38 protein-coding genes and 4 CRISPR repeat arrays (2 of these 42 cut by a window edge) are annotated in these 57671 nt (G+C 47.3%); of the genes, 3 read left to right on the top strand and 35 right to left on the bottom strand.

Going from position 1 to position 57671, the window contains the following annotated elements; all coding sequences use genetic code 11:
- From MHB49_RS06300 to MHB49_RS06220, 17 genes are all read right to left on the bottom strand, one after another.
- Positions 1–825, bottom strand: the 5' portion of a protein-coding gene (locus MHB49_RS06300; RefSeq protein WP_405157056.1) for a glycoside hydrolase family 32 protein. It extends 678 nt beyond the left edge of the window; 825 of the gene's 1503 nt are visible here — the first part of the coding sequence; the start codon lies at positions 823–825; its stop codon lies off the left edge, out of view.
- Between the two features lie 105 nt (positions 826–930).
- Positions 931–2541: an ABC transporter substrate-binding protein gene (locus tag MHB49_RS06295; protein WP_405155475.1), complete on the bottom strand. Its 1611-nt coding sequence runs from the start codon at positions 2539–2541 to the stop codon at positions 931–933.
- Between the two features lie 125 nt (positions 2542–2666).
- The gene (locus MHB49_RS06290) at positions 2667–3563 is read right to left on the bottom strand and encodes a carbohydrate ABC transporter permease (RefSeq protein WP_247901038.1); all 897 of its coding nucleotides are present in this window, start codon (positions 3561–3563) and stop codon (positions 2667–2669) included.
- A gap of 12 nt (positions 3564–3575) precedes the next feature.
- Positions 3576–4532 (bottom strand): sugar ABC transporter permease, encoded by a 957-nt coding sequence (locus MHB49_RS06285; protein WP_192264214.1) that lies wholly within the window; start codon positions 4530–4532, stop codon positions 3576–3578.
- A gap of 197 nt (positions 4533–4729) precedes the next feature.
- Positions 4730–5698, bottom strand: coding sequence for a LacI family DNA-binding transcriptional regulator (locus MHB49_RS06280; RefSeq protein ID WP_405155474.1), 969 nt, complete (start codon positions 5696–5698; stop codon positions 4730–4732).
- Positions 5699–6100: 402 nt separating this feature from the next.
- Entirely contained in the window at positions 6101–6745 is a 645-nt protein-coding gene (locus MHB49_RS06275) for a Vat family streptogramin A O-acetyltransferase (RefSeq protein ID WP_405155473.1), read from the bottom strand.
- 107 nt (positions 6746–6852) lie between these two features.
- Positions 6853–8835: a CotH kinase family protein gene (locus tag MHB49_RS06270; protein ID WP_405155472.1), complete on the bottom strand. Its 1983-nt coding sequence runs from the start codon at positions 8833–8835 to the stop codon at positions 6853–6855.
- Positions 8836–8970: 135 nt separating this feature from the next.
- Positions 8971–13302, bottom strand: coding sequence for an alpha/beta hydrolase fold domain-containing protein (locus MHB49_RS06265; RefSeq protein WP_405155471.1), 4332 nt, complete (start codon positions 13300–13302; stop codon positions 8971–8973).
- 154 nt (positions 13303–13456) lie between these two features.
- Entirely contained in the window at positions 13457–15007 is a 1551-nt protein-coding gene (locus tag MHB49_RS06260) for an extracellular solute-binding protein (protein WP_405155470.1), read from the bottom strand.
- Between the two features lie 141 nt (positions 15008–15148).
- Positions 15149–17518 (bottom strand): DUF4962 domain-containing protein, encoded by a 2370-nt coding sequence (locus MHB49_RS06255; protein WP_405155469.1) that lies wholly within the window; start codon positions 17516–17518, stop codon positions 15149–15151.
- A gap of 34 nt (positions 17519–17552) precedes the next feature.
- Positions 17553–18320, bottom strand: a complete 768-nt coding sequence (locus MHB49_RS06250) for an SDR family NAD(P)-dependent oxidoreductase (protein ID WP_405155468.1) — start codon at positions 18318–18320, stop codon at positions 17553–17555.
- Positions 18321–18349: 29 nt separating this feature from the next.
- Positions 18350–20188: a sensor histidine kinase gene (locus tag MHB49_RS06245; protein ID WP_405155467.1), complete on the bottom strand. Its 1839-nt coding sequence runs from the start codon at positions 20186–20188 to the stop codon at positions 18350–18352.
- Positions 20185–21222, bottom strand: coding sequence for a response regulator (locus tag MHB49_RS06240; protein ID WP_405155466.1), 1038 nt, complete (start codon positions 21220–21222; stop codon positions 20185–20187). The genes MHB49_RS06245 and MHB49_RS06240 overlap by 4 nt, the downstream gene beginning before the upstream one ends.
- A 41-nt stretch (positions 21223–21263) precedes the next feature.
- Complete coding sequence (locus MHB49_RS06235) at positions 21264–22142, bottom strand: carbohydrate ABC transporter permease (protein WP_247901027.1); 879 nt, start codon at positions 22140–22142, stop codon at positions 21264–21266.
- A gap of 12 nt (positions 22143–22154) precedes the next feature.
- A complete protein-coding gene (locus MHB49_RS06230) occupies positions 22155–23072 on the bottom strand; it encodes a sugar ABC transporter permease (protein WP_079350016.1) in 918 nt (305 codons plus the stop codon).
- A gap of 56 nt (positions 23073–23128) precedes the next feature.
- Complete coding sequence (locus MHB49_RS06225) at positions 23129–23338, bottom strand: tautomerase family protein (protein ID WP_024628846.1); 210 nt, start codon at positions 23336–23338, stop codon at positions 23129–23131.
- A 236-nt stretch (positions 23339–23574) separates the two neighbouring features.
- Positions 23575–30525, bottom strand: coding sequence for an S-layer homology domain-containing protein (locus MHB49_RS06220; protein ID WP_405155465.1), 6951 nt, complete (start codon positions 30523–30525; stop codon positions 23575–23577).
- Between the two features lie 401 nt (positions 30526–30926).
- On the opposite strand from MHB49_RS06220, the gene MHB49_RS06215 reads away from it, so the two are divergent.
- Entirely contained in the window at positions 30927–31505 is a 579-nt protein-coding gene (locus MHB49_RS06215; protein ID WP_405155464.1) for a TetR/AcrR family transcriptional regulator, read from the top strand.
- Between the two features lie 80 nt (positions 31506–31585).
- Positions 31586–33772: a YhgE/Pip family protein gene (locus MHB49_RS06210; RefSeq protein WP_405157055.1), complete on the top strand. Its 2187-nt coding sequence runs from the start codon at positions 31586–31588 to the stop codon at positions 33770–33772.
- Between the two features lie 126 nt (positions 33773–33898).
- Here the strand turns inward: MHB49_RS06210 and MHB49_RS06205 are convergent, their stop codons facing one another.
- The 10 genes from MHB49_RS06205 to MHB49_RS06160 all read right to left on the bottom strand — a co-directional run bounded on the left by MHB49_RS06205 (position 33899) and on the right by MHB49_RS06160 (position 46577).
- Positions 33899–34237 carry a DUF4190 domain-containing protein gene (locus tag MHB49_RS06205; protein ID WP_405155463.1) on the bottom strand — a complete coding sequence of 113 codons (339 nt, stop codon included), beginning with the start codon at positions 34235–34237 and terminating at the stop codon, positions 33899–33901.
- A 237-nt stretch (positions 34238–34474) separates the two neighbouring features.
- Positions 34475–35993: direct repeats of the CRISPR family, unit length 33 nt; unit sequence ATTTCAATCCACGCACTCCATACAGAGTGCGAC.
- Between the two features lie 194 nt (positions 35994–36187).
- A complete protein-coding gene (cas2, locus tag MHB49_RS06200) occupies positions 36188–36478 on the bottom strand; it encodes a CRISPR-associated endonuclease Cas2 (RefSeq protein WP_405155462.1) in 291 nt (96 codons plus the stop codon).
- A gap of 9 nt (positions 36479–36487) precedes the next feature.
- Positions 36488–37519 (bottom strand): type I-C CRISPR-associated endonuclease Cas1c, encoded by a 1032-nt coding sequence (cas1c, locus tag MHB49_RS06195; RefSeq protein WP_405155461.1) that lies wholly within the window; start codon positions 37517–37519, stop codon positions 36488–36490.
- Entirely contained in the window at positions 37516–38175 is a 660-nt protein-coding gene (gene cas4 / locus MHB49_RS06190; RefSeq protein WP_405155460.1) for a CRISPR-associated protein Cas4, read from the bottom strand. The genes cas1c and cas4 overlap by 4 nt, the downstream gene beginning before the upstream one ends.
- Positions 38162–39037 carry a type I-C CRISPR-associated protein Cas7/Csd2 gene (gene cas7c / locus MHB49_RS06185; RefSeq protein ID WP_405155459.1) on the bottom strand — a complete coding sequence of 292 codons (876 nt, stop codon included), beginning with the start codon at positions 39035–39037 and terminating at the stop codon, positions 38162–38164. Before cas7c ends, cas4 begins: the two co-directional genes overlap by 14 nt.
- Positions 39038–41053 (bottom strand): type I-C CRISPR-associated protein Cas8c/Csd1, encoded by a 2016-nt coding sequence (cas8c, locus tag MHB49_RS06180; RefSeq protein WP_405155458.1) that lies wholly within the window; start codon positions 41051–41053, stop codon positions 39038–39040.
- A complete protein-coding gene (cas5c, locus tag MHB49_RS06175) occupies positions 41050–41772 on the bottom strand; it encodes a type I-C CRISPR-associated protein Cas5c (RefSeq protein ID WP_405155457.1) in 723 nt (240 codons plus the stop codon). The genes cas8c and cas5c overlap by 4 nt, the downstream gene beginning before the upstream one ends.
- Positions 41773–41867: 95 nt before the next feature.
- Positions 41868–42071 (bottom strand): hypothetical protein, encoded by a 204-nt coding sequence (locus MHB49_RS06170; RefSeq protein WP_405155456.1) that lies wholly within the window; start codon positions 42069–42071, stop codon positions 41868–41870.
- A 255-nt stretch (positions 42072–42326) separates the two neighbouring features.
- Complete coding sequence (gene cas3 / locus MHB49_RS06165; protein WP_405155455.1) at positions 42327–44768, bottom strand: CRISPR-associated helicase Cas3'; 2442 nt, start codon at positions 44766–44768, stop codon at positions 42327–42329.
- Positions 44769–45120: 352 nt separating this feature from the next.
- A CRISPR array of direct repeats spans positions 45121–45885; the repeat unit is 32 nt; unit sequence ATTTCAATCCACGCACTCATATAGAGTGCGAC.
- Between the two features lie 344 nt (positions 45886–46229).
- Positions 46230–46577, bottom strand: a complete 348-nt coding sequence (locus MHB49_RS06160) for a hypothetical protein (RefSeq protein WP_405155454.1) — start codon at positions 46575–46577, stop codon at positions 46230–46232.
- Positions 46578–46947: 370 nt separating this feature from the next.
- On the opposite strand from MHB49_RS06160, the gene MHB49_RS06155 reads away from it, so the two are divergent.
- Positions 46948–47157, top strand: a complete 210-nt coding sequence (locus tag MHB49_RS06155; protein ID WP_091036871.1) for a helix-turn-helix transcriptional regulator — start codon at positions 46948–46950, stop codon at positions 47155–47157.
- A 644-nt stretch (positions 47158–47801) separates the two neighbouring features.
- Positions 47802–48644: direct repeats of the CRISPR family, unit length 33 nt; unit sequence ATTTCAATCCACGCACTCCATACAGAGTGCGAC.
- Between the two features lie 324 nt (positions 48645–48968).
- On the opposite strand, the gene cas6 is transcribed toward MHB49_RS06155, so the two are convergent.
- The 8 genes from cas6 to MHB49_RS06115 all read right to left on the bottom strand — a co-directional run.
- Positions 48969–49850: a CRISPR system precrRNA processing endoribonuclease RAMP protein Cas6 gene (gene cas6, locus MHB49_RS06150; RefSeq protein WP_405155453.1), complete on the bottom strand. Its 882-nt coding sequence runs from the start codon at positions 49848–49850 to the stop codon at positions 48969–48971.
- Positions 49851–49958: 108 nt separating this feature from the next.
- A CRISPR array of direct repeats spans positions 49959–50873; the repeat unit is 33 nt; unit sequence ATTTCAATCCACGCACTCCATACGGAGTGCGAC.
- A gap of 193 nt (positions 50874–51066) precedes the next feature.
- A complete protein-coding gene (cmr6, locus tag MHB49_RS06145) occupies positions 51067–52212 on the bottom strand; it encodes a type III-B CRISPR module RAMP protein Cmr6 (RefSeq protein WP_405155452.1) in 1146 nt (381 codons plus the stop codon).
- On the bottom strand, positions 52209–52658 hold the full coding sequence (gene cmr5 / locus MHB49_RS06140) for a type III-B CRISPR module-associated protein Cmr5 (RefSeq protein ID WP_405155451.1): 450 nt from the start codon (positions 52656–52658) through the stop codon (positions 52209–52211). Before cmr5 ends, cmr6 begins: the two co-directional genes overlap by 4 nt.
- A 1-nt stretch (position 52659) precedes the next feature.
- Positions 52660–53640 carry a type III-B CRISPR module RAMP protein Cmr4 gene (gene cmr4, locus MHB49_RS06135; protein ID WP_405155450.1) on the bottom strand — a complete coding sequence of 327 codons (981 nt, stop codon included), beginning with the start codon at positions 53638–53640 and terminating at the stop codon, positions 52660–52662.
- A gap of 39 nt (positions 53641–53679) precedes the next feature.
- Complete coding sequence (locus tag MHB49_RS06130; RefSeq protein ID WP_405155449.1) at positions 53680–54840, bottom strand: type III-B CRISPR module-associated Cmr3 family protein; 1161 nt, start codon at positions 54838–54840, stop codon at positions 53680–53682.
- Positions 54812–56494 carry a type III-B CRISPR-associated protein Cas10/Cmr2 gene (gene cas10 / locus MHB49_RS06125; protein WP_405155448.1) on the bottom strand — a complete coding sequence of 561 codons (1683 nt, stop codon included), beginning with the start codon at positions 56492–56494 and terminating at the stop codon, positions 54812–54814. The genes MHB49_RS06130 and cas10 overlap by 29 nt, the downstream gene beginning before the upstream one ends.
- Positions 56481–57443, bottom strand: a complete 963-nt coding sequence (cmr1, locus tag MHB49_RS06120; RefSeq protein ID WP_405155447.1) for a type III-B CRISPR module RAMP protein Cmr1 — start codon at positions 57441–57443, stop codon at positions 56481–56483. Before cmr1 ends, cas10 begins: the two co-directional genes overlap by 14 nt.
- A gap of 31 nt (positions 57444–57474) precedes the next feature.
- Positions 57475–57671, bottom strand: partial view of a DUF6602 domain-containing protein gene (locus MHB49_RS06115; protein ID WP_405155446.1) — the final stretch only. Its footprint extends 784 nt past the window's final position; 197 of the gene's 981 nt are visible here — the last part of the coding sequence; its start codon lies off the right edge, out of view; its stop codon occupies positions 57475–57477.

Below are 57671 nucleotides of genomic sequence, written 5' to 3'. Positions count from 1 at the left end.
TTCATGCATATCCGACCAGGTGACCCCTGCATAGTTGTCCCGACCGTGATCCAACCACATGATATGATCAGCCGAATTGTCGTTGATGAATGTATTTCCGTCGAACTCTCCGATAAAATATTGCGTGCGTGATCCTTCCGGAAAGGCAGGGTTATCCCCAATGCTAATGATAAGTACCCATTTGGAATGTCCACTGTCATCGATTGGCAATTCAAAGAGATCCGGGCATTCCCAAACGCCGTCATGCGAGCCTTCCTCTTGCCCGAATTCCCCTGTTAATGTCCATTCACGCAAATTTTCCGACCCATAAAACCGAGCATGATCTCCCGCTACAATGGTCATAACCCACCGCTCACTTTGTGCATGCCAGAACACTTTTGGGTCCCGGAAGTCTACCAGATCAATTTCGGTAAGAACCGGATTCCCCTCATATTTATGCCAGGTTCTGCCTTTATCGCTGCTGTAAGCCAAGCTTTGCCGCTGGCGCGGCTGCCCGGTCTTTGGACAAGTATCCGCATGGGTAAAGATCGCAATCAATCCATGAGAGCCCGCGAACAGTCCGCTGCTGTTATTAAAGTCAACCACACAGCAACCAGAAAAAATGGCTCCATGCTCGTCAGGGAACAGAGCGATAGGTTCATGCTGCCAATGAATCAGATCATGGCTTACGGCATGGCCCCAGTGCATCGGCCCCCATTTATTACTATAGGGATGATGTTGATAAAACAGATGATATTCTCCCTCATAATAGACTAATCCGTTCGGATCGTTCATCCAATGGGATGGAGGCGAAAAATGATATCCCGGTCTATATCTCTCATCCATAAGCTGTTTATTTGACTCCATTATCTTATTAATTTCCTCAGTCTTTGGCATAGATTGAAGAGCCCCTTCCCGTCTTGTTAATTCCATGATCATCGATTTGATTAATTATTTGTTTAAACTTGCGTTATAACGATCCAGCCCCTTTTGATAGATCTCCATCAATTCGTTCAATCCCATCTTATCCAGGTTCTTCACATAGCTGTCCCACTGCTCATCCACGCCGCCATCAACAATGAATTTTCCTCGCTGGGTATTTACATATTTAATCAATTCGGGCTCGATTCGATTGATTTTGTCCAGCTCCTCCGGCTCAAAGAAGATACTCGGGTAGTTTTCCTCTTCCATATAGGGATCGTAATATTTCTCCAAGTCTTTAACGCGCTGTTGGGCTCTAGGCTCCAGATCAACTACTTTTCCCAAATCTTCGATGGTAATGACGCCAGGGCCGCCTGCGCCTGGAGCCACTTTTTGACGGAATTCGCCCGCGGAAGTGCCCTCAGGAATAGGCAGGTTCACCAATTTCCCATTTTCGTCCTTCTTAAATACGACATCCAGCGGACCCCAGTGGATTTGAGCAGCCATGTACGGTTCATACTGCTGGTCGATCCAACGCATTGTGATTTCCGGATTCTGGTTCTCTTTAGTAATCACGAAAGCACCGCGTCCTGGGCCGCCACCGTTGCCCCGACCGATCGATTGATTCCCGTCCGGTCCTTTGAGCGGGGACAGCAAAGCATAATCTTCGCTTCGCTCCGTTCCGACCACCTCATCGACTTCCCACCAGATATAGGAGCCGAGCGTTTCGACTGTTGTTTTCCCTTTGGCCAGATACTGAGCAGCGTCCTGGGTGAACGATTCAGGATCAATCAAGCCCTGCTTATACCATTTTTCATTAAAATATTTCAACGCTTCCTTATATTCAGGCTGCGTAGCAGTAAAGATCACTTTTCCGTCGCGGACAACCCGATGTTCCATGTTATCCGGAAGTCCGAATGCTCCGAATATCCCAGCAATGTCCATACACCACTGCATATGCATAAAGCTCAGCGGAATTTCGTCAGCCTTGCCGTTACCGTTTGGATCCTGTGTTTTAAAGGCCACTAATGCTTCCGTATATTCATCCAGTGTCTGCGGCATTTTCAGCCCCAGCTTGTCGAGCCATTTTTTATTGATAACGTGAAAGAAGGGGTTTGTTCCAAGATTGTTCTCTTCCCAAGAAGGCAGTCCGTAAATATGCCCATCCGGTGCCGTGATCGAGGATCTGATGTCAGGCCTGCGTTCTAAAAGCGCTTTCAAGTTAGGCGCATATTGATCGATTAAATTCTCCAGCGGAAGGATCGTTCCGTCTGTGCCGTAATTAACCAGCTCGTAATCCGAGAATCCGGCACCATAAAAAGCGTCAGGCAAATCTCCGCTGGCCAGCAACAAATTTTTCTTCTCGGTAAAGTCGGTATCCGGAATGTTCTCCCACTCGATCTTAACGTTGGTTTGCTCTTCCAGCTTCTTGAAAATTTCCATTTGAGAATACTCCGGTGCCAAAGCAGCTTTCGGGGATACCATCTTTAACGATACCGGTTCATTCACAATCGGAAGACCCGTTTTGTTAAAACTCGCAGCGGAATTTTCCGCCTGATTCTTGGAGTCTCCTGAACATCCACTCAGCGCAAAAGCACCAGCCATCATAAGAATTCCCGCTCTTTTGAATACAGATTTCATCGTGCATAACCTCCCTCAAGATCATTCCACAAGTTGAATATCTTACCTTGTCTTACTCTATAGTGGTCTGGATGCAGATATATCGATTCTGCTGCACATCCCCCCTTTCAAGTACCATGACAACATCATCCCTTGATCGAGCCGATCATTACGCCTTTGACAAAGTACTTTTGCAGGAAAGGATACAAAATAAGCAGCGGCAGACTGGATACCATGATGACTCCATATTTAATCAGTTCCGTTACGCGCATCTTCGCTGCGTAGGATTCGACATCCACCATCATGCCGGAGTTTACTTGGTTCTGGACGAGAATATTGCGAAGCACCAGTTGAAGCGGATATTTGCTTTCGTCGTTCAAATAGATCAAAGCGTCAAAGAAACCATTCCAGAAGCCGACGACGTGATACAGCACCATGACAGCTAAAATGGACTTGGATAAAGGCAAAACAATACTCCAGAAAAATCTGGTGTTGGAACAACCGTCGATCGACGCTGCTTCCCTCATTTCATCCGGGATGGAGGACTGAAAGAAGGTCCTTACGATAATGACGTTCATTATGCCACCGGCACCCGGGATTACAAGCGCCCAGATCGTATTCAGCATGTGAAGATCCTTGATTAACAAATACGTCGGAATCAACCCGCCGCTAAAAAACATGGTGATCAGTAAAAACCACATGATGACCGACCTTCCAACCAGATCCTTCCGTGCTAACGGATAAGCTGCAAATACGGTAACCGCTACTCCGATCAAGGTTCCTACGCCAGCGTATAATATGGAGTTCGCATACCCGATCCATATGGAGGAGTCATTGAATATTCGTGCATAGCCGTCGAGCGTGAATCCCTTTGGTAATAACCATACTTCCCCTGAATAAATTAGATTGGGATCACTGAATGAAGCAATCAGCACAAAATACAGCGGAAATAATACAAGCAGCATAACGACGGTCAAGAAGAAATAGTTGATAGCGTCAAACCATGCGTCTCCTCTGCTTTTTCTCTTCAAAAATTGGTTCAAAGTCAATCCCCCCTACCACAAACTGGTTTCGGTTAATTTTTTGGCAATTCGGTTAACGGTGACAATCAGGATGATATTGATGACGGAGTTAAACAGTCCGACCGCTGTAGAAAAGCTGTACTGCGCCTTCTGAATCCCCAATTCATATACATAGGTCGGAATAATATTGGAGGTGGCATAATTCAGGTCACTTTGCATTAGAAATGCTTTCTCGAACCCGATGCTCATGACGTTCCCGAGTGCGAGAATGAGCAGGATGACAATTGTCGGCAAGATGGACGGAATGTCCACATACCATACACGCTTCCATTTGCTTGCTCCATCCATAATCGCGGCTTCATGCAATTCGGGATTAACCCCGGCAAGCGCAGCCAGGTAAATAATGGTGGCGAAACCGGTCTCTTGCCATACCCCTGACAAAATGTACAAAGGACGAAACCAGCCTTCGTCAGCCATGAATAGAATCGGTTCTCCACCGAACCAGGAAATGATGAGGTTCACGATCCCGCTGTTTGGCGATAAAAAAACATGGAGCATACCAACGAGTACAACGGTAGAAATAAAGTGTGGCGCATAAATGACGGTCTGGATAAATTTTTTGTATCCCTTGCCCAGCATCTGATTCAGCATGATCGCGATAATAATAGGAGCCGGGAAGCTGAACACAAGCGATAGAAAACTGAGTGTTAGCGTATTTTTCATGATCGTCCAGAAGTTATAGGAATTGAAAAAATCAATAAAATGCCGGAACCCCACCCATTCGCTGCCCCAAATGCCCTGGCTTGGTGAAAAATCCTTAAATGCAATTTGTACTCCGTACATCGGGTAGTACTTGAACAGGAGGTAAACCAGAATGATCGGCAGCAGGAACAGGTACAGTTCATAGTTGCGTTTAATTCGACTCCAAGTTTTGCGATTTTCTTTGATCAGGGTCTGTTCTCCTCCGGAATCTCGTGAAATCACCGTCATACTCCCTTTCATCGTAAAATTACTATTTGTTATTGAAACGTTTCCAATTTATATGAAGCGCTTCCACATTAATTGAAACGTTTCCAATTCAGCATGAGAAAAACGTCACCCGGCTAATCCACCCGGTGAAGCGGCCGTGGCTGCTGATGTTTTTCTAAACTAATTAAAGGGGTACAGCTTTTTGTTCTCAGGAACGATCAAGTCGTTTCACCTTGTCTAAATATGACTGGAAGACGATAAACTTCCCGGTCCAATGTTTCCCCATCGATCTTTTGGTAGAGCAGCCTGATCGTCGTACGTGCCATCTCCTCTACAGGTTGTCTGATCGTTGACAATATTGGATGGAAATAAGGATGATCCTGAATGCCATCATATCCGATGACCTTTACATCCTCCGGAACGTTAATGCCCTGCCTGCCGGCTCTTTCTATATATTTGGCGGCGAACATATCCGTAATGGCAAAAATACCATCCACATCCCCATGCTCTTTTAGAAACTCATCATAATAGGCATCATCGTCCAAAACCGGGTCTGGCTTCTCGTATACAACGTAGTCAACCCCCATGGTTCTGGCTTCCTGAATGAAACCTTCTCTCCGATTCATGGTTTCACTGAAAACAGAAGTGACACTCCCCATAAAAGCCGGTTTTTTGGCTCCTGCTTTGACAAGTTCCCTTAACGCCAGACGCCCTCCTTCATAATTGTCCGACGTAACACATGTGATTTTCTTGTTGAAGTGCCTGTCGATACTGACAATCGGAATGTCATTGCTGACGTAATTTTCGATATCGTTGTACGTAATGCCGACAATACCCGCCACTTTGTTTTGCTGGAGCATATCAAGATAATATAATTCCTTTTCAGGTTTGCCACCGCTATTGCACAGCATGAGCTTGAAACCTTCCCGATCCAGCTCATCTTCAATGTAATAAGCCAGTTCGGAAAAAAAAGGATGCCAGATACTCGGGAGCAGCAGGGCTACCATCTTGGACTTCCGCATTTTGAAATTTCGGGCAATCTCATTAGGGATATAATTCAACTCTTGTATGGCCTTCTCGACTTTTCTGCGTGTTGCGGGTTTAACGGCGCCCGAATTGTTAATAACACGGGACACGGTTCCTACAGCTACACCAGCTAAGCTGGCTACATCTTTAATACTTGACATCTAACCCCCCCGCCTATCTCTCTGATGGAATTCATAATAACACCTAATTGGAAACGTTTCAATATTTTTTCGAAAACATTAACTCAACAATTTTATACCTTACACACTTTCGCACCCAAGCTTCTAGAAAGGCGTTTACAGGTACCATCACTCGGCCACTTTGCTCTAGCGGGTCCTGATCCGGGAACGTAATTGTTTTGCCATCCAGGGTTACGTTAATCGTTTTGTCTGTCGTTCCTGTTCCGTTTGACCTCTTCCATCCTGGGGCTTGGCGTGGGTATGCAAGGTTTCATGAATTATGATGGTGATGATGAGCATATGGACTTCAAAATAAATAAGCTGGCTCCGTCAGGAACCAGCCATTGCTTCGTTTTTTTGCAAATCAATTCACGTACGCCGTCTCTACTTGTTCTTCAGCAGCTCACGCAATGTCTGCGCATCGTATGTAGAGACCAGTCGTTCCAAATGAGTGTCCAGCCACGCCTCATTCTGATCCCACCATTTCAGTTCCAGCAGTAAAGCAATGATATCGTCATCAAAGCGCTTTTTGATTGGCTTCGCCGGATTGCCACCCACAATACTGTAAGGCTCGATGTCCCTGGTGACTGTCGCATTGGAAGCAACGATGGCACCGTCTCCAATGGTGACACCCGGCATAATGGTTACATTTTGCCCAATCCAGACGTCATTGCCCAATACAGTATCTCCCTTAAAAGGCAGCTGATCCAGTGTAGGGGTTACTCTCTCCCAACCACCACCAAAAATATTAAAAGGATAGGTCGTCATGCCCTCCATCCGATGATTGGCACCATTCATAATGAATGTCACGCCTTCGGCAATTGCACAAAACTTGCCGATCACCAGACGATCACCCAGGAAATCATAATGATGCTGAATGCGGTCATAAAATTGCTCGGGGGGATTACTGTTGTCGCTATAATACGTATAGTCACCGATGTCCACATTGGGGCGCGGCGGCAAATTCTGAATGTAACAAACGGTGCGAATGTTCTCGTTGGGGAAAAGTTTTGTTTTATCGGGAGCCATATGTGTTCCCTCCTTTTCCCTTATTGTACCAGAAAGGGATTCGATCTGATCATCGAATCCCTTTTCTCGTTCTCCATAGAACAACGTTACTCTACCGGAGAAATTGCTTATTTGGATGTAAGTGTGACTTGGGCAGCCGTTTGATCCCAATCCACGGTCAGTCCCAGTCCTTCAGAGATGAAACGTACTGGCACAAGTGTACGACTGTTTTTGATAATGGCTGGTGCATCAATTTCGAGCATTTCACCATTCACCGTTGCCGTGCTGCTTCCAATCTGGAGCACAAGCGTCTGGTCATTCAGAACGACGGTTACGGTTTTCGCTGTTTTGTCCCACGTTACTTCTGCACCCATAGCTTCAAGGATGGCGTTCACCGGTACCATCACTCGTCCGTTTTGCTGCAATGGGTCTTGATCCGGGAACGTGACTGATTTGCCATCCAGGGTTACAGTGATCACTTTGTCTGTTGTTTCTGTTCCGTTATCCGTGCCTGTATTTTCTGAGGTCTCAGGCAACGGCGTTACTTCACGCCCCAGCTGTTCTTGCAGATTGGCAAGTCGGTTCAGTGCAAACGTGGTCAGCGATCCCGCTGCCATGGAGCCCATACCTCCGCCAAAGTTACCGCCAGGACGTGTCTGGGTATTGCCTGTGCTGTCTGTTGTTCCTGTTCCCGTCGTGCCATCCGGCAGTGTCGTGCCATCGGGAGGTGTCATGCCTTCAAAACCTTCTGGCGGTGTCATGCCTTCGAAGCCTTCTGGCGGTGTCATGCCCTCGAAGCCTTCTGGCGGTGTACCACCCATGCCACCCATACCGCCTGCTGCATCAGCGTTGGCAGAATATGCGATATTGGATTCAAACTGCTCTGTAGTGTAGAACTTCGTTGGATCTGCTTCTACATATGGACGAAGGATGTCAGCCAGATCTGTGATGCGGTCCTGGATGCCTTCCAGATAGTCCGTTAACTCATTGACGTAGCTCAAGTATTTTTCCTTATACTCAGGCACGGCCAGCAGGTTGTTGATCATCGGTACATTTTCCATGCTAATGCCCAGTACTGGCTCGTCCACAGATACGTTTGTTGCGTTGGTGTTAGTCGTGGTTGATCCAGTTGTTGTTGTACCACGTCCGCCTCCACCGGAGTATCCATTAAAGGACATGTTAAAGTCCCAAGGTACAACCGTGAACTTGCCATCAGCATCGCCGTAAAGCATGTAGTTATGCCCTTTGTCGCCGCTATAGCTGTCATAGTTACCAAAGACCATGTTGCCCGCGATATATTTCAGCGCCGAATCCACGTCCAGCACGCTCTCAATATCGCCTTTTTCGCCTTCAGGCATATCATTCAGCGTTTTAATGAAGTTTTTGAGGTTGGTTTTGTCCTTATCCGTACCCAAGTCCTTCGTGATCGTACTGTAGTCGCTGCCTTCTGAATATTGCAGGTAACTCTTCTCGTCTGTATCGTAGAGGACGCCGTCCTCATAATCTTCACCATAGTTGCGCTCCAGGTAGCTGTCATCCACCGCTTCAACGCCGGTATAGAAACCAACCAGTTCACCGTTAACGTACAGATTGACGTAATTCGTCATCGGTGCATCCATGCCAATGCTGCGCAGTGCTTCATAGTGAAGAACTTCACGCATGTATGATGGATCAGCGTAGTTGTTGTTCAGGACCATTTTGTCCAAGCCGAGCAAGGTTTGTGTTTTATCGTATTTATCAAACTTCAGTCTGAAGCTGTAACGATCCGAATCTTCATTAGAGGCAACGGCTTTCAAAGTCAGATTACCTTTGGTGGAGAAACCTACGTTATCCAGCTTGTTGCCATCCACTTCCACACTTACCTTCTTATAATCCTTATCCAGCGGGCTTTCGAGCATGCTCTTCCAGTCTGCATCATCAATCGTAACATTCACATCAATAACGTTGTCCGTCTGGAACAACGATTCATAGGCTTGCGTGACACCTGTGCTGGTACTTGTATCCTCTGCAGCGAACGCTGCGTTCGAGCTTCCTATTAAAGCAAAAGAAGATGTTGTTACCATCGTCACGGACAAGGCCGTTACTGCAACTTTACGTAGTAAACTATTCAAATGATGAATCCTCCTTCTTGGTTTCTGTTAAGCAGCTTAGGCTTATAAAACCATGGTAGAGGACAAACCTTTAATGAATCTTAAATCAATGATTCATAACAAAAAGTAGCCCATCAGGCTACTTTTTGTGATCCTTTATAGCTCGGTAACGGTAACACCTGCTGCTTTGTAATAGTCCTCATTCACATTGTTTAGAATGTTGGCCTTCAGCAGAATGTCGACTCCGGCAAAGAGTCCAATTCCATTTGTGTTACCTTCAATTCGGTTATTTTCAATCAACACATTCTCGGGGTTCCCTTCACCGATGTTGCCGGCTCCGGCATCACCTTTGTCGCGCTCAAGCCGAACGCCCCAGTAACCGCTGGAGGTATTGTTAAGGATCACATTGCCGCGTATTACTGTGCCCGGTCCGTTTAGTACTTTAATTCCTGCCGCATCGGCAATCGTGGTTGTATTCTCGATGAAATTATCCTCGATTAAAGTATCCGGGGTGCCCATGGTTACCGAGATGCCGATCTGGCTGTTCGTGATCGTATTGTCATGAATGTAGTTTCCTTTGCCCGACTTGCTGTGGTTGCTGGGTGCTGAACCCCCTGTATTGCCAAGTCCAATCCCTGCGCCTGTCAGCACATCCGTAATCACATTGCCGGAGATTTCATTCAAATACTCCAGTTCACCATGAAGATCAATAGCATCCAGCTTCGTTCCGTTAAAAGTATTGCCACGCAGCACGTTATTATGGGCCACAAACTGGATCAACGCTCCATGTCTGAGATAAGGCCCCTCAAACGTGCTATCTTCCACCACATTCCATATCGTATCATTGTCAAAGCCGAGCCGATCAGTCTTGGCCGTTCCCTGAATGGAAATGCCGTAGCCCGAACCTCCAGGGCCCAGATCTGTTGCATTGCGGAATGTTGCATGCTTCACAACAACATCTCGGCTGTGTTCGATGCGGATAGCCATGCGTTTGAATTTCTCCACAATCACGCCATCGATCGTAATGTCATACGATGGAGCCTCACCATAGTTGGCAATATGGATCATGCTATCGGGCCCTCCTGCGGAGGGATTGTTGGATTTGTGATCCGTCGTGTAACTGCCGGACCAGGATGAAGTTATGGTCATGTTGGATACGAGAATGCTATGCTGAGCCGATGCTTTCAGGACGGCGCTGCCCGTCACCTGATCAAGCGATGTCTTGAGCACGGTTCCTTCACTGCTCTCTCCTCTCAGGTTCACCCCGGATTTGAGCATCAGGTTGGTGGTTCCATCCGGCCCGGACAACAAATTGTACACTCCATTAGGCAAAAACACCTCATCACCAACGCTGGCCTCATCAATGGCAGCCTGTATTGCTGGTCGGTCATCAATCGTATTATCAGCCAGATCTGCTCCATAATCCCGTACATCAATCGTACGTCCAGTTACTGCATGTGGAGAATGGACAGCATGTGGTGTACCATCTGTCTCCGTTAGACCAGGAGCGATAAAGGGCACCGTCCCCTCCGGCGGTTGGGGCTCAATGTATGGAATCAGTGCAACAGGGGTCCCTTCCCCGGCAAAAGGGGCATACAGATGCACATCGGTCAGGCTCGTATAAATACTTGAATCCGAATTCCCATGCCCGGTGATCCGTACATAACGTGCAGAAGTGTCCGGGATATCAAATGCCTGCATTTCTGTTGTATCCCCACTGCTTTCTCCGCCATATACCTGGGTCCAATGATCTCCATCAACAGACGTTTCTATCTCAAAGAAGGTCTTCCTGACATCCCCTTTGTAAAAACCAATACCAACATAGCCGACTTGCTGCGCCTGCCCCAGATCAAACATGATCCACTGCCCCTCTCCGGCAACAGACCAGCGTGTATAGCTGTTATTGTCGATGGTATTGGTCGCCAGGTTGCCATCGCTACCGCTTGCCGAGACGGAAACAACCGGCAGGGATGATATCGGAACGGCAAGCGTGGTCATATCGGTTGATAGAGCACTGCTGACGTTGCCGGCCTCGTCAATCGCCCTCACTTGATACGTGTACGATGTTCCAGCTGTAAGTCCGCTGTCACGAAATGACTGTTTACCTTGTTCAGCCAGCAAAGCTCCATCCCGATATATCCGATAGGCAAATACAGCTGTATCATCGCTGGCTGCAGGCCATCTTAGTTCCGCAAAATCCGTCCCCCAGTTACGAATTTCAAGCTCGGCTCCCTGCTCCCATTCTGGCGCACGTGTGTCGGTTCCATCTTCGATTAAAGCAATGACCGATAACTGTGGACGCGGATTGCTCGTTCCATTGGCTTCCTTGGTATATACGTTCACGGAAACGCCTGTTGATCCGGCGTCCCCAAGCAGAAATGCCACCTTTCCCGCCTCTGAACGACTCTTCACATAATCGGTCACATCGACTTCGTAAACTGCTGGGCTTCCATTACGATCTGCCGTGACCTGGAATTTGCCAACGAGCGAAGCTTCGCTGAGACTTTGAATCGGAGCATTCGACCAGGTTAACGATGATTCGTTCCAGTCTGTTTCATTCAAACCGTAAAGAGACAACTCTGTATCGATATTCGACGTGCCTTTTTTGGCAGCAATCCGCAGCCGATACCGATCTCCTTCAGACTCATTTCCGGTCATATCGAATTTAAAATACACATATTTCTTGGTGGATGAAGTGGAAGAGATGCTGAGTAATCCGGTGCTGGAGCCTGTAGCCTGATTGAAATTCAGATCAGGCTTCCCGCTGTCAATCGCTGCATCGTCGCTCGGCAGCTTGCTGGCGATGACCTTCTCAATCAACTGTTTTTCTTCTTCCTCCTCTTCATCTCCAGGCGAAGTGTCTTCGGGATTGTTTTTGAAAATAATTGGCTCCGTAACAATCCGGTTCTTCACATGTTCATCAAGGAAGGCCCATGCCTCCGCATTGGCAACCTCGGATGCCGTTCCTGTAAACCCATGGCCCTGACCCGGTACGATCTTCAGATCCACAATCGGAACACCCGCGGATTGAAGCTGTCCCGCGAAAGTAACACTGTCGGCATAGGGAATGGTGGCATCAGCATCGCCGTGCCGGATCCAGAACGGTGGATCATCCGGTGAAGCATACGTGCCCGGCATGGCAAGTCTGGCCTGCTCCGGAACATCGAACGCACGATGCCCACCAAGCAGAGCCGTGACCGAGCTATAGTTATTGGCAAATGTCGTCGTAAAATCGGCAGGTCCGTACCAGTCGGCGACCGCCTGCACTTTGTCGGAATACTCAGGCCATCCGCCTGAACCTTCAAGATCAGGTATATCTACCGTCGCACCTGTATCGAGCACTACGGTGTCACCAGCGACCATGTCCCCTGTTGTGCCGAGCAATGCAGCCAGATGGCCGCCCGCAGATGATCCCCAGACGCCGATCCGACTCGGGTCCAGATTGTACTCAGCTGCATGGGCCCGCAAATATCGGATAGCAAGCTTCACATCCTGAATCTGGGCAGGGAAAGGCGCCTCAGGTGTTAGCCGGTAGTCCAGAGATACACCGATGTAACCACGTTTGAGTACATAATTGCATATGGAGTTTAATGCTTGCTTCCGGTCCCCGTGATTCCATCCACCTCCATGAATATAGACCATAACCGGCATCGGTTCAGGTGCCGCTGTCTCAGGGACAGCAATGGATGAATAGATTGCCCGCCCACCAGCCGTGCCAATCTCCACATCCTCGTATAAAATCACTCCTTGTGGTGGCGTAAATTCAGTATTCTCCTCTCCAGGCGGAACTGGGGATGGGGCAGGCGTTATTCCGGGAATAGCCTGACCGTAAATGGCAACATTGTCGATATACATGTTGGCCTGCATGGCATCTCCTGTCCGAAAACGAATTTTCACCGTGCTGTTATTGTTCGCTTCCGAACCCAGCGTCCAGCTTTTTAGCGTATTACCTTCCTTGTTCTTCACGTCTGGAGTGCCTGGGGAAAGTTCAAATGTCTCCAGCGTTGCCCAAGAACTGCCTCCGTCCTTCGACCACTCGATAATCACACTTCCACTTATATAGGATGAGGCACGAGTGTAGTAGCTTAGCCGGATATTTCCGTATCCGGTCAAGTTTAGAGGCAGTGCAAGCGCATCGGTTCCGTCCATCTTGATCATGTTGGGCAGCGAGGGTGCGGTGGTGGAAGATGACGTTTTGGCCTTGCTTCCACCTGCCCCTTCCTGCGACCAGGGAGCTCTCAATGCAATTCCACCTGTAGAGCCAAAATTGTCCGGGTCATCAAAGTTTTCCGCGTAAATCTCCAGCTCGGGGCCCTCCGGTTCCGGGATATTTCCTCTTTCTTCCTGCGCAGCATTTAAAATAGAATGAGGAACAGCGTCTTCCATCGCCCGGACTTCATGCACGGGAACGGTAATACCGCTAATGAGAATCACAGACATGACAACAAGTACAACGCGCTTTTTCCACGTTTTGAATACGTCATTCACTTGTATCCCCTCCGCACGGTGGTCAAATTTCCTGACATTATACCCTTGCAATCAGTCCGTTCTCCGGTGCTGCTGCTTCTGTTGACGTGTTTCATCTGCACGGTGAGCAGGACATCCCATTGCTAATTGTAATCATTGCTTATCCCCCACAATTCTAGCGACGCGGTGCGGACACGCCTTCACCTTTATTGAATTTCTCCGTGGCTTCCTCAATTGCCCGATCGCCGCCTTTGGATTTCCATTCCTCTACCACTTTCGGCCAATCCGAGATCGGCTCCTTCCCATAAACCATTTTGATCATGTGTGTGAGCAATACCTGAGGAGGTGTATCCGAATTGGGAGCAATCTCGGGATTCTGTACAAAAGCTTCCAAACGCGGATCAAAGTTGATGCCATCCCGACCTTCTTTGGCTAAGATGGTATCGTAAATATTCATCAGATTTCTGCCTTCTTCTGTCAGCGATAACGAGCCTTTATTGTACGTCGTATCCTGAACGAACCATAAGAACGACTGACGGTAACGCTCTTCGTCCACGCCAGCAGAGTCTGTTGGTGCTGTGTATGAGATCACGCCATTATCCTCTGTGTAGGTCTCTCCTTCCGTGCCGTACGTGAAAAACTTCTCCGCTTCATCGGACACCATCCAGTTAAAGAAACGGATAATGGAAGCCGGGTCAGCGGCATCCTTATTAATAAAGTAGGCACGTGTCACCGGACCGTACAGATAATAACCGCCCTTTCCGTCCGGGCCGACAGGCGAAGGGATAATCTCGATTTTGGCATCAGGAACCGACGCTTTAATCTGCTTCTCCCACTGGATCAGTTCGTTGGCATTCATGGACCACATGCCTGCTTTGCCAGAGAGAATCGTATTTTTGAATACGGTCGAATTGATGGTCGCGAACTCTTTGTTGATCAGCCCTTCCTCGTACATCGTCTTGTAAACGGTCAGGGCTTGCTGCATATTCTCGTTATCCATAAACTTCGGTACAATCTGATCGCCCTGCTGCTCCATCATGGACAGGAATTGCTGCACGTCATAGGCACCGAAAAAGGTATCTGCATATTTGAAATCCTCACGTCCCATATACGGATTCTCCACACCAAGCTTCTTAAAGGCGCGCAAGACATCCATCGTCTCCTCAACCGTAGTGGGCACCGGCAGTCCCGTTTGATCCAGCAGATCCTTGCGAATCCAGGTTGCCCGGCGGGAGGGATTGGATAAATATTCAGGGATCGCATAGATATGTCCATCATGGGTTACTTGGTCCCAGGCTTCCTTCGGTACGGCTTTGAGCAAATCTTGCCCATACTGCTGCAGCAGTTCATCGAGCGGCTGAAATACCCCGGCTTCGACCGAGCCGGCCATCTCTTTACCGTTGACGCCGCCGTCACCCTGCACCACATCAGGAATATCATTGGTGGCAAACATCTGGACCATTTTCTGCTCATATTCCTTATGAGGCACCAGGACGATTTTCAGATCGGTATTGGTCAGATCCTCCAGCCTTTTCACCCATTTATCCTGGTTGATGTCCGGCGACTTCTCCACATACGTATACGCCAACGTACGAAGAGACATAGAAAATTTCGTTTTGCCATCTCCTCCGCCCTCACCGGATGCCGCTCCTCTCCCACTGCTGCACCCCGTCATGACAGCTGCCGCCAGCAATAGCGCAATCCCTGAGACCATCCACTTTTTCATGCTACCCCTCTTTTCATCCTGATTTAGATTTAGGTACCACTCGTTGGTAAAGCGCTTTCAAATAGATGTTAAAACATCCCCACCGCCTGCAACAATGGGGATGTTTTAGATGAGGTTGCGTTTTCTTTAGGTCAGTACTCCCTAATAAGTCTTGGATACCTCAATCTTCTTCGTTTCACCGTTGTCGGTAAAGTAAAGATGAATGCCGTGATCCTGGTCATCGATGAAATAGGGAACATACTTCGGCTCCTCGATCTTATATGGCACAAGCAGCGTTACAATTCTATGGCTTGAAGCAGGGCGCGTTTCCGCGTTTAGATGATAATGTCTTTCCAGCCCTTCGTACTCTGCCGGGTCCACTTCTGCAAATTGATCTGTCTGGCTGAGCGCCAGCTCACCGGAGGAAGCATATACAAACGTCCCCTCAAGTCCCGCCTTATTCCCGTTCAGACGGAAGCTCTGCCCTTTCAACTGCAGCGGGTGCAGGGCATGGAACAGCCATTGGACGCTGTCCGGCTTCTCCAGATCAATGTGGTCCACAATGACGAAGTAGGAGGATTGCAAAAAATGAACCTCCCTTACAACACGCTTCACATGGGGTACGGTGCTGGCATAGGCATCAGTCGCTACCGCGCGCACATAACCATCACCATCCCGCCAGTAGGCCTCTTCGATCTGTCCGGTGGCGGCCATATTCAGCACCTTGTTGTTCTCAGCATACTGCCCTGCTCCACCAATCAGCAGGTTGTTTTTGGAACGTGTCTGCCTGCGCCATTCCCGGTGAAAGGAGCTGCCGTGCGCGATATAATAGCCGGTATCCGCCGCAAGCGGCTCACCGAATGCATGCAGGGTAAAGCTGTTCTGATCCGCATGACTGTGGCTGATGGAGCCATAACGGCTCGACTTGAGAAGAAGCATAATATGCTCATCCGGATCATCCATCCGGTGATGCATGGCTACCCACCCCACATCACGGAACCACTTAAGCGGCTCGATGTCCACAGGCGACTCTTCCTCCACCTGCGGATAATCGTGGCGGTATACCAGGTCGTCAAAGTTAAAGTCCCACCAACCGTAGTTATAAAAAGCTCCCTCTGTCCCCGGATCGGATTGGCTTACACGATCAAAGTACCACTGGTACCAGCGGTTGCCTGTAACACCTGCCAGTTGGCGGACAAGATAGCCTGTTTTCAAGTTTACCGGGTCACCCAGCGTAGACTGATCTCCAAAGCTGGCGCGCCGCGCGTCGGGCGGATACACGTAGAGTGGAAAATCTCCGGTACGTTGGAAGAACGGCCGACGAAAGAAATCGATGCCCGCATAGTTTCGCAACAAATTCATCGCTTCGGTCACATAGGCCATGCCTGTTGTCCAATACATTGGACCTTCGGCCCAACCTCCATCACTTCCTCCCCAAGGGGAGTACAGACAGGCATAATAATCGATCGCATAATCCAGCCAAACTGCAGCCTGCTGCTCCTCATGCAACAAGGCCATACAGCAGGGCACAAGCACGGAAGACAATGAACGCACCGCATGGCTGTCATAAGGCACATGATGAATCTTCGAGCGAACCATCACATGCTGGGCCACCTGTTCTGTCCGCCGCAGCAAGCTGCGCCTTACCCCCTCTTGCTCTTCACTGTTCAGCTCATCATGCAGCCAGTCATAACCCCAAGCGAGCGCAACGGCGACCCGAAAAGCCGCCTCATCGTTATAATCACGGGAGGTCGTTCCCTCCGTATCCCAAGCCGCCACATGCAACAGCCAGGTTTTCGCTGCTCCTAGCAACCGTTCGTCACGTAGCACCCGCCCCGCGATGCTGAGATGTCGAATCGCATATAACGTTTCCTGACAGTCAATATACATTTGCCTCCAAAGAGCGGCGACACGTTTGTTCTCCGGGTAAGGCAGCGGTTCACGAATTGGTTCGCGGTTGGCCCATGGCTCCACGGAATTTGCCATAAATACATCCCAGCCGCAATATGTGGGATCAGATGCAATGCCATCTGCAAGCGCCTGTAGGTCACTTTCTCGGAGCCATAGCCGGGGATGAGACGTGTCTGTGGAAACGTAACGCTGTGCCCGAGAAGGTATAGGTGTCTCGGGTAATCCCGCTGGCACGTTAAATCTCCTCACCTCACTCCATGCCGATATTTCCTGCTGCTTCTCCAGGACAGCGTCCGCTTCGGCTTCGCTTCCTTGCTGCGCTGGTTGATCTACAAGCAGCGCATATCGCCAATAGTACTCCCCAGGTTCAAACACCCGGTCCGGCGTGAAAAAGTTATACGGGAGCGGCGCAAAGGTCATCGTCTCTTCTTCCTGAAAAGAAGACTCCACCGACACCTGCAGCACATAGGCATTCTCATCTTCTTGCTGTGCCGCCATCCAGGTAAATCTCGGCGGGTTCTCTGTCAAAACGGTATGTTCGTCAGGTGCATAGTCCACATGGAACGGCCCGCTAATGGGTTGGTACAACGGTCTTTCTGCAGGCTTCCGCTTCACTTCCATCGTTAATCCCCTCCTTATCGCAAATGGTGCAGCATCAACGCATATACATTCCGCCATTGATTTCAAGCGTTTCTCCCGTTATAAAAGAACCCAGCTCGGAACACAGGTACAGAGCCGCTCCTGCGACATCATCGGGAGTCCCTTCCCGTCCAAGGGGAATGCTGCTTACCGCAGAAGTTCGGCCTTCCGCTGAAGTGAACGTAGCATGGAACGCTGTTTGCCCGATAAAGCCTGGCGAGAGAGCATTAACCGTAATCCCGCCAGGAGCCAGCTCTTTGGCAAGTCCTTTGGTTAACGCAATGACAGCTGCCTTGGAGGCTGCATAAATAGCTGCACCCGGACCGCCCCCATTATGAGCCGCGACCGAGGTCAGATTGATAATTCGCCCGCCTCCAGCTGCCTTCATGCCAGGGATGACCGCTTTGGAGACAAATACGGCGCTCTTCAGATTGACATCCATAATCCGGCTGTATAGCTCCTCGCTCATCGTTTCAATCGGACTCCGCTCAACCAGATGCCCTGCATTATTAATCAACAGATCAATCGGACCGCCGAAGCGGAGCGTAATATCCCCAACCATCGATTCTATGGCATTCGTATCGGTCACATCGGCCTGAAATACCGCTGCTTCACCGCCAGCATCCCGGATGGCGGCCACAACCTCCTCCGCCCGATCCATATTATGCAGACCATTCACAGCTACCTTTGCTCCGCAACGTGCCAATGCCCCAGCAATGGCAGCACCTATTCCTCCGCTGGAGCCGGTAACCAGCGCAATTTTGTTCTGCAAGTTAATATTCATTTTGATCTTCCTCCCTGTTATTGGTTCAATTAAATCCGCTTGCTATGCTGATCCGCCGGAAGCGCCATCGTAATGGTCGTTCCCAATCCCTGCTCACTCTCAATCATCAAGCCATACGTTTCTCCAAAAACAAGCTGAATCCGGCGATGAACATTCATGAGCCCAATGCCCCCTCGATGGTAGACATCATCGGAATCTTCGCCTGCCAGACGGTTCAATTCCAGACGGCGACGCAGCTTCTCCAAACGTTCCTCGCTCATGCCCATGCCGTTATCCTGGACGATGACAAGAAAGCGATCTTCAAGACGCCGAGCGTCGATGCGAATAAAGTGACCGGGCTCCATGCCCCGCGGAAACGCGTGTTGTAACACATTTTCCACCAGCGGCTGAAGGGTGAGACGAACCATTTTCTCCAACAACAGATCCGGCGCAATGATGACCTCCACTTCGAGCTCCCGATCCATGCGATGTTTCATGATGGAAAGGTAGGCCAGCACATGTTTCAGTTCATTGGCAACCGTGATTTCCTCCAGATTGGTCTGAATGGAATAACGGAGCATATGAGCCATGGATTCTACCATCTGTGCAATTTCTTCGGAGTCCTGTACGACGGCATAACATTTGATCGTTTCCAGGGTGTTGTAAAGAAAATGCGGATTGATCTGCAACTGAAGTGCCTGAAATTCTGCACGATGCCGTTCCAGCGCCTCTTGCTGAAGCTCGATTTCCGACTTCTGGCGGCGCAGCTCCGACTCGTATACACTCTCAATCATGTCCGACAGCCGGCTGACCATCAGATTATAGCTGCGGATCAGCACACCAATTTCATCGCGCCTTTCCTTCATCTCCACCTTGTTCCAAATTCCCTTCTCCGTCTGTCTCATTCCGTTCATCAGCACACGAATGGGTTCCACCTGTGAAGCGCCAATTCGATAGGCCACAACCAGTGCAGCCAGTAATGTTCCTGCACCAACCCACAATGTGGTCGAGCGAATCGTTGCAATCGGTCGTTGAAGCTCCTCCAGTGGCACGGAAGCAACAAAACGCCAGCCAGAATATTCTGAAAGCTCCGAAATGAACAGTCGTTTGGTGCCATCCGTGTTCTGTTCCAGTGATCCTGCCTCCATGTGCATAAGCCTGTTCACCGTGCTGGACGGCATCGCTGTCTGCGCCTCTTCGTCCCCGGGTGTGTAGATTACCGTTCCGTTCTGATCCATCACATACTGATACCCACCTTGACCGAGGTCGAGTTCTCCCCATATTTTGTCAAGCTCCAGCACATTTACTTCCATCGCCAGTACTCCGTTGGGCGTATAGGAGGACACCCCTCTGATCCGGCGCGCGATCGTAATCACATTGGCGCTCTGTCCACTGCGAATACTGCGGGTAAGCAGCGTCGATTCGCCATTTGCAGGGGTTGCAGCCAGCAGCTCCTTATATTGCTGTGCCGCGTCGATATCCGGTATGCCGGCTGAATTCTGGTTGTCATCAATCACAACACGCCCGTTATCCCCGATAACATACAGAAACTTGATCTGTGGGTATAACATAAAAACAGTTGGAAACACGTTCGTCTTAATTTGACGGCTGTACTCGTAATAGGCATAACTGTCCTCCGAATTCATATCGAGAAAATGCTTCACACTTCCGTTCGAGAGAATGGAGTAGGTTGCACGATCATAATTTTGCAAATACAGATCGGTCTGGTACGCCGTATTGCGCATCGTTTGGGCGATGTTGTCCGCGAGCTGGTCGTTCATTTCAGTCGAGGCATAGGTATAGGTGAACAAGCCAATGGCGGACAGGGACAACGTAATCACGACGGCAAAATGAAAGAACAGGCGGATGGACAGGCTGCGCTTCATCATTTAATGCCCAACTTGCTGCGGTATTCGGACGGTGTCAGTCCGGTAATTTTCTTGAATGTCTTGGTAAAATGGGGATGATCCGCATACCCCACTTCGTAGGATATATCCGTAATCCGGTTGCCCGGCTGTTCCAGCATGCGTTTGGCCAGTTCCATTTTGCTGCGTATCCGGTATTGGATAAAGGTCTGGCCTGTCGTCTGCTTGAACAGCTGGCTGAAGTAGGACGGGTTAAGGCCCAGCTTGGCTGCAACTTCGTCCAGTGACACTTCGCGGCGTAAGTGCTTCTCCAGATAGGCTTTTGCTTCTTCCACCGGATGCTTTCGCTTGCCGCTGCGCCGCTCCTTGATCGTCTTCATTAAGGTGTGGATCTCATTGCCCAGAGCCTCGAAGCACTCTTTTGAGGAAGCGCTTTCATTTATCTCGCAGGATGTACTCATCGTTCCGTTGCCACGTGCGTTCATTCGGGCCATAATCAATTCCAGCAATTCCTGAAAAAGCTCCGCTGTCTGCTCAGGCATCAAGGAATATGCCGGATAACGACCTGACCATGCTGCGAGGAGCTCTATCACATCGGACTCCCGCAACTCCCATATGGCCTCTTCCAGACGCATCGCCCAATCGTTCAGCTCCCTCACGGGTACAAGAGAAACCGTAGGCTTATCCTCTTCGGATGCCAGCAATTTGAGCAGCAGTTCATGAAGCTCCTGTCGTCCCACAGGTTTGAGCAAATATCGCTTTACCCCATAATCCATACAGGCTCTTGCATATTCAAAGTCCGAATAACCGGAGACCACAATAATGCGTATCGTACTGCCTTGCTCGGATAAACGACGGCATAGCTCAATACCGTCCATCGTTGGCATGCGGATATCCGTAAACAGGATGTGCGGCCGAAAGTCCTTCACCACCTGGAGAGCTTCTTCCCCATGTGCAGCCTGCCGAATCTCACAGTCGAACAGTCCCGCTTGTTTGATCATCTTCGCCAGACCCATTCGAATCATTGGCTCATCATCCGTAATCAGGATTCTGAACATCGCCATTCCCCCGTTTCCGTCAGATCTGTCTCTTCTTGTACTTAAGATTTGACGGAGCCGACCATGATTCCTTTTACAAAATGCTTTTGCAGAAAAGGGTAAATGATAATGATCGGCAAGGTTGCAATGATGATCGTTGCCATTTTGATGCCTTCCGGCGATGTATGTGCAAGGGTGCTATAGACGGCAGAGCCCGGATCGACGGAAATATCGTCACTTTCAAACAACTTCTTGAGTGTTACCTGGATTGGCCACCAGGCCGGATCATTCAGATAATACAGCGCGGTGGAATAGGCGTTCCAGTGTCCTACCGCATAGAAAATGCCGAGTGATGCCATGGCTGGTTTGGACAACGGAATAACGATACGCCAGATGATGCCGAATTCACCACAGCCATCGATGCGGGCAGCGTCGATCAATTCACCCGGCAGCTGTGCAAAGAACGAGCGCATGACGAAAAAGTTAAAGGCATTAATCGCTCCTGGCACAATCAGTACCAGCGGATTGTTGACCAGATGCAGTTCCTTCATCAGGATAAAGTTCGGAATAAGCGGGGCCGAAAACACAACGGTCACCAGGACAAACATGACGACTATAGAGCGCCCCTTGTACTCTGGACGGGAAACGGGATAGGCCAGCGATGCCGTTGCAGCGAGATTGACCAGCGTCCCGAACAGCGTCACCCCGACCGAGACTGCAAATGCCCGCCAGAACGAAGCATCACCGAATACATATTCATAATTGATCCAGGTAAAAGCAACAGGCCAGAAGCTGACCTTTCCGCCCATGATCGCTTCCGAGCTGCTAAGAGATTGAGCCAGCACATTAATGAAAGGCAGAATCATCGTCAACGAGAGCAGCGTAAGAAAAACGAGATTTCCAATGCGGAATATACGGTAACGGACACTGGGGGTACGCATCAATCTCGCCTCCTAATACAGGCTTTCGCCGGTAGTTTTTTTGCTGAAGAAATTACCGAGTAGAATAAGCATCAAACCCACGACCGACTTGAACAATCCGATGGCCGTTGTATAGCTGTATTGCTGTGAGAGAAGGCCGGCCTTGTAGATATAGGTATCGAGAATTTCTCCAGATTCCAGATTGAGCGGATTCAGGAATACGAACACCCGCTCAAAGCCCAGATCGAGGAATTTCCCGATGTGCAGCAGCAGCAGAATCATAATCGTCGGCAGTAAAGATGGCAGGGTAATCGACCATATTTGCTTCAAACGTCCGGCTCCATCGACCTCTGCCGCCTCATACAGATCGGGATTAATGCCCGCAATGGCTGCCAGGAAAATAATCGTTCCGTAACCGGAGTCCCGCCAGATCCCGGAACCGATCAGAATGGAACGAATGTACGAGTCTTCTCCAAGAAAGTAGATCGGCTGCATGCCCAGAAATCCAAGTGCCTTGTTCACCACCCCGGCATCCATCGAGAAAATACCCATGAAGATACCACTAATGACGACCCAGGACAGGAAGTGAGGCATGTATACAATCGTTTGCAGCAAACGCTTAAACACAATCATCCGTACTTCATTCAGCAGAATGGCCAGTAAGATCGGTACCGGGAATGCAATTACGAGATCATATAGTCCAAGCAGAATGGTATTATTGAGAATCCGCAAAAAGTCATAATGGCTGAACATCTTCTGAAAATGCTCCAGGCCTACCCAATCACTTCCGGTGATGCCTTTGAAAATGTTGTAGTTCTGAAAAGCAATGACTGAGCCAAACAGAGGCACGTATTTGAAGAGGAAAAAATACAGGATGCCTGGTACCGAGAGCAGATATAGTATCCGGTATCGCCACAGATAACGTCCTGCATCTCCGAGCCGGGTGCCCAGACCAGATGAATTAAGTCTGGCTGCTCCCCGGCTTGGAGGCGCGATATCCGCCGGCTTCACGTCTTCTCCCCTCCCTGCTTCTGTGATTGCATGTTTCTCAAATTATCAGGAACATTCTCGTCCCACGGGATTTCATTGAATTCAACGGAAATGTACTCCGGCTCACGATCGATAATACGTGAAAGCTCGCGTGTGAACACCTCCACGATCTCCTGCTTTTGCTCATCCGTCCTGCCTTCATACAGCCTGATTGAAATTTCCGGCATCCAAGTTCAGCTCCCTTTCATCACGTAATGTAAACGCTTTAACAACTTCATCTTAGCGTTCCTGTGAGAGGGCAACAATGGACTGTCTTTTCGTTTACTTGTGTTTTCTTTAGGTGGTGTCCATGGTTGAAGACTCCATGACCAGGCAAAAATAAAACCCAAAAAGCCCCCATGAATCGGGGGCTTTTGGATGAGATTAGGTTCAAAAATATATTATTATGATTTCCTGAATAAAGTTACCAGAGCATCCCGCCGCATACTTTACCGCGAACAGAAAGCTCGGTTTTGGCTCCTATTTTGGTGGAACTGCCATTCCACAGGTCTGAAAGACTGGAGCCCAGTTCATCAAAATCCCCACCTACAGAGCTGCCACGAATAGGATCGGACAGATCAAAGGATGCTGGCCCTATAGCAAGGTTGGCAATTGGATTGATCAGGTCCCCGCACTCACTATTCAAATTGGATATTTCCAATCCCAGTTCCAATCCCACTGGCCCAACTTTCCCCGTGCCCGAGGCAGTGACAGAAGCATGATCAGGCGCCAGGTCACCAAATGGGCTGATCTCCAGACCGCCTCCTGCACCGAAGCCCAGCTCCCCGCATATGGACATACCTTCGGAATTCACACAGATCTGTGCGCCTCCACCCGCTACGGCATATGCACTTGCACCAATGCAGAACAATCCGCATGGATCACGCATTAATATCGGACTGTTGTTCACATAGTTATACAGGTTCCCCTGACCACCCTGGAATAAAATAGGGTCCATCGCTGTCCAGCGACCTGCTGCTGCATCATAGTCCCGCTGTCCAAAACGAACAAGTCCGGTGGTCTCGTCTTCCAGTCCCCCTGCGTAACCCAGCGCCAGTTTCCATTCCGGGTTGCTGTCACTTAAAAGAATGCCGTAACTGTCATATGTCCGTTCCTTGACCGGCACTCCATGGTCATCCAGCACAATGACGGGTGTCCCGACCGCATCTGTAACCACATGGTACCGCTCATCTTCCCGTTCGATAGCAAGCAGCATTCCCTGCTCGTCATACTCATAAGCTGTAACTTTACCCTGGGCATCAACCGAAGCAGTCAATAATAACGGATTCGTCGGATTACTGTACATAAACTGGGTCTGACCCTCTTCAGCCTTCCGTAATATCCGTCTGCCTGTGTAATCGTAAGCATAAGACACACTTGATCCATCAACGGTTGCGCTCAGGAGCTCACCACGTGTTCCATACTCGAAGGTGTCCTGACCACGCTCTGTCAGGTACCCCTCAGCATTATATTTATACGTCACATCTCCCGCATCAACCAATTGATCCCGCTCATTATAGGTTGCCTGAACCTCGCTTGCATCCGACTTGCTGAAAATCCGGTTACGATTGGCGTCATATTCATATTGTTCCATATGCTCTACGCCATCCACATCGGTATGAATGACTTGAGTTAATTGGCCGTTGGCATCATGGATATATTCGTACGACTCCACCTGCCCCGTGGCTCCAGTGAGAACTGTTTTTCTTGTTACCCATCCACGATGATCATACTCATAACCAATGGTGTACAAGGTCTTCGGTCCTGAATACACTTCGTCCGTCCCGGATGAACGCCCCACCTCACTTATATAACGAAGCTCTTGCAGCGCTCCCAGCGAATTATAGTCCTTCTCAACACGAAGCTGTCCATCTGTAAGGCTGCTGACTTGTGTGCTGTCCTGATTTCTCCCCAGACGGAAGCTGCCCAAGCGTTCAAGAAGTCCGGTATTCCCCCATGACATCGGGGTACTTAACCGCTTACCTCCGACAACAGCCATCATCTCAGTAAGCCGGGAAGACGTGTCATAGGTATAGTTATACGTGGCATTAACAGCTCCCGATAGCTCCTCACGAGTCACGTTGGAACCGTCATAACTATATTTGCTGTTCTGATTCCAGTCCCCGGAAGTGGTAGAGGCAGCGGTGACCCGATCTGTTGGATCGGCATAGGTGAAGCTCCGCTGGATATCCGAATCATGTATGGATTCAATCCGTCCTCCTGCGTCATACCCATAGTTGACCTCTCGCCCACCTGGCTGTATGGTTTGGGTTAATTCGCCACCCGCATTATACGACCGTTGAATTCCGAGTGTTTCACCGGCAGGCACAAAGCTCTCCAGCTCATCCAGTTCGTTGTAAGCCATCATGTATGTGGCGCCGTTTGGCAGGACAAGGCCCGTTTTATTCCCGCCTTCATCATAGGTTTGGATGTACTCGTTTCCTCCTGGCTGCTTGACACCCATCAGTCGATTGGCATGATCGTAGCGGAATGTTTTACGGTTGCCAGAGGCATCTTCTGTTGCCACCAACCGGTTATACTCGTCATACGATTGGGTAATCCGCTGATCCCCTTGTGTTATACCCGAGACATTACCTCGCTCGTCGTACGTATACTTCACCGGATCTACATTTTCGTCCAAACGAATGATGCTCTCCACATAATCCCGGTCATTCATAATCGTCTGTACCCGCGGAGTATCCTGATCACTTTCGGTATATGTTCTCGTGTTGCTGTTATAACTGCGTTTCTTGATCACTCCGTTGATGTTATGGCTCTCGGTCCATTCCAACAAACTGAACGGATCCGATGGGTCTTCCAATACAACTGTCCGGCTCTGACGATATGTGGTCTTCTTACCGGAAGGAAGTTCTATTTCCATCTCTCCAATATATGCAGCCTGCATCTCCCACACAGGGTCCGGATGACTCCATGTCCTGACGATCGTTCCATCTGCATGTTCAGTCACCACCCGGCCATCTGTATACCGTTTGCTGACCGTAGAAGCTCCTGAAGGAGTTATCGACTCACGGCGAATATGGTCCCTCAGATTTTGTACCCGAAGCGCGGTCACACGGTCCATCGCGTCCCTGATTTCCACGGCATAACCTGACTCTATCGGGGTTCGCGCAAGTGTCTTCACGCCTTCGTTCGCTTGTTCGGCCCGAATCAGATACCCTGTATCCTGATCATAACTGTAATTCTTTGCCCGTTTGCCAGGCTCAGTGAAAGAAGTCATTAGTCCGCCAGCATCATAATCAATGACGTAACGCTCTCCTGCCGGATTGGTTAACGTAGTGATTCTTCCTTCCTCGTTCACACTCAACTCGGTTCGTTGACCAAAAGGAGATACGATGGCTGACGGCGCTCCATCTGCTCGCCTTTCAATCCGCACCTGATTGTCATTCCGGTCAACAATCCCCGTCAAGCGCCCTATGTCATCATAGTTGAATTGATAGAGCGAGGTACCGCTAAGCGCATCAAGTGTCTTGATATGTTGAAACGTATCGGGTGCCATCTCATACACAACCCGCCCTCCGGCATCCACAGTCGTAATTCCTTCTGTGCGACTCGTCCGTTTGGTGTAACTCCGATAGCTGTTCTCCGCCTTGCCTCTCTCCACATGGACGTAGTAGAGCTCTCCATCGGGTGAAACGCCTGCAAGCGGAAAATACATATAATCAATCATTGCCTTCTTCACCAGTTCAAATCTCCCGGAAGGCGTCAAACGATACAGGTCATAGGATGAACCTCCATTAATCCTGTTGAGCAGATACATATTTCCTTCTGCATCCAACTTAAAATTTTGCTCAAAGAAAAATGTCGGATTTTCAATAATGTAAGTCCCGTTATACAACGGTTTATCAGGCTGATCATAAGGTCTGGAATGTACAATGATTTCAACTTGTCCCTGAGGAGTTACCTTGCGAATTCTGGAACGATAGTGTGAAAAATCATCCGATCGATCCATGATATAGATGGTTCCGTCCGATCCCAGTTGAAAATAGGCTATACGACCGATACGGCTTGGGCTGGCTGGACCCGGAAACTCCGGTGTATCCTCCCCGTTGCTGGGTGCGCTCAGTATCTCCACCGTACCGTCCGGGCTGCTTTTATACAAAAATTCTCTCTGCAGAAAAAAGATATTTCCCTCGCGATCGACTTCAAAGTTCGTCAAATGTTCGATCGGAAATTGTTCAAAAGAATCGCCGTTGCCAAAGTCACTCTTTGGCTGATTAAAGGTAAACAGGCGCTGCCACTTGCCATCGAGCCCCCGTTTCCACATCACACTGTCATTATAGTTGCTTGAAATAAAATATAGTTCTCCCGTTGGCGAGCTGCGCAACATCGTTGGATTCTGATGAGGAAGCTCCGACTTGGTTTGCCGCCCGTTTCTATCCATGGAGATGAGTGAAAAATGATATACTGTTCCATTCACGGTAGGGTCAAGGATAACCATGTGAGTCGTGCCATCCGGAGTAACCGTGAGCTGATCCGATTTGCTTTGCGCATAATCATAGTCATTAAACGTGTGGGCAAGTTTGTTCCGGTAAGGATTCATGATGACGTGTTCTCCTCCTGCACCCAGGAAAAGATTCTCCCCGTCCGAACCGTGGTGAATATTCAAACTCCATCCGCCAAGCCCGGCACTCTCATACTCATTCAGTGGACTGTCTATCATTCCCTCATGAACCCTTGACAGCGATGTTGTCATGTTCGTGCGATCTGTAGCAAAGGTCCCCCCCTGATTACTGATACGTCCGAAACTCCGCGGAAAGTCTGTTGAAGGCTCCAAATATACCATCGGATAGTGATTGGTTACCGTAAATTTATAATCCGCTTTTCCGTACCAGGAACGTCCATAGACATCCTTCCCATCCCATTCATATCTGTAAATCAGATTAGGTTTGGGGTCCAGTTTCTCCACAATGCGGCGGCCTGCAATCTCCAGTTCCACTTCGATGTATCGGATGCTTGGAGAGACCACATCATTCGTCAGTTTAAGCTCCAGTTGTTTGCCGCTTGTATACCCGGGCTCCCTTTGACTGTCATAGACCAGATTTAGTCCCGTACCAGTAACAGGAATGACCTGGGACAGGGACTGTGTCTGACAACCGATAATGGAACCATTCGCCTTGCAGGAATCATCAATGTCAGGCTTGTCTTCGTTCGGTTTGCGATCCGGCGGAGATTCCGCATCCAGCGGTGGGCCGTAAGGCCAGTTGCAGTCCCACGGTGTAAAGTGCTCTATGGGGGATCTCCAGAAGCTTTGACCTGGTTTATATAATGCCGCGAGTTCTCTACGTTCTTCCTTCGTCAAGCCAATAGCTTCCATCGCACTGTCACTGTCGGCTGCACCATCTCCGTCAATGTCCACCGATGCGATCCCATTGTTGACGGACAGCACCTCAATGATTCTTCCGTTATCGGAAGGGATCCAGGCCCCGGCCATCCGGTCATAATAACCAATCGGTACTGTTCCACCAACCGGGAAATTCAGAAAGTTATCTACGTACAGATATAAGGGCTGATCAAAGCGGACCTCTGTTGCCCCAGCTGATACCGCCTCGTCAGCGGACAGCTCAACGGCATAGGTATAGCCTACCAATGATGGTAATTCTCCCGGCATGGCTTCTGGTCCCCGCTCGCCAACCGTGTATTCTGTCGCTCGGATATTCAGTTCGGCCATCGGCTGTTCCGTGCCATCCGGCAGCACAATCGATCCAGAGGTTCCACCAGGAATAATTAATGTGGCTTGGCGACTTCCGTCCTCATCGGTTACGGGGCTGCCTTGAGCGACTTGGGTGTCGGAGACATCCTCGCCCAGCTTGACCTTGGTTACTTGGTCATCGTAAGGCAATAACACAACGTCATCCAAAGTGGTATAGTGGCCGCCTGAGGGCTGGGCATTACGTTGAACCGGCATATGCCCTTCCTTTTCATAGTCAATGACAATGTCGCCAAAACCGTTGACCGCCAAATCGAATTGCCCATCTCCCCTGCTCATGGTATGACCATATTGCGATTGGTTCGATACGGATATGTTGACTCCCGGCAAAGGGTTTCCTTCCGAATCCAGCACATTGCCTCGAACCACTGCAACTCGTTCGGCATCAATTGCGCCTTCCTCGACGCCGATCTGAACCGGCCGTTCACCAGTGTATAAGAACTCAATGGATTCGGAGAATGAAATGTGATGTGTAGCCGGAAGTGGTGTAGACGTCTCCCGTGGATCAGGTGGAAGTGACGGATCGATTGCCGTTCGAGGTACCGCATATACCTCGGATGATTGCTTCGTCTCTATCCCGGAAGCATCATAAGCGCTTACGGCAAAACGATAGGTTTTTCCATTCGTTAGTCCTGTAACGGTGTGACTTTTGCTTTTTCCCACATCCTGAGGACTACCGGTCCAGTCTGAATTCCCCTCTGCGTAATAAACCTTGTATCCTGCAGGGGCCACGGTACCGGACTGCTCCCAGCGAAGCGCTACCTGCGCGTTACCTGCTGTCGCAAGCAATCCGACAGGCACAGCAATCTTTCCTGGCGGTTCAGGATTGGGTGGATTCACAGGCGGAGTGACAGGTCCTCCCGGAGGTGTAATTCCCCCATTTCCCGGAGTGCCAGGAGAACTGTTTTCATTATTTCCCTCTTCTGGCTTCTCTTCACCTGGCGTACTACCTTCAGTTCCTTCTTCATTGCCGTTATGGCCTCCCCCGGCTTCTGACAACCAGGCTCGATGAAGCAGCACTGCGCCCTCCGCCCGGGTAAGTGTCCGCAGCCCCCCAAATGAGCCATCCGGGTATCCCTTCATCCAGCCCACAGCAGACATAGATGATATGGGTTCCACTGCCCAATTGGGGAACTGTTTTTGATCAGAGTAATTTATCGTTGCATGACCGCTTGGTGCAGCAGGTGCAAAAGCTAATTGTAATACCTTCGCAGCTTCATACCGATTAACGGGCTGATCAGGTCTGAATGTTCCATCTGGGTATCCATTGATCAAGCCTTCCGCCGCTGCCTTCGTAACATCCGCGGCATACCATTGTTTCGTGATGTCCTTGAATGCAGCAAATGTAGATGTATTCTGATTCGAAGAAGTACGTATTTTGTATATGAGTGTCACCAGTTCAGCTCGTGTAATGGATTGATGTGGACGAACTGTACCATCGGGATATCCCTTCATGACTCCCGCTTCCTTTAACGATTCCATTTCCTTTTTCGCCCATGCGGGAATCTCCTCCCGCGATGCAGCCTCTTGGCTATTCAAAGAGCTTGCTGCCTGAGCCATAAGAAGGCCTGAGCCTGTCCAGGTTTCCAGCAACAACAATACGGACAGCAGCCAAAGGCAGCTCCTTCGCAACGTACTTCTTTTCAAGGGTAATCCTCTCCTTACCTTATTTGGTTACACACCCACCTCGCGAAGACACAATATTACAATTTAATCCTAAATTATCCATATTACGAAATGTACGGTCAAAAGTCTTATTTTAAAATTCTATTTACCTAAAACATAAGTAATACGACCTATATTCCAGTCGATTTATAGAGGGAATTTGTCGATACCCGTCTTCCTTTGTTTGCTCAGTGTGTCCAATGACATATGTTCCTTTGGAGTTATGGATATTCTCCTTATGTCTCTACGATCTGGATGACTATGATAAACATCACTTCCTCCCACCCGGTGCAAGTGCTACAGTTGTAAACGACCAACTGACTATTTTGGTAATACAGTCAAAAAAATTTTTCATCTTTTTATGCTAAGGAGGTGCATATGCCATGAGAACCATTGATCGAAGGCAGCAGGTCATGGACTCAGCAGAGAAATCGTTCGCGCTGTTTGGTTACAAGGCCACAACCATGGAACAGGTAGCGAGGCTTGCCAATGTGGGCAAGGGAACCATCTATACTTTTTTTGAAAACAAGGAAGAACTGTTCGGAGAAATTCTCCACTCGATCATTACGGATATGAAGCAAATTACGGAGCAAACGGTAAAGGAAGATCATTCGTTTTTGGATAATGTGCATGAGAGTATGGACGCTTTGCTGGAGTATAGGGAGGAACATGAGCTGCTGATTAAGCTGTTTCAGGAGGTGAACGAGTTTGGCACGCCTCAAGCGAAGGAAGGTCTGCAAAAAGTAGAAACAGCCATTCTCGAATATCTGGAACGTCAAGTTCAGCGCGCCATGGAACTACAGCAGATTCGCGAGGACGATCCCAGACTGGTCTCTTTTGTCCTGTTGAAGCTGTATGTCACCTTAACTTCCGATTGGAACAAAGCGCATCCTTCGCTCAACAAGGATCAGATCAAGGATTTCGTGGGCCTCTTTCTCAAAAGGGGATTATCCCCTACATAAAGAAAGATGCGCGGCTGAATCCTTGATCGATTAGAGATAGATAGAACAGCAGAGTAGCGTAATGATAGGGAGAGAACATGATGAAATCATTCACTGTATTTGGGCAGGATTTGAAATCCGCCTTCAAGAAACCGAAAGTATTTATTCCGATTCTCGTGGTGCTGTTCATTCCGGTACTGTATAGCGGCCTGTTCCTCAATGCGTTCTGGGACCCTTACGGCAAAATGAATGAACTGCCTGTCGCCGTGGTCAACACGGATCAAGGGGCGATCTACAATGACAAATCGCTGGAGGTTGGACAAAATCTGGTCGATGAATTGAAAAAAAGCGATGACTTCAACTGGCAATTTGTGACCCGGGAAGAAGCCGAGAAAGGTATGGAAGACAACACGTATTATATGACGATTGTTATTCCGGAGAATTTTTCAGCCAGAGCAACCACTCTGATGGATGACCATCCCGAGCCGGCAGAGCTGATCTATGAACCCAATGAAGGCTACAACTTCCTTGCGGGGCAGATTGGCGGGACTGCGGTCAAACAGATCAAATCCAAAGTCTCTGCCAAAGTGACGGAATCATATACGGAAACCCTGCTGGATCAGGTAGAGAAAATCTCTAGCGGTTTGGCAGATGCCGGAGACGGCGCAGGTCAGATCAACGAGGGTGCGGTTAAGCTGGATGAAGGTGCCTCCAAGTTGAAAGAGAACCTGTCCAAACTTGCCGATGGAACCAACAAACTCGAAACAGGCATTACCCCGTTAAAAGAAGGCACGAACACCTTGGCTCAGGGTATTAGTGAGCTTCATACGGGAGCGAGCTCCCTTTCCAAAGGTTTGTCCCAATTGGCGGCAGCAGGTGCGAAGCTCGGTGATGGAGCAGCACAGACAGAAGCTGGCGGCAAAAAGTTACAGGCTGGTATTCAATCCGCTCAGGAAGGGGCCGCTCAATTGGATGCCGGATTAGCAGCCTCCGAAGCAGGCAGCGCCAAGCTGACTGCGGGATTGCAGACCTCCGTTGAAGGCAGTGGCAAAGTAAGTGAAGGCGCCAAGGCCGTTGCGCAAGGACTAGCCCAACTCGCTGATGCCAGTCCGGAGCTCGCTGCCAACCCGGCTGTACAGCAGCTGCTGGCAGCGAGCCAGGCTGTTGCTGCTGGTAGCGAACAAGTGTATCAAGGTGGACAACAACTGGTTCAAGGCAGCCAAAGCCTGCAAGCTGCGCAGCTGCAGCTGCATCAGGGCAGCAGCCAGTTAGTGCAGGGTGAACAGCAGCTTTTAGAAGGAGCCACGCAATTGTCCGCTGGACAGGGTCAGCTTGCGACTGGCCTCCAGCAGTTCAACGCCAAATTGTCTGAGGCTGTCGTTGGCGGAGCCAAACTTGCAGAGGGTTCGAGTCAATTAAACGCGGGTGCAGGGAAACTGGTTGATGGGTTGAGCCAACTTTCAGCCGGAATCACCACCATTGCCGATGGTTCCCGCAAGCTGGATAACGGCGCAGGAGATTTAAAAGAGGGTACCGCCAAGTTGAGCGATGGCTCCGGTGAGCTTGCCACCAAACTGAATGATGCCGCCGATCAAACGGGCAGTGTGAAAAAAACGGATGAACTTGTAACGATGTATGCAGAGCCTGTTCAGGTGGATGAACATAAACATAATGAAGTTCCCAACTATGGTACAGGATTCTCGCCATACTTCCTGTCATTGGGACTCTTTGTTGGGGCATTAATTGCAACGCTGGTTGTACCCACACGCAGCAGCTCGGTTGCCGATGCAAGTGGCTGGAATCGTTTTGTGAGCAGAACGCTGGCTTTTACGATCATGAGTGCGGTGCAATCCCTGCTCGCTTCCTGGCTTGTCTTGTCCGGCTTGGGCCTGGAAGTTCAAAGCGTGCCTTTGTTCCTTTTATTCAGTTTCGTGACCAGCCTGACCTTCATGTACATCATTCATTCTCTGGTTACCTGGTTGGAGAATCCAGGCCGCTTCCTGGCGATCCTCATGTTAATCTTCCAATTGACCACCAGTGCGGGTACGTTCCCGTTGGAGCTCATTCCAAACTGGCTGAAAGTTTTCAACCCATGGCTGCCAATGACCTATTCGGTAACCGGGTATAAAGCGGTTATTTCGAGTGGACAGTTCAGTGTGGCTTGGGAGCAGATCGGAATTTTATGTATCTTTGCAGTGATCGGTCTGACGGTTACCTTTACGTACTTCATGGTACATCGTAAAAGTGAGGTTGAAGAAGTCAATAGTGAGGCAGTGCTTCACGTGTAGGATGGAAAATAAAAAGCAAGGCATGTTATAAGCAACATCCTCGCCTCAATAACAGCGGGTGTTTGCTTATACACGGCCTTGCTTTTTTAGCAAGAGACAATTCTTGAATCCACTATTCTTATCATTCTAATATGTAGAAATATCCGTGCTAACGTAGAAGAAGGCTGCAGCCAGGACGAACAAAATGATAATTGCATAAATTGCCGTGCCAATGATGCCACAGACAAGACCAGCAATGGCGAGTCCTCTTCCCTGTTCCATGCGAAGCTTGATTTCTTTAAGAGAAATAGATGCAAATACGATAGCAACAATACCTATCAGAAATCCCAAGTATGGAATCATGACTGACAAAATCCCCAAGACAAGAGCTGCGATCGACTTGCTATTGGTTTTTGGTACTACATAAGGTGGTGGCGGAAGCGGATCGCTATAATAACGATCCACATCATTGTGACGTTGATCCAAAGGTAAATCCTCCCTGTTTATTAAGTAGTCTTATTATACTTGATTAACCGGGAAAATATGCTCCATTATTTGTAAATATTCCGATTTTATTAAATATATTTATTGGTTCGGCTAAATACGTCAGGTGTGCAAGTGATGAGAACTATAAGACTCTAGTTAAGGACAATAAGATAAACATAGCGAAATGATCTAAAATCATTCAAGAGGAAACTTGCCTTTTATTTGCGCCTCACCCCATCTATCATCCACGCACTCCATACAGAGTGCGACCTTCAGGAATTAGGTAAACATCTAAAACGTGAACGATTTCAATCCACGCACTCCATACAGAGTGCGACGAAAGCGGATTAACACTTGGATCAGCCAGTTTTGTATTTCAATCCACGCACTCCATACAGAGTGCGACCCATTTGTCCCAAAATGCTTTAATCTCGTTGAATATATTTCAATCCACGCACTCCATAGAGAGTGCGACGTGATTCAAATTTTCAATTGGAGCTGGGTGATTAGATTTCAATCCACGCACTCCATACAGAGTGCGACTTTGCTCTCGGACAGCAGCGTTTCGGATTCACGCTTATTTCAATCCACGCACTCCATACAGAGTGCGACTGGATTGCAACGGATCGACCAAGAATGCTTTCAAATTTCAATCCACGCACTCCATACAGAGTGCGACTAAGTATTCTTGCTGCATGGGCTGCATTTTGATATATTTCAATCCACGCACTCCATACAGAGTGCGACCCACGTTCCTTCAGCTCATCAACTTGAGCATCAATATTTCAATCCACGCACTCCATACAGAGTGCGACGAGCACAGTCTTTAACATGCTGAACTACTATGACATTTCAATCCACGCACTCCATACAGAGTGCGACGGTTTCATTGATGACGATATCCCGGTTGAACAGATTTCAATCCACGCACTCCATACAGAGTGCGACTTCCATTGGGTTTTCCCTGAATAGCACCATCATATTTCAATCCACGCACTCCATACAGAGTGCGACCACAGAACGTTTAACGGTCATGCTCTCATTTATGGTATTTCAATCCACGCACTCCATACAGAGTGCGACTGGTAACGGCATTGAGGGTGCGGCATTTGCGTTATTTCAATCCACGCACTCCATACAGAGTGCGACGGCGGCTTTGCCAGTGAAAGGAGTTGTATACTTTTATTTCAATCCACGCACTCCATACAGAGTGCGACCATAGCCAAATTCATACAATTATCAGGTGTTAGCTATTTCAATCCACGCACTCCATACAGAGTGCGACGCCGTTTCCTGCCACGTTAGGCGCACATCCAGCCGATTTCAATCCACGCACTCCATACAGAGTGCGACCCATAATACAATAAACAGTGATTAAAAATCAATAGATTTCAATCCACGCACTCCATACAGAGTGCGACCAAGCTCAATCAGGAGATTCTCGGCCGCGCACAATTTCAATCCACGCACTCCATACAGAGTGCGACTGTCTACGTCAGCAGTATTATGCGCAAGTATATGAGATTTCAATCCACGCACTCCATACAGAGTGCGACCGGTAATAGGGTCTTTCATATCATAACGGTATGTATTTCAATCCACGCACTCCATACAGAGTGCGACGTTTGCAAGCGAGGACGTATCAACTCCCCTGAAATTTCAATCCACGCACTCCATACAGAGTGCGACAGGCGGTTCTTTTAAAAAATGGGAAGATATGACGATTTCAATCCACGCACTCCATACAGAGTGCGACAGCGAAAAATCACGCAATATCTGTATTTCAGAAGTAGATATTAACGTCTTTTCGTTATTTCCACTTAGTTAAAACCCAGTATCAATCATTCTCCACTATCGATCATTGCCAAAAGGTCACAAAAATGACCTTTTCGACAAGTTTCGAGGTGCGAATCCCCCAGGGAATTCATGTGAGCTTGGCATTCGCACCTGTTAAAGTATTAAAGGATCGCTCATATCATAGGAATCTTTGGCTCCCACATGTTGGACTTTACTTTTGTAATTATCGCCTAAGTTGTAAAATCGGAGACTATCTGTATTCTTATCAATCAATTCTTCCAGTTCGAATCTTAATCGTCTAAACTGGGCAGCATCCAATATACATTCAAACACCGAGTTCTGCACTCGCTGACCGTGATCCACACACTTTTTTGCCACTTTAGATAGCCTTCTTCGGCCTTCACTGTCTGTTGTGCTCACATCATACGTAATCAAAATAAGCAATCGTCACACCTACTTCCACAGAAACGGAGGATATTCATCCAGATCTCCGCGTATATATCTTGCCAGTAGTAACGCTTGAGTGTATGGTACAAGACCCCAAGATATTTTTTCATTCAAATACGGATGCATAATCTTGTCCTGTTTACGATCTTGCCACGCTTTTAACACTCTCTTTCTTGTTTCATCATCCATAATGACTGCAAGATTTTCTTTTACATAAAAGCCTTTATCGTTAATCACTTTTTTGTTAATAAGAGAGAGCACAAAACGGTCTGCGTACACTCCCCGAAGTTCCTCCATCATATCCAGTGCAAGAGAAGCTCTGCCAGGACGATCCCGGTGCAAAAAGCCGACATATGCATCAAGTCCGACAGATTCAAGTGCAGACTTCATATCATTAGCGAGCAAGGTATAGGCAAAGGATAATAATGCATTCACTTTATCTAAGGGAGGACGTCGACTGCGTCCGTAAAAGTAAAATGACTCCTTTTGCTGTAGGATCAGATCATCGAATACGGAGTTATATTGAACAGCGGCAGAACCTTCCAAGCCACGCAATACGTCCAATTGCTCTACCTCGCGTAACAGCTTCATCGTTTCGCCTAGCGACTCTGTAACCTTCTTCATTCGTTCCGTGTCGATGCGTAGAGCATAATCCCGTGTCGCACGTTCCAAAATCCACTTGTTGTTGTACAATTTGCCTGTAATCATATTACGAGCAACCCTCGCACTACGCACCTCATCGTCCGAGATACGATACTGTTCTTTGCGAAGAACCACATTTCCACGATCCTCACCAATGACCCGTGCGAGGAATCGCCCTGTTCGTGTCATAAACGTCAAACTAACATTGCGAGACGCACAAGCCCCCATCAGTGCTGGACTTACTCCAGCATAGCCAAAGGTGCATACGGCCTCCAGATTATGCAGCGGATAACGAGCAAGAATTTCTTCCTCCTGCTTCACCACAATGTTCTCACCATCCAGTGAAAGGTATGTATCAGGTAATGTCACAAATAAGGTGTTTAGCAGTTTTTTCATTCATTTAACCTGCTTTCGATGTAACTTGAAACAGAGCGTTTGTTCAAGATATCAGGTACACAAATATTGTTCAAAGAACAATTTAGGCAGTGTGGCCCGGCTTTGGCTTTTGGTGTATGATTCCGTTCAAAGTAAGATCTCATCGCTTCAATACTCGCTCTCACACGTTCCCGATCTGCCGCAGTAATTATGACTTCTACCCGATGCTTGATCTCGTCATAATAAAAATAGGCCTTGTGAATATCACATACGAGCATCTCTTCAAGACACATGACTTGTGCTACCAGTTGTGAGTGATCAGAATCATTTCGCTTGGGTTTCCCTCGTTTGTATTCAACAGGAAAAGGAAGGTATAGCCCCTCCTCCCCAGCAAGCGGAACTCCAGCCGGGTTACGGATGAATTCCACCACATCACAGATGCCTGTGATGCCAAGTTCTCTCGATTGTACCGGAAGTGCACGAACCACCAATTTATCGCCCCGTTTCTCACGAAGCGCTGGTTGATCTGCCTTTCGATGCAAATGATCTCCCTCAATGGTACGCACATTATCTTCCCACTGTTGTTCAATATGAATTAATGCCCACTGCCTTCTACAAAAGTTAAAATGCTGAATACCCGAAAGCAGCAGATAATCCTCTTCGTTATAGTCCTTCATATTCTTGGACTGCTAATCCATCGAGCGGCTGAATATCATAGGTATAACGTGCATAAGTGTTTTTCTCAGCCTCGGTGACTTCCAGATTCTCTTCTATGACCAATGAACGATGTACCTTTGCAGAAGAGTATTGTCCCAGCTTAGATTTGTGCTCCCACCAGTACAGCTTGTGTACCTCCATGCTTCCGTCAGGACGAGCAGAGGATGTATCGTTGGCGAACAATGTGCGAAGCGCCTCCCTCAACTTTTCCGCATCCTCATATGTAAATCCAGTCTTCTCTGCAAGCTGTGTGTTGATGCTGCCATATATCACGTATACGCCAAAATCGACACGGTGTTTCATGCCCATGGTGTCCGAGCCACGTTTGTCTGGATCTTTGGGAGAGGTAACAGAGTTGACGCTTTTCGTAATTTGCATGCTGCTAATATCGATCCGATCCTGACTTACCGCAGTATGAATAGATACCGGACCACGAATACCTACCGACACATCTGTTCCGCTAAAAGCAAAAACCTGCCCGAAGCTGCGTACATCTATCCAAGACTGACATGCCGCATCTGCATATAATTCCTTATTGGCTTTTTTACCCTTAGCGTGTTCCTGTACGGCTTCATTAGCATCGACTCGATCCTTGATCGAACGGTGTCCATCATCCCGACGATCATCGGATTGTACCAGTATTGACTCACCCATATCTTGTAGACGGTTGCGCAGCTTGCGCTTGATGCAAACGTCGGAAATCTCTCCGTAACCATCATAATTCTGACGTGGACGGTTCCCGTTCAGCGGGTCACCATTCGGATTGGCATTGCGGACAGAGACTACGACAGCAAAATCAATTTTACGATCCAATACGCTCATTCAATTTTCCTCCTGTGTATCGTTATCTTCACCTTGGTGTGTGTCTGATGTACCCGTCGCTTCCTTCGCTTTTTTACTGGTGTACAGATCGTTACGCTGGCTGTAAAAGCCAAGCAAATACAACCCAGTTAGCGGTTTGTCTGTGTAATCTTCCAGGTTGAGCATCGCACCTACCTCATCTAGCAAACTGTTGTAGTATCTTGCATCCGTACCCATTTTAGCTTGATAAGGTTGTAAGTTCGACTGAATAATACTCCAAGTACGTCCCGGACGTTGGGCAAAAGCATTCATGTAACGAATCGCATTGCTGGCCCGTTTCTCTTCTCGTCCCAGCGCTCTTCGTTCCAGCACATCGGCAATCGCCAGCATCCGTCCAAACAAATAACTGCGATCCGTCGTTTCCGTGTTCAAACCCACATCGAAGCCCTCCTTCTCATTCTCCTTATTCACCAAGGCACAAGCGATGCTCAGCGTCTTCTCCCATTCCCATGTTTCCATCCCAATCGGGTTCGATGCACGCTGTACAACACTTCGCACGATATCACGAGGCAACTCACGTCCTACTTCTATAATACATGGCAGGATTCGCTCCATCAGACCTTTGACCAGTTTGTCGCTCGCTCTAGGTCCGTATGCCGCAAACGCAATATCTCTTGTCGCAGGTGCTCCGGTAAAGGTCGTCCAGTGGCTGTCCTTGTCCTTCCGGTACCGATGTTGCCAGTAACAACTCGTATGCCACTTTTCCAATCGATCGAGGTAATCCTCATGATTCAAATCCTGATAGTACGTGATCGACATTCGACCTGGCGTCGCCGCGTCCAGCACCATAATCGTGATATGGGCGTAATGCTCACCATCATAACGGTATCCGTCAATGGCTTTCTTAATCTCTCGCGCAAAAGCTTTGGACGTTGTATCACCTGCCGGTGCAGGATTTCCAGAGTTGGACGAATTATCTCCGTAGGCATCCACATCGAAATCCTCTTCAAACTCACGATCTTCGTCATAATCTTCCAACTCTTGGGCAGCTTCCCTCAATTCCAATGCATCCTGATGAGGTTCCGGCAAGTCCAGCCGCTGGTTTCCCCATACGACAAACACTTTACCGTCAATCGTAATTCCTTGCCTGTCAATCAGCCATTTAAGCGCATTATGTCCCTTTTGTGATGCCATGTAACTGACAGATGCAGCCTCACGACTGGTTCGAAACCTTCCACGATAAGTAAATCCTGCCGAGTCATTTGCCGAAATCAGCTTAGATTTGTCGCCAGAATGCCGAATTCGGGAGGTATGTTTATCGGCAACAGGCAATATTTCTCCCGTCACATAACAGATATCCATATCCACAAGACTACTCTTATAAAACTGAACAAATGACTGTTGTACCTCTATATCTCGCCACAGTCTCGCCTCTGGGTCACCAGGAATGTTGACAGCGAACCGCACAAACGCGCTGCTCTGATCAGATGCCAGCACATTGAAGATCGGCGGTTTTTCACTCGCTTCCTGACTTGGGGCCGGAGCCCACTTATCCCGCAGTTTCCCCTGTTCATCAACATGCAGGATACCTTCGGCAACGAGATCAGCAATCAGAGTTCCTTTGCGGACATATTCATACACGCTCTGCACTTTTTCATGGGAGTAGGGCGAATCGCACCAAGCCTTCAATTGAGCCAGATAATCCTCATAAGGCGTGCCTTTTACATCACCGCAGAACTGAACAAAATCCCCAGCCACATACACCAACTTGTCAAAAAGCGGATATGGCACCGGAGCGCTTGTCCTGCTGGCCGCAGCTTCGGTACACGGAATGATCGTGCTGCCCTCTACCTTGTCTCGAACGTAGGCGGTGGAGAAGTTTCCTTTCCCATCCAAATGCACTTCGATATGTGCAGTCTGCGTTGTATGAGCGACCGGGATCAGAGCGTATTCGCGCCCATTTTTTTTCGTTTCGAATCGTCCTACTGACAATATGTTGTCATTGTAGGTTTGCGTCAGATTCGCCAGCCAGCTCATACCGTATCACGCCCCTCAAACCATTCGTCATACAACTCATCCACAGATTTCATGTTATCTGTGTGGAATACTTTGGATGTGCCTTCCCCTATACTACGCACCAACGTGCACTCCTCGGGACGATCGAAACGAATAATACCGTTATTCATCTTGGCCCGCCACAATCGCACTTCCCGCTCATTGCGCCCTGTCTCATCCGGGTAGTTCATACCATGCACCATCGTTCCAAAATCAATCTCTGGCACCTTGTCGTACGCGCCTTCTCCTTCGCCGAATAGACAAGGCTCCACATATGCCTGACATTCGCGAGTTCCGAGAAAAATATCTCTGCGTCCACCGACGTTCACCGCTCGCTTGGCGATATTATGGTGTTTGTGCTCATTTCGGTCGTAGGCCAAGTCTTCCCGATGGGGATTGAACCTGAAATGAGCTTTGACCTGATAACATACGTCTTTCAAATATGTATAATAGGCCAGCGTATTTCCACCATTGTATTCGATAGGGCGCATCCCTTTGGATTCGGTCTGGATTGGCTTCACGATTCGAACCTCATCCACGATCCAGATAATGGTTGGTTTCCAGTAGATGGATTCTACGATCCCTTTCAGCGCTTGATATGTCGGTACCTGATAGCTAAATTTCTCACCTCCCAGCTTCGTCAGCGGATCGGTAAACAACGCATAGTTGCCATATACTTTGAATTCAATCTGGTTCCGCATTGCATAATCCTCCTTTCTGGATAAACGTTGGTGAAGCTTCGGGGAGAAACAAATTATGCTGCTCCCCGTTGCCCAAAGCAGTGTATCAATCTTTTTTAATGTTTAAAACACCAGTTGATTTTAACCTCAATTTTTGTGTTACCAGACACCGCACATATAGCCTTGAATAGTTCAGGAATCATCATTTCGCTTGTTACATGGCTGTTAGAAATTTTTGATGATTCAAGAAGCTCGTTTCCTGTGTTACATTCCGTTCTGAAGAAAAGTTTCCCACGACTGGTGCTTTTGGTAAATATCATCTTACTCACCTCCTATCGTATATAACCCATCCTATGTTCAAACACATAGTTTAATTACTTCGTGTGTTTTAAAAGATTGAATGTAAAATTTATCTGTTCATATATTTATGTTACACTCTAAGCGGTTACTACTAAATCAGACTCTAATTGTCGCTACTAAGCGCGGATTGAAAAGTGTGGTTTAATGATTGGAGGCTCGCCTTTGGCGAGTTTTCTCTCTTTAACGAGTCATACATTCTAAAAAACCAGGCTCTCTCACTCTCCATTGCCCTCCAGATGCATACCGAACTTTTTCGAGTATGCCGTATCCCTTAATGCAAAGGCTTGTCCGTTTAGCAATGAAATAATCTCATCATTTTGGCTAAGTATCTTCATTTCATGCTCGTACACATTCACGGTATATTGCTGTGCTTGGCGCAATAGATCGCTAAGCTCGCCCGGGCCTAATTGACCGTTCAGGTCTGTAATTAGTTCGCGGCCTATCTCATCATAAGGAACGATAACTGGTGTTGCTTTCAACGTGATGACTTCAAAATACTTCTCAACTGTTGCAATAGCAGACTTGTTAACTAGTTCAGGTAAATGACCATGTTTCTGTTTATATCCGTCGATGTTGTATGAATTACGGTTCATCAGATCGAACAGATTTTGCTCCAATTTCGGCACTGGATAATGCACTTTTTCCCCAATGCCATGATAGTAATACTTGAAATAACAAGTCATCGCCTCTGCCGATAACAAACTACCGCCCAACGCTTCTGGGTCATCTCCGAACTCTCTCAACACCCGTTCCGTCATCTCTGCACCAAGCTTAATTTCCCGCAAATGCTTCAAATTTTCATCAGCCGACCGAATAATATATACATCCCGCAGTGGCACTTCCCGGTGGCGGTTGCACCTCCCCGCTGCCTGCGCTATGGAGTCCAGTCCGGCGAGCGAGCGTATCACACACTGAAAGCTGATATCCACCCCCGCCTCAATGAGTTGTGTACTGACGCAAATAACGCGATCTCCATCTTCCAGTCCGATAATAAGCCCAGAGAGCATCTCTTTCCGATGAGCCGCACACATGTTGGTACTCAGATGCACAAGTCGAATGTTCTCCGTCTCCACCCATTCGGATTCATTCAACTCGCGATACAATTTACGCACAGCCGACTTTGTGTTCAAGATGACCAGCACGCTGTCCACTTTGTTCATCTGTTCTTGTACAAAAGCAGCCAGCTCCTCTGCCACCCACCCCGCCGGGGCTTGAGAAGTCAAATCATGAATGTCCACCCGCCTGAAGGCATCACCCACATTACGTAGATCACTTACGATCTCCGCATCATTTGACAGTCGTAGCTTCTGTGGCACCTCATGTAACGCAGGCTGGGTAGCAGTGCATAGCAGTAGACTGGACTTACCGAAAATACGCAGAAAATTCAGCGCTTCATTAAAGAGGGAAATACAATACACAGGCACTGACTGTACTTCGTCAAAGACTATGACTGCGTTGGATAGCTGATGTAATCTGCGCACATTGCGAGTTCCCTTGGCATAAAACGTATTCAAAAACTGTACCATCGTTGTGAAAATAATCGGGCGATCCCAATGATCCCGCGCCAGCTTCAATTGTTTGCGTTTCATATCATAACGTTCGCCATCTTCATCGTCTTGTCGTTCATCATCCTGGTTATCTACCACATTGGAATGGTGTTCCAGAATCATACCTTCCTCATCATCGTCCCCCAGCAAAATACGGCGGATCTCCGCAGCATTTTGTTCGATTATGGTGGTGTACGGTACAACGTAAATAATGCGTTGCTTGCCGTGTTCCAGCGCGTGTCTTAGCGCATAACGCATACTCGCAAGCGTCTTGCCTCCACCTGTGGGAATAGACAAGGAGTAAATGCCTGACTCACGAAATGCAAACTGTTCGCATTGATTGGACATCTCCTGACGCAACGCCTGAATCGGATTAGTTGAGTCTGCATTCAAGCTTATCTTATGAAGATGATTCATAAGTGCATCGTAACTCTTTTGAAAAAAAGGCTCGTAATCTGGCACCTCAGCTGGAGACTCGTCGTCTTCAAACTCACGGGTGTTACTACGGTCTGCATCGATCAGACAACTAAATATGTATTTCGTCATGAGTGACGCCGTGATCAGCGGCAATCCATGATGTTTAGCTTTACGATAAAAATTCTTCCATTCTTCGACGGCTTGAGCAAATAAATGGTCAAGTTCTTCCGTTGTTACATGCTGATGAAATTGTTGCTTAGCTTGCTCATAATGAGGCAGAGCATTATCCTGGACACGTTTCAAATAAGGAGATTCCCGATCCGGTGATACATAATCCCGCAGTCCCTGATGGTGTGAGATGATGCAATTCGCCAGCCATTCTGCTGTCATCCGGCTTGGTACCTTCTGGTCAGGTCCACCATACCGTTGATGCAACAGTCTTCCCCCTGCTGTCGAATGATCCACCGATCCCCTACGAGGGGCCTGATCCGATTGGGCAACAGCAAGCTGGATATAGTTTTTGAATTCATCGGTAAACTTGCCCATATCATGTAGTAATCCTGCCAACGCTGCCAGATGTTCCACGTCCATTTTGGCCCCCGCTCGTCCACTGCCTCTGCTTACCTCCAGCAAATGCTCGACCACCGTCTGAATTGCCCAGTCCTTGACTCGTATATGCGCAATGTAGGTCACAAGTGTCCCCCTCATTTGATTTGAAACAACACAATCTTACTTCGGTATTCAGGAGATTCGACTTGTATCTTACATTTCGACAAGAAGATTCGGTTTCCTTTACATGAAATTGTAAAATTTTGTAGCAGGTTAGGTGAAAACAAAAAAATTGGTTTCCTAAATCATTAAAGGCATCTAAGATTCTATAACCGGGCAGTTAGGAACACACGTAGGAAAAGGATATACTCCGCAATTCCAGGGACAATTTCGAGAAAAAGCCTCCCGTGTCGGATTATATACCTTGCTTAAATCTCTCAATTTAAACAGAGTGCTAAACAAACATGCCGTAGCTTTTATGTGTGATCCTTGATTTATTTCAATCTACGCTCTCATATAGAGTGCGACCCTAAAGATGTACAAAGATTTCAAGCACTTATGGTAATTTCAATCCACGCACTCATATAGAGTGCGACCGTTGCCGCGTCCGAAGTCCTTAACGTCATGGAGCGATTTCAATCCACGCACTCATATAGAGTGCGACCGGATGCTGACAAAGCGAAGAAGGCTGGCGCAAGTATTTCAATCCACGCACTCATATAGAGTGCGACGTAATAACCGGTCCCATGACTGTGATCCGTTTGTTATTTCAATCCACGCACTCATATAGAGTGCGACTTCTTAATTATCAAAGGATTGGGTGGTTAGGATATTTCAATCCACGCACTCATATAGAGTGCGACTCCATGAAATGCTGGCTCAAGTTGCGGCGAAAATATTTCAATCCACGCACTCATATAGAGTGCGACATAGAAAGCAACTTTGTTATACTTCCGCACATAGATTTCAATCCACGCACTCATATAGAGTGCGACCTCCTCGATCTGCAAATGCTGCAGGTTTGTCCAATTTCAATCCACGCACTCATATAGAGTGCGACTGCAACATGATCTACAAGAAATTATCGATCTTTTATTTCAATCCACGCACTCATATAGAGTGCGACCTGCTGCGCTGGAAGCGGCGGGGATGGACCAAAACGATTTCAATCCACGCACTCATATAGAGTGCGACGGATTGCAGTGCTCACAGATAGCAACCCATTTGGAATTTCAATCCACGCACTCATATAAAGTGCGACAGCAGAAAATAACGTATAATCGTTTAAAAAAAGATGTTTTTAACGTTATTCTATCGTTTAGTAAAGATGATAAATTCATCTTAATACAAATAATCCAGTTAATTCAAGAATGATGTTGCCAAAAGGGGACAATAATAGCTTAATCGACAATTTTCGAGGTGCGAATCTCCTAGAGATTTTATGTGAGCTTAACATTCGCACCAGTAAAGCAGCGCTTTTCAACGGTCTAATCTTTGTTACTTAAAAATATTATTTTGATAATATCAACATCTAAAGAACCAAAAAATCCCCATTGTATTTGATCTTATACTATATGCTGCTATGACCATCGCATCATATTTTTATTAAAAACGATCAAGTTTCAAATTCATATCAACACGTTCTGGAGTCCACAATAAGACATCCGTGAGAAATGTCAAAGCATCCATGCCACACAATCTATCCATGATTGACTCTATCAGTTCTTTGACATTTCCTTGGGGGTGCTCAGCGAGAATTATTCCTCCGGTATCTCCATTAATATATAAGTGATCTACGTGAGTAACTTTGTGTACATGCCGTAGCCATAGCTTACCTTCGTCAAGGAAAAAAATATAACTTTCATTCCAGACATAGCCTTGGTAAATATAAAAATCCTGAACGTCATCAAAAGGACCGATCACTACAGAAGCTAATTCAATACGATCTGACATACTTAGGAACACCTCTTTTTCATTAGATCGCTATCAAAATCTCATATTTCTGTAACATAATAGATTAGTATAATTATATTTTTGTTTTGTACCGCTTTAGCCTCAGCAAGTCTAACAATTTTCTAATATATCTACTTGAATCAAAAATCATTTTTCATGCATAGTAATCCTTCGTTCTGAGATTTCGCCCCCACATACAAAGATAAGTATATTCTTTTAATGAACTAAAAGTTCGATTTATTATACATATAGTATAACAAGTTAGATTTTTATTCAATACTAATTTATACAAAAAGTACGACTTCTTGTATTTATAGTCCATATTCAATAAAATAAATGTATATACACACTTTTTTCTTGGAGGTTAATGATGGCATTAAAACCTAGCTATAAACCAATGGAGATTACTCTAATTAAAAAGGACAAGACTAAAACTTACCTGCGTACTCAACTAGGTATTTCACCTTCTACTCTAGCTAAAATGTCTAATGGAGAGTTTGTTGCGTTAAGTGTGATTGCACGTATTTGCGAAGAACTACAATGTCGTATTGAAGAAGTTGTTGAATTTATAGAGGAGTAAATTTAAGTGGATATCTCAAACTTATTGCGATGCAAGAGACTATACATTTTAGTGGATTTGAAACAGCGAATTTACTTTATATAGGTAAACTTGTCTGCATTTCACATTAATCTACGATATTCCAACTAACGACCGATACTCCTTTCCAATAAGAAAATTTGATGTTCATGCAACACGGGTTCCGATAATTACTTTTTGAAAAAAGGTAATCATATTATTCTGATTTAGCACTTATATCATCAACTTTTGAATAAAAGTGCCTATCTTAAGTCTATTAAGGTTCAATCTCCTCTAATATCATCCCCACAATCGAACGTTCAGTAATCGAAAAAGACAAGCTCGTATCTATTCACTTCGCACTCTATAGATGGCCCATCTATACTGTGTACCAGAATTTTTGAACCCACTAATTTTTTTAAGGAATATAATTGGAATTCTAAACCTACAACGCTGCATATAAGAACGGTAACACGTTCCAGTATATTAATTCCCTTTTTTTATTTATCTTCCTCCTGATCTTCGCACTCCATTCGGAGTGCGACTTATATAAAGACAAATCAGTGGCTTATAAACACTTATTTCAATCCACACACTCCATAACAGAGTGCGACTTTGATGGTTTGGCTTTCCGAACAAAGGACGAAATTTCAATCTACTCACTCCATACAGAGTGCGACTTAGTCCCTTTTTGGGCTTTCGTGGTAGTCTAAAAATTTCAATCCACGCGCTCCATACAGAGTGCGACTCCGTATGTCTCAAACGATTTAGCAGATCGCATAATTTCAATCCACGCACTCCATACAGAGTGCGACGTTACATCCCGCAAAAACCCCAACAAGCATCACATTTCAATCCACGCACTCCATACAGAGTGCGACTGCTTTCCAGATCCACGGATGTATTCCTTGAACTATTTCAATCCACGCACTCCATACAGAGTGCGACGTTGAACAAGGCAACAAATGCACCGACAGCAAGCAATTTCAATCCACGCACTCCATACAGAGTGCGACAAACAACGTACCCAGCTCCTGCGGCTTAGCGATACATTTCAATCCACGCACTCCATACAGAGTGCGACCAGGTGAGTAATGGGTCAAACCCACTCTTATAAAAATTTCAATCCACGCACTCCATACAGAGTGCGACGTTTATCCTCAACGATAAGTCCCGCGCTTGATCGTATTTCAATCCACGCACTCCATACAGAGTGCGACTTCATCGTCTTTTGGTGATTTTGTTTTCTTGCTGAATTTCAATCCACGCACTCCATACAGAGTGCGACAATCTCATTAAATCCGCCGTCATCGTCAAAGGGGATTTCAATCCACGCACTCCATACAGAGTGCGACGACGAGTCTTCTTCGGATTCACCCCAAGTGACAATATTTCAATCCACGCACTCCATACAGAGTGCGACTGACCTGAACCGGATCATCGTCAAAAGCAAAGGCATTTCAATCCACGCACTCCATACAGAGTGCGACAGCGAAAAAAACACGTACTAATGCTATTTCCAAACATATCATTACGTTTTTTTGATATTTCCAATTGATCATAACTACATTTTAGTATTCAAAACCCAATATATTCAAGAACACCAATGCCAAAAGGTCACAAAAACGACGATTTCGACAAATTCTGAGGTGCGAATCTCCCGTGAATTTCATGTGAGCTTGGCATTCGCACCAACATACACGCAAATACAAACTTTTCAAAAGTCTACCAGACATATAGCATAAATCCCGAAAACTCCGCCCTCGTCAAAAAAAGGACACCTTTTTGCCACTGTAAGGTTTCACTCCTGACATTTATCTGTAAACCACATCCATTTGGCCACATCCAAATGTAGAATTTCTCCCGATATGCAGAATGCGAGCAGCGTTTAACCATGGCGTGAAAGGAGAAATATCGCCTTCAAAAGTTACCGCCCCCAGCATTCCGCTCCAATCTATGGATTCATTTTTACGATTAGAGTAACGATTCATCTGGCTCAAATACATGGCAGAGGACAGGGTACGGACATTGCCAGCTAGCTCACATACTACCGTCGCTACATCCGGATTGATTTCTCCACCATAACGCTCGGTTAATGCTTGAATTCTTCTTGTAATACTTCTAATAATCGTAGCAAAATCGATCTCCTGAACTAACGCTCCACCGCGTCGGATTCGAAGGGGTGTCAACATATGGACAGAACACCATGAAGCTTGATCTGATAGTCCACAGGCAGAAATGTTCTCAGGGTTAGCTGCCATCATATCCAACTGACCATCTTGCCAAATTGGCCGATATCGTTCTCCATGTAAAATGTCCACCAGTTCAAATACTTTTCTTTCCACTCCGATCCCGAAACGCTGTGCTTGAGTTAACGCTGTTACTACGTCTTTCGCATAACGTATCGAATTCCCCAACAGTACTAGCTTGAAACACAGTTCATCTCCTGAACGATATATCGACTGAGACCTGGGCGGTTCTATAATATACGGATTGACAATATCTTGCCCGGCACCACCCAAACGTCGATTCTCAAACAGGTACGAATAAACTTCAGAATGTTGCAACAACGCCCATCCTGTAACACCATGAAGCGTAGAGCCAAGATAAGCAGGCAGCCGGGCAGTTTCATGGCATTTTAATCGTATGAGCAACGGCAAATACAACAGTGAAAAAGGGGATTCTTTTCTATTCATAAGGTTATCTGCTCCAATGTTAATTTGAACAACATGTGAAACGCTGAAACAAACATATTTCTTAGGTGCTACAAAAAATTTATAACTCTGAAACATATATAATTGAAAATTTCAATTCACACACTCCAAATGAAGTGCGACAGAGTATACAGCTTACTTTGAAGCCAATTACAACCGATTTCAATCCACGCACCCCATACGGAGTGCGACGCAACGTACTATGATGTCTATCAAGATGAAACAAAATTTCAATCCACACACTCCATACGGAGTGCGACATATGTAGATGAGCAAATGGATGACAATGTTGATAATTTCAATCCACGCACTCCATACGGAGTGCGACGAGCGTGAGCTGTTCCTCAAAGCTACCAAGGCGCAATTTCAATCCACGCACTCCATACGGAGTGCGACGACCTTAGCGACTTCTAATGCTTTTGAATTCGAGATTTCAATCCACGCACTCCATACGGAGTGCGACGATGTCAAAAGCGTAAATGAGTGTCCAATAAAAAAATTTCAATCCACGCACTCCATACGGAGTGCGACACGCTGACGCTGCCTGCGGAGTATCCAGAGAGAGGATTTCAATCCACGCACTCCATACGGAGTGCGACGACCTTAGCGACTTCTAATGCTTTTGAATTCGAGATTTCAATCCACGCACTCCATACGGAGTGCGACATATAGCAAAAGCCTGATTGAGTCTATTTTTAAGGATTTCAATCCACGCACTCCATACGGAGTGCGACGCTTTATCGTTTGCCAGTGAGGGACAGGCTATGGATTTCAATCCACGCACTCCATACGGAGTGCGACAAATGTACTGCATGCGAATGTCTAAGTGCATGTGGTATTTCAATCCACGCACTCCATACGGAGTGCGACCACGGCCCTGAGATACTACTGGACGGCTTACAAGCATTTCAATCCACGCACTCCATACGGAGTGCGACCAGCGACAAAATCATGCGGCTGCTTAAGCTGAATATTTCAATCCACGCACTCCATACGGAGTGCGACAGCGAAAAACGACGTAACACGACGTAGTCTACTTACGCATTTCAGGTATTTCAACACATAATACTTACATTTTAATATAATTAACCTCATTATTCCAAGAAAATCATTGCCAAAAGGTCACAACAATAACACTTTCGACAATTTTCGAGGTGCGAATCCCCCGGGAAAAATCATGTGAGCTTGGCATTCGCACTCAAGTTTCAGCTGAAACTATAATATCTTGGATTATCTTGCATCTGTCAGCCTGCTTTTTAGACATTTTTTTTGCAGATAACCCCCAAGACGCTCTCTCCATCCAATACTGTCTTAACAGATTAGCACCCTCTACATTTTTGGTTCCCACAACCGTACGATAGATATCTGTTTTGCTCATATTCATATCTTCGTCTGAGGGAGTCAGCCGCCCGATCTTCAATATCAATTGTTCTTCCGGCGTCAGACCCTCCATTTCGCGATCAAACGCATCGTCCTCCTGTATAGGCGTACCATATACTTCTTGGAGCTTCGTAAATCGTCCATATCCCGATGACGTTTTCCCGCCTGCTCCCAACTCTCGAAAAGCAGCCGATACCCATGATTCGAGCATTGTCATCAATTGTGTCGCCGTGATAGACAATTTAACTAGCAAATCCGCGAGTTTGTGCTTATGCAAAGTTAACATCAACTTGGCTGAAGCGACTTTAACAGCATAGAACGTGTTGGGTACAGGTGACAGTGTGTCATTAGGAGAATTTTTACCGGAATAATACTCGCTAAAGTGCGGAGTCAAGATATCCACCTTGATCTCCAGGCCTTCATGGAACAAAATATCATAGAACTGAAGCATTCCCTGCTGGTCTCCCGTGCCGAATAATGCCCGTCCAAGCACAGCTTTCGGGGTCTGAGCATTTTTCAAATTTTCCACCTCGCCCTCAAATAGAGCATCTACAAACCAGCGACGCACGACACCTTTAACACTGGAAGCAGGAAGGCAAGGAACACCATACACCGGATGAATCGTCAAACTGTTGTCGGTAACATGTGAACCTCCAAGACCATGTACCATAAGGGAGGAGCCTTTCATTTGAAACACCCTAAGATACTGATACGACTCCATAGTGTTCAATGCACACTCCCTACGCTTTTCGGCAGCTTGAGCCAATCTGATTATCTCGGATAGCGAGTTGTTTTTGAAACCACTTTTCTTTTTACCAAATTTTAATACACCCTTCTCCTCGCTAACATCCTGCTGATAATGAAGGAGATACCATAGATGATCTGCTTTGGAATGATTACGGCAGATCTTGGCTGTATCCTTAGGATGATAGATGTCCGGTTTGTTCTCGACTGCACGGCTCATAAGCGTTCTCTCTCATCAGATGAACCGGATTTATGGTCATCCAATTCAGCATGCATGCCTGTAGCGAACTTGCGCATCCAGTTCAGCAGAGACATGACTTCGGCCGTCACTCTCCGATAGGGTTCACTGTTCAGTTCAACCAGAGCGTCCATGAACTCCTTTTTGTGGTCCAAAGGAAGCTCCGACTTGCTTATAATCCAGTCACTAATGGATTTGTAGATCAGACCATACTGAGCCTCTTTATTTTTTTTGGAATAATAAAAAGCCATCGCCTGACCCAAACCGTTCACCTGTATCATGCTGGGAAGACGCTTGAGATAAGAAGAATAAAGTTTGACTTTCGTACTGTCTTTGTCTAATTGATCGACCGCCTTCTTCACTTCCTGGAACGCAAAGCTGGCTCGCCCGCCTTCAATCTGCTGCATTAACTGCATCTGATTGCTCATCTCAGCTTCCCTCCTTAAGGCGGATGTTACGCATAATTCCCTTACCAATAGTATAGGAACCGCCTAGCTGAAAAACTTCCGGGAACTTGTCCCTAATGATATAGTTCTCCACATCATCTGCCGTTTTTAACGTGCTATGTATTGCAGCTTTATCACGATCCTTCGTTACTTTCACGTATTTCTGAGGCTCACGTGGGTTTCCAAACAAGATGGCGCTGTAAAACACAGTTTCTGGCGGGATATTTTCCTCATACCATAACCCCCCATCGACTTGACCATTGTCCTCCACTCGAATTCGTGCGTTCACTTCTGTAGACATCTCCACAAAATCAGCAAACTCATCGTCTGATAGAATGACCAACCGCTCCTCAACACCAATCGACTCTCCATCCTGACTAAGCAGTCTATCCAGCTTAAAAGCCAGTTTCTTCGCTTCTTCCGTGGCATCGACTTCAAACGTATACTCCTCAAGAACGATCTGCGATTTATTGCCCTTCTTAGACGAATCTGCATCCACCAAAAGCGCTTTGCCAGACACACTACCGGGCACTCCAGTTGGAAGCAGCCATTGACTGATATCCTCGCTACGTGCAGCGTTCAACATGTTCATTTCGCGATTGAAGCGTTTCAGCACATACGGACAAGTGATCCAAGCGAACGTGCCCCGCATCGACCTTACTGGAAACAGTAGAATACGTGCATCCAAAAATGAAACCGCACTGGCCTGTGATTCATTCGTCTCATCTTCTCGCGGCGCAGAACCAAACACAGCGGAGAAATCAGCCACCTCCTGCGGATCATTACCTACGCCTTCAGCTACATAGCGCCGCCATGAGCCTTTTAGAGTTGAACTCTCGATTTTCGGGTAAGCCGTGTGCTTCTCACGTTGAATGGGAAGATCGACAATGCCAATTTCACTTCCACTACCGGCATGTACCGAAGTAACGGCATATAACAAAAAAGGTTGGTATTTGGTAAACAAGTGAACGCCTCCTATATCGTATGACTTCTTTCAAACCAGTTACTGGGTACCTGCAATCACAGCAAAACCAAATCCTTCATGATCCCGTCCCTCCGTCTCACCCGCAAACAGCGTGAAACCACTAGCGGCCTGGAGCAGAGCAGGAATATCCGGTTGACGCACCTTCACATAAAACACGGTTCCTGCTGGGAGCATCATCGTTCGCGGCTTTGGCCGATTGGCAACGATATCCCACCCTCCATATAATTCCGGACGTCCAGTTACCCAGGTCACCAACTGCACCTGTACGCCGTTAACCAGTTCCCACATCCAGTCCGCAGGTACATCGCGGTCTGTCAGCGGACAATCCTCAGGGAGTACCAGCGGAGTTAACAAAATGATTCTGGCAATTGATGTTTCATAAAGTGATTGTTCCAATTGTTGCATTTGATTAGAAGACCAGAGGCTCCATTCCATCTCTGTTTGCTGCAAATACCATGGCCTGTTCTCTGCTCCCAGACTCACCAAAGGCACCTCCGAAAAGTCGGGACCGTCATCGGATACAAGAGACACCAGTTCACAATCCTGTCTCATCGTCAGCATCTTCATTTGAAAAAAATGTGAATCTTCGGCTTTGCTCGTGGCAGCGTCAATTTTAATGCCTGTTTTCATATAATCGTCCACGATCTGTGATAAGGAAATGATATCCTGCATCTGCTTATGATGAAATACAGCCTGTTGCCATTGTCCAAGCGTAACAAAGTGACCGCTATGGTCTACATCCTTTCCTGCCCTTCCAGCTTGGTCGCCTCGGGTCAGCGTGTATCCGGCACTGACATTAGAGAGTGAGTTGTTCTCTTTAAGGGTCAAAGCATCAGCAACCAGCATGGACTGACCGTCCTCCAATGTTGTACGCATGATCCGATAATCCATCGGAACAGGCAGAAGCAACTCGTTATTTTGCCTAATTAGAACGGCCTGTTGCCTAAAAGTCCCCATCCTAGTTGGCGTTCCCATCCATGCCTTGATCTGTGAGTCGCTTCCTTTACGAAATTGCTCAAACGTACTGAATCGGTGTATATACGCAGACCTGAGCGCACCATACACCGTATTCGGGCGGGGAGGAAACAGACCTGACCATTGCGACGGCAGCCCCATCTCGGACATCATATGACCTTTGAAGAAAAAAGAATCAGCCGGCGTTAATGTCAATAGTCGCACTTGATTTCTCCTTTCTATTGAAGAAAGCCATTATTTTTAACAAGTCGATGAAGCCTTTCAACCTTAACTGGCGATGCAATAAGGGAACATGAATTAAGTTCTGCCGCAACTCCTGTCTCAAAGACTTGTCATACACGGAACGGTCAATAAGTCGGAAGCATTCCAGAAGAACCATCTCTTCCAAATATTCCGGTTCGATATCCGTTTTGGAACCCACGAGAGCCTGAAAGGTGGAAGCAAATTCATAGATAAATGAAGTCGAGATGACATGACTGAGAAGCTCCACCACATGAGTCAGTTCCTTAGTCAGCATAATGCCTTCCGTTTCCCAGGGAAGTACAGCAGGGCCCAGGTATTCTCCGGAACGTGGCAGCACAGACAGGGCAAACGCATTTTTGACAGGATCACCAAACTTGGATGAGGTATACGATTTCGCAGCCTTTTCCAGTTCTCTGGCCTCATTCAACATCTGTTGAAGTGGTGTTCTCTTATGACCAATGGCTATTCCAGTTGAAGCAGTGGCGCCCTTCAATCCACTCTCGGCTTCACCAAAAGCAACCCGCAAGCTGTAAGCGGCAGATAGCACCTCTTCAACTGGAAAAAGTGCAAGTACATCGTCCCCTCCGGCATAGAGCAATACGCCCCGATGTTCCTGTACGATGGCAGGAACCGACTGGCTGGCGAACCGACTCAGCTGCTGACTTGTATTCCTGACCTCATCCTCAAGACCATTAAAAAATTGCCCCATATTATCGCCATCCATGAGAAGTACCGCATAGTATCCATCCTCATCCGTGCCAATGTTAACGACGGATTCATACTTGGCAAACAAATGAGGATCACAATCGAATTCCTGCCTGAAAAAATCCCGAGCCACTCGACGCACCAGGCTTATCGCACACAGAAATTCATTGTCCCGTATACGTGCTTTATCTTTGTTTTCCAGATCTCTCGGCTTATACTTCACATTACGCTTGCCCCAAGTAGCTTGCAGCTTCTTCTTCATATCTCCGTAACGATCTGTGGACACAGGGGTTTCATAACACAGCGCATCCATCCGTTGGTACACCGTACAGGCAATCCCCTGCTCAGGCACATAATGCATTGATCGTTGCCCCTTGAGTTCATGAAATAGCTGCTCCGTCTCCTGGCGATTCAAATCCCCTTCCAGGTCACAACGATGAGCAATCCAGTTCACCTCCAGGAATCGCTCAACCTGTTCTGCGGCCTGAACTTTCAATCGTTCTACACGTCTCTGGCCTTCCGCAGTATGGTCATCAAACACCTCTTGCACAGCCCAGTCAGAGATTCTTACCAGTTCATTGCGCACCTTTGTTTCCAGCTGTCTCATCAGCTGATCGGCACTCTCTTCCGAAGCCTCCAGCATAAAGGTAATTCGATTCGGATAATTGGCTACGGCCAACGATCGCCCATCAGGTTGATCCGATTCGTCTGGACTATAATGAGGATAAATAATCTGATAGGTCATCTGACGCTCATTACAAATATGCCTGATTGATGCAAGACTCTGTCGGATTAAATACGAGAGCAGATAACTGCCACCCCACAAATCTTCCAACTTACGCGAAGCGGAAATAAAGGATTGCACGGGCCCGATCGCGAAAATGGCATAATAACGATCAATCTTGTCCAACAATGTTCACCCCCATGTGCTTTAGAAACTGGTTTCTTTGTACCACATAGCTCTTTTCTCGTGAAGTCTCCTTTGATTGCAACTCGGAAATAACAGGATAGTATTGATCCCCGATTCGTCGAACCGTACCCCAGAGCGGAGAAGCCCAACGCTTTCCTGCTTTCCCCGATTTTATGCTTCCAAGTCCAGGATCGCCCCTTCTCTCATGGGATGCCAATCCGAATTTCTCCAATACCGTTATGTATTCCCTCTCTCCCTCTCCAATCCAAACCGCTGATAGTGTTGGTCGCTCCAACTGGAGTGCATCCGTCAAGATAATTTGTTGACCTCCACATTTGATTTCGGCTTGACGATCCAGCTTTAGAAGGACAGATTTCAAATGTTCAGCATAATCAGCAGTTGTCCTGAAATGGTGTTCTGTCCATTGAATTGCCCCAAAACCCCTTCTCGATCTCTGCCCCATACTAGCGATCATAAAGACAAGTTCCAGCATGTGATGGTAGTCGTCTTCCGAATTCTTCGAACTTGTTTTTCTAATTTCTGATCGCAGATTCACTTGTTGTCCTGGGTTTAAAGCTTGTTTTTTATTCCCATTTTTCTTTTGTAATTTTCGATGAGGAAGTAACTCGCTATGATGTACGTTTAATTTCTGGGACTCCCAAGAAAAACGAACAGGAGATTTCCCCCCGCTTCCCTCATCTGTTCCGCCAAAATAAGATTGTTCTTCCTTCAGCAACTCTTTCCGAGTTTGCTCCATTCGGATCGCTCGCCACCAATAATGCAGAACTCCGCGAAGGCTGGAGATCCGAAATTCGGATTCCGATGATGATCGTTGATCGCCTCTCTGACCCGCTCCATGGACAACCATTGGCGTAAGGATTTCAAACCGATAATCTCGCTTGGCTATCGCGCTCGGCTTCATAAGTTCATCAAGGAGTGCTTTGTCCATGCTCACGTCTCCTCTTTACATTTTTTCATGATTATGGTTTCTGGATATCTTGATTTTCATTTAACTTATTAAATGCTTTTGCATATGCAAAATGAGGGAATAGCATCGGGTTGTTCATCAACATCAGTAACTGATTCAATTGTAGATTTAAGGTCAGCAAGGGGTTTCCCTGGATCACCAAATCCTCAAGTGTATTCGTTATTGTTGATGTTATAGACTTAGCATCTG

The organism is Paenibacillus sp. FSL K6-0108, assembly GCF_045040695.1.
Taxonomy (GTDB): Bacteria; Bacillota; Bacilli; order Paenibacillales; family Paenibacillaceae; genus Paenibacillus; species Paenibacillus pabuli_B.
This window is presented reverse-complemented; position numbering and strand designations above follow the sequence as displayed.

Bases quoted from the DNA above. Each gene is read 5' to 3' on its own strand.
- MHB49_RS06295 (WP_405155475.1), bottom strand. From the start codon at position 2,541: ATGAAATCTGTATTCAAAAGAGCGGGAATTCTTATGATGGCTGGTGCT.
- MHB49_RS06285 (WP_192264214.1), bottom strand. From the start codon at position 4,532: ATGACGGTGATTTCACGAGATTCCGGAGGAGAACAGACCCTGATCAAA.
- MHB49_RS06280 (WP_405155474.1), bottom strand. From the start codon at position 5,698: ATGTCAAGTATTAAAGATGTAGCCAGCTTAGCTGGTGTAGCTGTAGGA.
- MHB49_RS06275 (WP_405155473.1), bottom strand. From the start codon at position 6,745: ATGGCTCCCGATAAAACAAAACTTTTCCCCAACGAGAACATTCGCACC.
- MHB49_RS06260 (WP_405155470.1), bottom strand. From the start codon at position 15,007: ATGAAAAAGTGGATGGTCTCAGGGATTGCGCTATTGCTGGCGGCAGCT.
- MHB49_RS06255 (WP_405155469.1), bottom strand. From the start codon at position 17,518: ATGGAAGTGAAGCGGAAGCCTGCAGAAAGACCGTTGTACCAACCCATT.
- MHB49_RS06250 (WP_405155468.1), bottom strand. From the start codon at position 18,320: ATGAATATTAACTTGCAGAACAAAATTGCGCTGGTTACCGGCTCCAGC.
- MHB49_RS06245 (WP_405155467.1), bottom strand. From the start codon at position 20,188: ATGATGAAGCGCAGCCTGTCCATCCGCCTGTTCTTTCATTTTGCCGTC.
- MHB49_RS06240 (WP_405155466.1), bottom strand. From the start codon at position 21,222: ATGTTCAGAATCCTGATTACGGATGATGAGCCAATGATTCGAATGGGT.
- MHB49_RS06235 (WP_247901027.1), bottom strand. From the start codon at position 22,142: ATGCGTACCCCCAGTGTCCGTTACCGTATATTCCGCATTGGAAATCTC.
- MHB49_RS06225 (WP_024628846.1), bottom strand. From the start codon at position 23,338: ATGCCGGAAATTTCAATCAGGCTGTATGAAGGCAGGACGGATGAGCAA.
- MHB49_RS06215 (WP_405155464.1), top strand. From the start codon at position 30,927: ATGAGAACCATTGATCGAAGGCAGCAGGTCATGGACTCAGCAGAGAAA.
- MHB49_RS06210 (WP_405157055.1), top strand. From the start codon at position 31,586: ATGAAATCATTCACTGTATTTGGGCAGGATTTGAAATCCGCCTTCAAG.
- cas1c (WP_405155461.1), bottom strand. From the start codon at position 37,519: ATGAAAAAACTGCTAAACACCTTATTTGTGACATTACCTGATACATAC.
- cas4 (WP_405155460.1), bottom strand. From the start codon at position 38,175: ATGAAGGACTATAACGAAGAGGATTATCTGCTGCTTTCGGGTATTCAG.
- cas7c (WP_405155459.1), bottom strand. From the start codon at position 39,037: ATGAGCGTATTGGATCGTAAAATTGATTTTGCTGTCGTAGTCTCTGTC.
- cas8c (WP_405155458.1), bottom strand. From the start codon at position 41,053: ATGAGCTGGCTGGCGAATCTGACGCAAACCTACAATGACAACATATTG.
- cas5c (WP_405155457.1), bottom strand. From the start codon at position 41,772: ATGCGGAACCAGATTGAATTCAAAGTATATGGCAACTATGCGTTGTTT.
- MHB49_RS06170 (WP_405155456.1), bottom strand. From the start codon at position 42,071: ATGATATTTACCAAAAGCACCAGTCGTGGGAAACTTTTCTTCAGAACG.
- MHB49_RS06160 (WP_405155454.1), bottom strand. From the start codon at position 46,577: ATGTCAGATCGTATTGAATTAGCTTCTGTAGTGATCGGTCCTTTTGAT.
- MHB49_RS06155 (WP_091036871.1), top strand. From the start codon at position 46,948: ATGGCATTAAAACCTAGCTATAAACCAATGGAGATTACTCTAATTAAA.
- cas6 (WP_405155453.1), bottom strand. From the start codon at position 49,850: ATGAATAGAAAAGAATCCCCTTTTTCACTGTTGTATTTGCCGTTGCTC.
- cmr6 (WP_405155452.1), bottom strand. From the start codon at position 52,212: ATGAGCCGTGCAGTCGAGAACAAACCGGACATCTATCATCCTAAGGAT.
- cmr5 (WP_405155451.1), bottom strand. From the start codon at position 52,658: ATGAGCAATCAGATGCAGTTAATGCAGCAGATTGAAGGCGGGCGAGCC.
- cmr1 (WP_405155447.1), bottom strand. From the start codon at position 57,443: ATGGACAAAGCACTCCTTGATGAACTTATGAAGCCGAGCGCGATAGCC.